Here is a 45904-nt window from a genome sequence, read left to right as displayed (position 1 = left end):
GTAGTTAAGCCTTCCAGCGCCGATGGTACTGCACTCGTGAGGGTGTGGGAGAGTAGGACGCCGCCGAACATTCTTTCCCTCAGGGGCACCCGATACGGTCGGGTGCCCCTGAGGGCTTTTTTGCGTTCCTCCGACGGCGTGCTACCGGTTGTCGACGATGATCTGCCCTATCTCGTCGATCGTGGGGTGGTCCTTCTCGAACGGCGCGCTGTGGGGGTGCGGCGTCTCGCCCCTTGCGTTCACCCAGTCCGGCGGGGACTCGAAGACCCGGGCGCCGAAGTCCGGGTTGGCCGGGTCGCGGCCGTGGAACGGGTCTACCGTCGGTGGTCTGCGTTCGAAGATGTTCGGGTTTTCCACCGGGAACTCCGGGTTGGAGATGCTGATCGGGTCGCCCGGGGCGGTGGTGGCGTGCACGCGCTGCCCCACCTCGGCGGGGTCGACCCCGTCCAGCCTGAGTTCGCTGACGTGCTGAGTGCCCGCGCCGGGACTGGACACCAGGACCACGTCGTCGGCGGCTAGGCCGTGATCGCGGGCGGTCTGCCCGATCGTCGTCGTGCCGTAGCTGTGGCCCACCGCCGTGAGGTGCGCTTGGGGGTTCGTGGCGCGCAGACCGTCCTGGAACCGGTTGAGCGACTCCTCGGCGTTGTCGGCGTAGACCGGGCTGGCCGCCGCGGGAAAGATGTTGTCGGGTGCGTCGTAGCCGATCCAGGTGATGACGGCGGTCGACTCCTCCGCAGCCCTCCCGGCGGCTTCGGCCAGCAGCCTCGCCCGGTCGATGTCGCCACCGGCCTGGTGCAGTTCGGCCAGGGTTCCGGGCACGTACGTCGCGACGTTCTGCGCCGTGTCGGGGTTGCCGTAGGACACGATGATCTTGCCGTCGTCCGCGGTGTCGAGGCCGAGCAGGTAGTAGTTCTTGTCCATCGCGAACACGCCCCGCAGGCGCTCCAGCTCGGTTATCTGCTGGTCCAACTGCGTGAGGCGGCCGTTCTCCTGCTCCCACCGCTCCGGCTGGCGCGTGAACGCGTCGGCGAGCCGGTCCCGCTCCGCTCGCAGCGCGGCGATCTCGCGGTCGAGCACGTTGCGGTTGGCCTGGTCCCGGTCGGTGGCGGGGATGCCGTCGAGGTTGCGGACCAGGTCGGGGGAGTTCTTCACGATGTCCGCGCGTTCGCCCTCGCTCAGCGACCGCCACCAGGTGTTGACCTCCTGCGGGCTCGCCCCCGGCGGCGGGGGAGGTGTCTGCCCCACCGGCGGCCCGCCGGTGACCCGCCCGGCGGCGTCGCCGATCAGCTTGTTCACCTCGCCCGCGAGCTGCTGGGCGAACGCGTTCCGCTGCAGTTCCAGCACCTCGGGGCCGAGCCCGCCGTCGGTGATGCGCGCGTACCGGTCGGCGTTGGCGTCCAGTAGTGCCACGATCGAGTTCTTGGTGGTGGTCACCTCGTTGCCGAACGCCTCGGCACGCCGTGCCAGCTCCGCCATGTCCGCGCCGGTGGTCTCCGCGCGGCGGAGGTGGTGCTGGACGATGCCGGTGAAGACCGTGCCCGCCGCGTCCGGCCAGTCGGCGGCCATGGAGGTCATGCTGTGCTGGGCCGCGTTGGTGTACTCGGTGCCGACGCGGCGCCAGCTGTCGGCCAGCGCGCGCACGGTGTCCTCGTTCGGCTGGGGCCAGGTGGCGCCCATCGATCGCGCCCGCGCCCACAGTTCGGTGTCCGGTTCGAGCATGGCCATGTCAGCCCTCACCCGCCAAGGCGGCCTTGGACCGCTGGTCGGCGGCGACGTAGTCGACCACGGCGTCGTGGCCGGTGCGGCCGTCGGCCAGCAGCATCTCCGGCACCAGGTCCGCGACCTGCCGCACTTTCGCCGAGTCGGCGTCGTAGACGTGGTGGAAGGCCTGCCCCAGGACGTCCGTGCCGATGCCCGCCTCGCCCGCGGACAGCCCGGCCTGCCCGGCACGCCACGCGGCGGCCATGTTCTCGCCGGTGCCGGTGATGCGGTGCAGGGCGGGTTCCACCGCGTCGATCTGCATGTGCGCGAAACCACCGTTTGACATGGGCACACGGTGGCGCACGACGTCCGGACGCGGCGGTGTGGTGGCCGGTACCGGTCACGCGACGGGGCGGGCCGGTGCGACTACGTTCCTTGCCATGCACCACGAGCCCGTCGACCCCCGGACGCAGCGCCGATCCGGTGGCAACGCCTCCGTCCAAGCCGATCTCGCGACGAGCCCGTTCCGGGTCGACCGGGACCGGGTCGCCAGCTCGCCGTTCTTCGCGCGCCTCGGCGGCGTGACGCAGGTCGTCAGCTCGACCGGCTCCGGTCTGCTGGTGCACAACCGCCTCACGCACAGCCTGAAGGTCGCCCAGGCGGCACGGGCCGTCGCCGAACGCCTCAACGCCCGTCCCGACCTCGTCAACCTGCTCGACAAGCTCGGCGGCTGCGACCCGGACGTGGTGGAGGCCGCCTCCCTGGCCCACGACCTGGGGCACCCGCCGTTCGGGCACCTCGGTGAGCAGGTCCTCGACCGGTTGGCACGGCACCGGTTCGGCCTGTCCGACGGGTTCGAGGGCAACGCGCAGTCGTTCCGCATCGTCACCACCACGGACGTGCGCGGCCCGGCGGCGGTCGGGCTCGACCTCACGGTGGCGGTGCGCGCGGCGATGCTCAAGTACCCGTGGACGCGCCTGTCGTACCCCCGGCCGCACCCCAAGGACCTCGCCGCACCGCCGCGTGGCGCCGCCGAACCGGCCGACGCGCCGGGCACGGGTTCCAGCAAGTTCTCCGCCTACGTCACCGAACTCGAGGACGTCGAGCAGTCCCGCGCGTTCTACGTGGGCAGGTTGGAGCCGTGGCAGCAGACGGTCGAGGCGTCGGTCATGGACACCGCCGACGACATCGCCTACGCCATCCACGACCTGGAGGACTTCCACCGCGTGGGCGTGCTCCAGCACGCCGCCGTGTCCACCGAGCTGAACACGTGGCTGGACCACGCGGTCGAGCTGGCCGGTCTGAGCGCCGCCGACCTCGCCGCCCAGGAACGCCGACCCGGCCGTTCGCTGGAGGCGCTGCGCCGCCGGCTGCACGCCAAGGACTCGTGGGCGGTGCACGACGACGCGTTCGCGCACGCCGTGGCGAAGGTGCGGGCCGAGTTGGTCGACGGTCTGCTGGCGGTGCCGTTCGACGGTTCGGTGGAGGCGGAGCAGGCCGTGGCGGGGTTCTCCGCCCGCTGGACGCGCCGGCTGGTCGACTCGGTGGGTGTGGTCGAGGAGCCGACGACCCGTTCCGGGCACGTGGTGCTGGCGGTGCCGCAGTGGCACGAGGTGCAGGTGCTGAAGTTCGTGCACCGCCGGTTCGTGCTGCTGCGCCCGGATCTCGCGCTGCACCAACGCGGCCAGGCCCGGTTGCTGACCGCGTTGGTGGAGGCGTTGGAGCAGTGGGTGACCGACCGGCACGAGGCGAACCGGTTGCCGCGCCGGCTGCACGACCTGGTCGAGTTGGCGGGCGCCGAGTACGCGGCACTCGCCCGGACGGACCCGTCGGTGCTGGTGGGCGCCACGGGTGAGACACCGTCCGGACCGGACGCGGTCCGGGCGCTGGCGCGAGGCCGGGCGGTGGTCGACTTCATCGCCTCGCTCACGGACAACCAGGCCGCGGCGCTGCTCGACGCGTTGTCCGGACGAACCGGTCAGCTGTGGACAGATGCTTTTGTACTGTGAACTGTGATTGGAAAAACCGTCTGAGAAGTAGGCCGAACGGTGGCAGACGGTACTTGGTCGTGCGCAATACGTTGACCCGTGGTCGGGAATATCCGACCGCTGGGCCGCGTGCGTCGGGGGCACGCCCAACTGGGGGAGACGCCTGTGCGCTCACCGAGACGTCGATTCCGAAGAGACATCCTGTTCGCGGCGGGTACCGCCGCACTGCTGACCCTGGGCGTCGTGTCGCCCGCCTCCGCTGATCCGACCAAGGCGTCCAAGGGCGTCGAGGACAAGACCGCCGCGCAGATCGCCGCGCTCCAGGACATCAAGAAGTCGCTTTCCGGCGCAGAGTCCAAAGTAGACAGCGCGCTCATCGTCGAGCAGCGCCGCCGCGCGAACTCCGGCACGTTCAACAAGCTCCCCGCGCTCCAGACGGGTGTGAAGGTCCAAAGTGGAAACACCGTCGTGGTGGACATCCGCGCCTTCAAGGTCACCGACGACCTCGTGAACGCCGTGCACGCCGCGGGTGGCGGCATCCGCTCGGTCTCCACCGAGGGTGCGACGGTCCGGGCCCAGCTGCCCCTCAACGCGCTCACCAAGCTCTCGGCCCGCGGCGACGTCCGCCGCGTCGAGACCGCGGTGGAGTTCAAGACGTTCAACAAGAAGGACCGCAAGGCCGACCAGGCTCCCCTCACCAAGGAGGAGAAGGCCAAGCAGGTCGAGGACCGCACCCGCGAGGCGCTGATCTCGGCGCAGGCGGTCAAGACCAACGAGGGCGACCGCGCGCACGCCGCCGACACCGCCCGCGGCGACTTCCACGTCACCGGCACCGGCGTGAAGCTCTGCGCGCTGTCCGACGGCGTCGACTCCCTGGCCGCGTCGCAGGCCGCCGGCGAACTGCCCGCCGGCGTGGAGGTGTTGCCCAACCAGGAGGGCGACGGCGACGAGGGCACCGCGATGCTGGAGATCCTGCACGACATCGCGCCCAACGCCAGCCTCGGCTTCGCCACCGCGATCAACGGCGACGCGAGCTTCGCCGACAACATCCGCAGCCTGCGGTTCCAGATGGGCTGCGACGTCATCGTCGACGACATCCTCTACTTCAACGAGTCGCCGTTCCAGGACGGTGTGATCGCGCGCGCCGTGGACGCGGTCACCGCCGACGGCGCGATGTTCTTCTCCTCCGCGGGCAACGAGGGCAACGTCGCGGACGGCACCTCGGGCCACTGGGAGGGCCGGTTCGTCGACTCCGGTGTGGGCGTCGGCAAGTTCGCGGGCACCGCGCACGACTTCAACCCCTCGCCCGACGCCAAGCAGGTGTTCAACCCGCTGTCGGAGAGCTCGACCGGCGTGCCCGTGACGCTGTTCTGGTCCGACCCGCTGGCCTCGTCGTTCAACGACTACGACCTGTACCTGGCGAACTCGCAGGGCAACGTGGTGACGTTCAGCCAGGGCACGCAGGACGGCACGCAGGACCCGTACGAGCGGCTGAACACGCCGACCAGCGGCTCCGGTCTGCGGCTGGCCGTGGTGAAGTTCCGCGGTGAGGACAAGTACCTGTCGCTGTCCGCCCTGGGCGGTCGTTTCAAGGACTCCTCCGACGGGCTCAAGAAGTTCGCGACGCCCGGCGTGACCCGCGGCCACTCCGCGGCCAAGGGCGCGATCAGCGTCGCGGCGGCCCCGGCGCGCGACGCGCTGCCGTCCGCCCTGGAGCCGGGCGACCCGGCCAACCCGAAGGGCCCGTTCCCGAACGCCTACGACGGCACGCAGAAGCCCGAGCGGTTCACTTCGGACGGTCCGCGCCGGATCTTCTTCGCGCCCGACGGCACCCCGAGCGAGGAGGTCCGGCAGAAGCCCGACCTGACCGCGGCGGACGGCGTGCAGACCAGCGTGCCCGGTTTCAACCCGTTCTTCGGCACCTCGGCGGCCGCGCCGAACGCCGCGGGCATCGCGGGTCTGGTCCTGTCCGGCAACCCCGGCCTCTCCCCGGCCGAGGTGCGCGAGGCGATGACCGCCACCGCGCTCGACATCGTCGAGGCCGGTGTGGACAACCGCACCGGCGCCGGCGTCGTGCGGGCCGACCTGGTCCTGGCCTACACCGGCGCCTCGCCGCAGCCGCTGGCGAAGGCGCAGAAGCCGTCCGTGGTCAACGACGCCGACGGCAGCCAGTACCTCAAGCCGGGCACCACCGCGACGATCACCGTCCCGGTGCTCAACGCCGGTGACGGCACCGCCGCGTCGACCAGCCTCGTGCTCACCACGCCCACCGCGGGCGTGACGATCGCGCCGCGGTCGAAGTACTACGGCAACGTCGAGGTCGGTCAGACGGTGACCAACACGTTCAAGGTGACCGTGCCCGCCTCGGCGCAGGTCGGCACGGGTATCCGGCTGGACGCGCGGGTGACCTTCGCGGGTTCGACGTCACCGACCACGAGCGTGTTCTCGCTCAACGTCGGCGAGCCGTCGCGTGACACCAAGACGTTCGCGTACGGCGGGCCCGCAGTGGCCGTGCCGGACAACGACGCCACGGGTGCGACGGTGTCGATCCCGGTCAGCGGGATCGGCCGCGGGGCGAAGATCGCGTTCACGATCGACGGCGACACGTGCAACGCGAACACGGGTGCGACGACGGTCGGCATCGACCACACGTTCGTCGGTGACCTGGTCGGCACGCTGACCTCGCCGTCCGGCGCGACGGCCACGGTGTTCCAGCGCAACGGCAGCACCGGCAACAACCTGTGCCAGGTCGTGTTCGACGACTCCGCGGCGCAGCCGTTCTCGTCGGTGACCAGCGCGCAGGCGCCGTTCACCGGCACCTGGCGGCCCACCACCTCGCTGAGCGCGCTGCTCGCCGAACCGGTGGACGGCACGTGGACGTTCAAGGTGGTGGACAACGCCTCGTCCGACCTCGGCTCGATCCGCGCGGTCTCCCTGAAGATCAACGGTTACGTTTAACGACCGGTTCCCTGTGAAAAAGGGCCCCGGGAGCACGCTCCCGGGGCCCTTCCACCGCGCCTGTTACTTCGGCCACTCCCAGCGGATGCCGAACACGCCGGGCCCGAAACCGAGCGCCACGGCGTGCACGCCGCCCGCGGCGTCCAGGGCCAGGTTGCGGCGCCGGGACGGGGTGTCGTCACCGGCGGGCACGCTGAACTGCTGGCAGCGGGCGGGCAGGTTCGACTGGTCGAACCGCACCTCGATCACGTACTCGCGCACCGGCAGCCGGAACTTCCGGGCGAAGGTGTTGTTGCCCGCCGGGTAGTGGCCCTCGGCGAACAGCAGCTCGTACTCCATGATGATCGTCTCGCCCCTGGTCAGGGGCCGGTCGAACATCATCTCGGCGGCCATGATGTTGGCCTCGGTGTCCTCGACCACCCGTCCCAGGTGGCAGTTGCGCAGGTTCACCACCTGCGGCAGCACGTTGGCCTGCTCGGTCTCGAAGACCAGCGCCCACCGGTCCGGGCCGTCCTGCTCGGCGCGCAGGATCTGGCGCACCCACACCGAACGCTGACCGCCGTCCGCGGCGATCTCGATCCGGTCGTGCTGGCTGATCCGACCCAGCTTCACGTCCGAGGACGTGTCCACCTTCGTGAGCAGGTTCGCCACCCGCTCGCGACGCGCCCACAGCGCGTCTATCGGCATCATCGTCGTCGGCCGCGACCGCCTGCCGCGCGGGCGCGGCGGGCCGAGCAGTGCCGACAGGCCGGACTGCGGCACGCCGAGCACGGTCTCCAGGTGGCGCAGCGCCTCCAGCGACTCGGGTCGCTCGGGTCGGCGTCGGCCGGACTGCCAGTAGCTCAGCGTCGCGACGCTGATGGTGACCCCGCGCAGCGCGAGCCGGTGCTGGATGCGGTCGAGACTCAGCCTGCTGGCTTTGATCGCGGCTCTCAGCGCCTCGGGGAACGGTCCCGTGGTGAGAAGCTGCGCAAGACTGCCGTGTCCCGCCGAGTCGAGTTCGTCGACGGACAGGTTGGGTCGACCGGCAGCGTTGGTCATTGTGACTCCCCGCTGTCATGAGATCACGCCCCAGTGACCCTACCCGCCAACGCAGGGCGTTGGTGCCTTCCAGGTGGAGTCAATGATTGGGCCATACGGGTTACGAGTTGATGGGATGGGCATCGTTCTGTCAAGTGGTGAACATCCGGGCTCTTCCCTTTGTAAACCCGTCGGTAACATTGTGCAACGGTGGGTTCGAACGAGTGCCGGCGGGGCCTTCGGACTGCTAGGTCGTGGTGATCGTCCGGGTGGACCGCGGGGGCTGCCCCGGGCCGTTGGCGGTCACTGATCCATTGGCCCTACTGTGTGCCCGGTGACCGCCGCCCAGGACCTCGTGCCCGTGCCGGAGGACCCGCTGACGGAGGTCGCCGCCGCGGTGCTCGGCGCCGGCCACCACGTGGTGATCGACCTGCTCGACGTCGTGCGCCACCACGGCGGTCCGCCGGTGGACGTGGTCCGCGCCGGTGACGACCTGCTGCCCCGGTTGGCCCACGAGAACGCGTTGGACCAGGCGCTGCTGCTGGCCCGGCAGGCGCTGCGGCCCGGTGGGCTGTTCCTCGCCGCCGTGCCCGAGCTGGACAAACTCGGTCGGCTCCGGCCCACCGCGCCGCCGCCGAAGGTGTCCGGGCGCGGGGTGGACCGGCAGGTGACCGTGCAGCTGTGGGACTGGGCGGCCGACGGCGAGTCCTACGCTCTCGAGGTCGTGCAGCTGGTGCGCGGCGCGGAGACGTGGGAGGTGGCGAACACCGTGTCGACCCGGCACCGGGTGCTGTCGCCCGAGCAGATCTCCGCCTCGCTGAGCGACGCGGGGTTCGGCGCGGTGCAGCGGCTGTCGCCCGCCGAGTGCGGGCACCCGCTGCCGGTGTGGGTCGCGGTCGCGCCGGCATGAGCGTCGCGTCGGCATGAGCGAGCTTGCGAGCGAATCGTTCAACACAGCGCACCCTGCTCTTGCCACGCCGAGCGCCGGCGAGGCGTGTGCATGAGCAGGGTGCGCCCGGTCGCCGGTGGCGGGCGGGCGGTCGAGGTCCCGCCGGAACGCCTGGAAGGGTGGTTCTCCCGGTTCGGCTCCCGGCACGGCGGGGTGGTCTCCACTTCGGTGACGCCTGGTCGTTGCGTGGTCACGGCGGTGGACGGGACTACGGCTTCCGCGTCGGCCGCCTTCGGTGAATTCACCCCTACGGGTGAGGTTGATGGTCTGGCGCTCGACGCGTTGATGGCTTATGCGCTTGCCTCGCGTCGGATCGGGCTCCTGCTGGTGCGGCTCGGTGGGCACAGCATCGGGGTGGCGCAGGACGGTGTGGTGCTCGTGTCGACTACCGACAGTCGTCAGGTGCACGGGCGCAACAAGGCCGGCGGGTGGTCGCAGCAGCGGTTCGCGCGGCGTCGGGAGGGGCAGGCGCGGGTCGCCCTCCAGGCCGCGGCGGACGACGCGGCGCGGGTGCTGGTGCCTCGGCTGGGCGAGCTGGACGCCGTCGTGCTCGGTGGTGACCGTCAGGCGTTGGACGCGCTGCGGGGTGACCGCCGGCTGGACGAGGTGTTCGCGTTGGCGTCACCGCGGGTGTTGGACGTGCCGGAGCCCCGGCGGGCGGTGCTGGACGAGGCCGCCGTCCGAGCCCGTGCGGTGGAGATCGTCGTCCGGGAAACCCGCCGGAACTCGTGACAACCCCCGCCGGTCCCAACCGCATTCATAAGGGTGAGGGGGCACCGAACAGCGGTGACCTCACAAGCCCGAGGAGCAGTCTTGCTGCGCAAACGAGTCGCACTGGTGGCGGCGGGGGCCGTCGTGGTCGGCGGTCTGGCCGTGGCGGGGACGGCGCTGGCGTCCGGCGGCGGTGACGAGGAGCCCACGCCGACCACGTCCCGTCCCGTGACGACCACCACCTCGCCGCAGTCGACGGTCACCCAGCCGCCGACCACCAGCCGGCCGCCGATCAGCACCACCATGCCGCCGAGCAACGGGCCCTGGCCGACTACGACGCGTCCGGAGCCGACCACGTCGCGGCCGCAGTCGACGCCGCCGTGGCCGACGACCACCACGCGTCCCGAGCCAACCTCGTCGCAGCCGCCGTCGACGACGACGATCGAGACGTCGCCCGGGCCGTCGTACCCGGTGGAGACCACCACGACGCGGCCGGCGTGGCCGACGACGACGGTGACCACGAGGCGCTGACGGCGTGAGCTGGGACGCGGAATTCACCCACTACTTCGACCGGTGTGCCGACTCGATGCGCTTCACCGCGTTCTTGTTGTGCGGCAATCACCACGAGGCCGAAGACGTGGTGCAGTCCGCGTTCCTCAAGCTCTACCTGGCGGGGCCGAAGCTGGCGCAGCGCGAGGGGCTGGACGCCTACCTCCGGCAGATCGTGGTGCGGACGTTCCTGGCCGAGCGCCGCCGGGTGCGGTGGAAACGGGAGAAGCTCACCGACTCGTTACCGGAGATGCCGGTGGCGGAGTCGTTGAGCGAGGACAAGCTGGTCGTGTGGCACGCGCTGGCCGCCGTGCCCGCCAAGCAGCGGGCGACGCTGGTGCTGCGCTACTGGCACGACCTGGGGGTGGAGGAGACGGCCGCGGCGCTCGGTTGCTCGGTGGGCACGGTGAAGAGCAACACGAGCCGCGGCCTCAAGGCGTTGAAGCAGAGGCTGGGACCGGAGTTCGGCGAGTTGTGGCAGGAGGTGTCGCGCGGTGCTCGAGGATGAACTGAAGAAGACGTTCGAAGAACTGAACATCCAGCCGCCGCCACGCACGTTCAGCGCGGTGGACATCGTCCACCGGGGCACCCGCGTCAAACGCCGCCGTCGCGCCTACGCGGTAGGTGCGACGGGCATCGGCACAGCCGCGATGGTGGCCGTGGTGGTCGCCTTCGCCCTCAACCAGCCCCAGGGCCAGAACGACAACAGCCCAGCCGGCCCGCCCGCGCCGGAAAGCGCCACCAGCACCCCCGTCCAGACCACCACCCCCGGCAGCACCGAACCGGAGGACCCCACCTCGTCGAGCGAAGGCCCGCCGCCGTCCACGACCCGCCCCCCACTCCAGCCGACCGGCACGACGACCCCGAGAACAACAACCACGACGACCGTGACCACGATCCCAAGCGTCGGAACCACACCCCCGTACACCGACACCACACGCACCGAATCAACCACCCAGATCCAACAAACCAGCCGCCCCCCACAAATCACCACCACCCGCTGACCCCGAACCCCGAACCCCGAACCCCGATCTGCGGATCTGCCGTCCTGTCGTCCTGCCTGCCTGCCCTCTTGCCTGCCGACCGTGCTGGTCTACCCAAAGGGCCCGGTCTAGCCCAAGGTGCCGGTGGCCAGCAGGCCGCCGTCCACGCGCACGGTCTCCCCGGTTATCCACTCCGCCGCGTCCGACGCCAGGAACACCACCAACCGCGCGACGTCCTCCGGCACCCCGAGCCGCTTCATCGGGTATCCGTTCGCCGCCTCCTCCTCGCGCCCGCTGTACAGCGCCTCCGCGAAACGCGTCTTCACCACCGCCGGCGCGACGGCGTTCACCCGCACCTTCGGCCCGAGCTGCCACGCCAACTCCTCCGTCAACCGGATCAGCGCCGCCTTGCTCGCCCCGTACGCCCCGATCACCCCGGTCGACCTCAGCCCACTCACCGAGGCGATGTTCACCACGACCCCGCCGTGCTCCTGCATCCACGCCTTCCACGCCAGCTGCACGAACCCCAACGCGGCCACCACGTTCACGTCGAAGATCTTCCGCACCGCATCGAGGTCCGCATCCACCAAAGCCCCGAACACGGGGTTGATGCCGGTGTTGTTCACGAGCACGTCCAGTCGCCCGAACCGCTCCACGGTCGACTCGACGGCCTCCGCCCGGTCGTCGGCGCTGCCCGCGTTCCCCGGCACCGCAAACACCCGATCGGGTGACACGCCCGCTGTTGACGCCAGCGAAGCAGCCGCCTCCTCGACGGCCTCCGCCTTGCGCGCCGTGATCGTGACCGACGCCCCGCGCGACAGCAGCTCCGACGCGATGCCGCGCCCGATACCCCGACTCGCGCCCGTGACCAGGGCGACCTTGCCCGTGAAGTCCGAAGTCATAGCGCGCAATCTATGCCGGTGGACACACCGTGATAATCAAGTGGCGTCCACCCCGTAGACTGGGTTCGTGGTCATCTTGATCGAGTAGGTCCCGCGCCAGCTGCTGCGCCGTTGACCTCGCATGACCACACACCGGAGTAGAACTTGATCACCGCAACCGATCTCGAGTTGCGCGCGGGCTCGCGCATCCTGCTGTCCGACGCCACCCTTCGCGTCCAGCCCGGCGACCGCATCGGCCTCGTCGGCCGCAACGGCGCCGGCAAGACGACCTCCCTGCGCGTCCTCGCGGGCGAGGGCCAGCCGTACGCGGGCGAGGTGCGTCGCACCGGCGAGTTGGGCTACCTGCCGCAGGACCCGCGCGAAGGCGACCTGTCGGTCATCGCCAAGGACCGCGTGCTGTCCGCCCGAGGCCTGGACCAGCTGCTCCGCGACATGGAGAAGATGCAGTCCGCGATGGCCGAGCTGGTGGACGACGCCGAGTTGCAGGAGGCCGTGCGCAAGTACGGCCGGCTCGAAGAGCGGTTCTCGGCCCTCGGCGGGTACGCGGCCGAGAGCGAAGCCGCCCGCATCTGCGCCAACCTGGGCCTGGCCGACCGCGTGCTGGCCCAGCCGCTGCGCACCCTGTCCGGTGGTCAACGCCGGCGCGTCGAGCTGGCCCGCATCCTGTTCGCCGCCTCCGAGGGTGGTGTCGGCACGAAGTCCAGCACGATCCTGCTGATCGACGAGCCGACCAACCACCTCGACGCGGACTCGATCGCGTGGCTGCGCGGGTTCCTCAAGTCCCACGAGGGCGGCCTGGTCGTGATCAGCCACGACGTCGAACTGCTCGACGACGTGGTCAACAAGGTGTGGTTCCTCGACGCGACGCGCGGCGAGGTCGACATCTACAACATGGGCTGGAAGAAGTACCTCGAGGCGCGTGCCGCCGACGAGAAGCGCCGCCGTCGTGAGCGCGCCAACGCGGAGAAGAAGGCCGGCGCGCTCATGGCGCAGGCGGACAAGATGCGCGCGAAGGCGACCAAGGCCGTTGCCGCGCAGAACATGGCCCGCCGCGCCGAGAAGCTGCTGTCCGGCCTGGAGGACACCCGCCAGGCGGACAAGGTCGCCAAGATCCGCTTCCCGCAGCCCGCCCCGTGCGGCAAGACGCCGTTGACCGCCGAGGGGCTGAGCAAGTCGTACGGCTCGCTGGAGGTCTTCACCGGTGTCGACCTGGCCATCGACCGCGGTTCGCGGGTGGTCATCCTCGGGCTGAACGGCGCGGGCAAGACCACGCTGCTGCGGCTGATCGGCTCGATGGAGCGCCCGGACAGCGGCGAGGTGATCGCCGGTCACGGCCTCAAGCTCGGGTACTTCGCCCAGGAGCACGAGACGTTGGACCACGAGGCCACGGTGTGGCAGAACATCCGCCACGCCGCGCCGGACGTGGGGGAGCAGCAGTTGCGTTCGCTGCTCGGCACGTTCCTGTTCAGCGGTGAGCAGCTGGAACAGCCCGCGGGCACGCTGTCGGGTGGCGAGAAGACCCGGTTGGCGCTGGCCGGGCTGGTGTCGAGTGCGGCGAACGTGCTGCTGCTGGACGAGCCGACCAACAACCTCGACCCGGCCAGCCGCGAGCAGGTGCTCGACGCGCTGCGCCGCTACGAGGGCGCGGTCGTCCTCGTCACGCACGACCCGGGCGCGGTCGAGGCGCTTGAGCCCGAGCGGGTGATCCTGCTGCCCGACGGGACCGAGGACCACTGGTCGCAGGAGTACCTGGAACTCGTGCAGTTGGCCTGAGCCAACGGTTTTCGCCGCTCGTCCCCCAACGTGAGCACTGATCGACTCTCAGTGATCTAACGACCGCTCGCAGATCATTTCGCTTGATCACCTGGCGTTCTTGGTCTTCGTGTTCGATCATTGCGTCGACAGGGGCTTTTCACGGCCCGACCTGCTGTCTACGGAAGGCGGGACAAGGTGGCTGACCTGAAGAAGGGTGCCCGGATCACCGGCGCCACGCGGGACAAGCTGGCCGCTGACCTGAAGAAGAAGTACGAAAAGGGCGCGAGCATCCGGGCACTGGCCGAGTCCACCGGACGCTCCTATGGCTTCGTGCACCGGGTGCTCAGCGAGTCCGGTGTGCAGCTGCGCGGTCGCGGTGGCGCCACCCGCACGAAGAAGAAGTAAGCTACCCTCCGGTAACCACACGGCGTCGGGGAGAGACGGCGCCTGACGAAACCCGGAGGTTCGCGCATGTCGGCACCGACCACCATCGACGCCGACCTGCTGAAACGCGGAGGCGTGCGGCTCGTCGTCGACGGACCACGCGCGACGATCACGCTTGACCGTCCCGATGTGCTCAACGCGCAGACGCCGTCGATGTGGGTGGCGTTGCGGACGATCGGCGAACAGCTGGGCCCGGACGTCCGCGTGGTGGTCGTCCGGGGTTCCGGTCGTGCCTTCTCCGCCGGCCTCGACCGGAGGATGTTCACTGGCGCCCCGGTGGAGGGCGAACCGGGTCTGCCGGAGATCACGCGGCGTGGACCCGAAGACGGTGCTGCGCTGATCGCGGAGTTCCAAGAAGGCTTCCGCTGGCTGCGCGACCCGGCTCGGGTGACGATCGCCGCGGTCCGCGGGCACGCGATCGGCGCGGGCTTCCAGCTCGCTCTCGCGTGCGACTTCCGCGTGGCCGCCGACGACGTCAAGTTCTGCATGGCCGAGACCTCCCTCGGTCTGGTGCCCGACCTGGGCGGCACGTTGCCCCTGGTGCGCCTGGTCGGGTACTCGCGCGCGGCCGAGATCTGCCTGACCGGACGTCGGGTGGACGCCGACGAGGCGTTGCGAATCGGCCTCGCGAATTCCGTCGTGCCCGCGGACGGTCTGGACGCGGCGGTGGACGACCTGGTCGCACAGGTGTTGCGCCCGATGCCGGGCGCGGTGCGTGAGACGCTGGCGCTGCTGGCGTCGGCGGCGGGCGGTGCGTCCGAGGAGCAGCAGTTGCGGGCCGAGCGCGAGGCCCAGCTGCGCCGCCTGGCGGAACTCACGGCCCTGATCACAGCCCAGAGCTGACCCTCGTCCGGACACGACCGGGTGAGATCGGCCTGGGAGGTGTACGGACCCGGACCACCCACCTCCCCGAACACCGTGCGTGACATGCGTGCGAAACGGGAACGTCACGCGCCCCGCGGGCGTTGCTGTCTGTCGTGGACGGTTCCTGGGCCTTGATGCGCAGTGCGATGCAGGCGTCGGACGTGCCGACGGGGGTGCGGCGCGGCACGTTTCGGCGGGTGTTGGGGTTCGCTCGGCCGCATCGGGCCAAGTTGGTCGTATTCCTGCTGCTCACGGTGGTGTCCGCGGTTCTCGCGGTGAGCACGCCGGTGCTGGCGGGGCGGGTGGTGGACGCCATTGTCGGCGGGCGTGACGTGTCCGTCGTGGTGTGGCTGGCGGTGGTGATCGCGGGTATCGCGGTGCTGGACGCGGCGCTCGGGCTGGTCGAGAGGTGGCAGTCTTCGCGGATCGGGGAGGGGCTGATCCACGACCTGCGCCGCACCGTCTACGAGCACGTGCAGCGCATGCCCGTCGCCTTCTTCACCCGAACGCGCACCGGCGCGTTGGTGAGCCGGCTGAACAACGACGTGATCGGCGCGCAGCGGGCGTTCACCTCGACGCTGTCGGGCGTCGTCACCAACGTCATCCAGCTCGGCCTCTCCCTCGGCGTGATGTTCACCCTTTCGTGGCAGGTGACGGCTCTGGCCCTGGTGCTGCTGCCGGTGTTCGTGCTGCCCGCCCGCCGGATGGGCAGCCGGATGGCGGACCTCCAGCGCGAGGCGTCCACCCTGAACGCCGGCATGACGACCCAGATGACCGAACGGTTCTCCGCACCGGGCGCGACGCTCGTGAAGCTGTTCGGCCGACCGGAAGCCGAAGCGGCCGAGTTCGCCGAACGGGCCGCGCGCGTCCGCGACATCGGCGTCCGCACGGCGATGGCCACCCGCTGGTTCATGACCGGCCTGACCCTGGTGTCGGCACTCGCCCAAGCCCTCGTCTACGGCCTCGGCGGGTACCTGGCGCTGACCGGCCACCTGGCCGCGGGCACGGTGGTGTCGCTCGCCCTGCTCCTCACCCGCCTGTACTCGCCGCTCACGGCACTGGCCAACGCGCGCGTCGACGTGATGACCGCGCTGGTCTCGTTCGAACGGGTCTTCGAAGTGCTGGACCTCAAGCCCGTGATCGCCGAGTCGGACCGCCCGCGCGCGGTGCCGGACGGGCCGGTGTCGGTCGAGTTCGACGACGTCCGGTTCGCCTACCCGGCCGCGGACAAGGTGTCCCTCGCCTCACTGGAGTCGGTGGCCACCTTGGACGCGCGCGGCGGCGAGGAGGTGCTGCACGGGATCAGTTTCCGGGCCGAACCCGGCCAGTTGGTGGCGCTCGTCGGATCGTCCGGGGCGGGCAAGTCGACCATCGCCTCGCTGGTCCCGCGACTGTACGACGTGGATTCCGGCGCGGTCCGGCTGTCCGACGTCGACGTGCGCGAGCTGTCGTTCGACTCGCTGCGCGGCGCCGTCGGCGTGGTCACGCAGGACGGCCACCTGTTCCACGACACGATCCGCGCGAACCTGAGCTACCCGCGCCCGGAGGCGAGCGAGGACGACCTGTGGGACGCGCTGCGCCGGGCACGCCTGGACCACCTGGTCGAATCGCTGCCCGACGGCCTCGACACGGTGGTGGGGGAGCGCGGCTACCGGCTCTCCGGCGGTGAACGTCAGCGGCTCACCATCGCCCGCCTGCTGCTGGCCCGGCCGCGCGTGGTGATCCTGGACGAGGCGACCGCCCACCTCGACTCCGAGTCGGAGGCCGCGGTGCAGGTCGCGTTGACCGAGGCGCTGCGCGGCCGGACCGCGTTGGTCATCGCGCACCGGCTGTCCACCGTTCGCGCGGCCGACCAGATCCTGGTCGTGGAGGACGGACGCGTGGTGGAACGCGGCACGCACACCGAACTGCTGGCCGCCGAGGGGCGCTACGCCGAGCTGTACCACACGCAGTTCGACGAAGCGCCCGCCGAGAGCCGGGAGGCGAGTCCGGACACGAGCCTGGAGACGGCGGCCGTCTGAAGCCGGGCTAGATCCCGCTGAGGAACGTGCCGGTGGCGGCCACCGCGACCTTGGACGAGCCGCCCTCCACCACCAGCACGGAGAACGCCAGGTCGCCCTGGTAGCCGATGAACCACCCGTGCGACCGCGTGCCGTCACCGAACTGGGCGGTGCCGGTCTTGCCCCGCACCCCGCCGTAGGCCGCCAGCTCGCGCGCCGTGCCGCCGGTGACGACGTCGCTCATCATCGACCGCAGCGCCCCCGTGACGCCGCCCGGCAACGCCGCCGGCCGATCGCCCTCGGTGGGGATCTCCCGGATCAGCTGCGGCACCGGCGTGCGACCGCTCGCCACCGTCGCCGCCACCAGAGCCATGCCGAACGGCGTCGTCTGCACCTTGCCCTGCCCGATGCCCGCCTCCACCCGGGCCGGCACCGACTCGGCGGGCGGGACCTTGCCGGTGACCGTGGTGATGCCCGCGACGGTGAAGTCCGACGCCAGCCCGAAGTAGGCGGCGGCGTCCGGCAGCGCCGAAGCGGGCAGCGTCGCCGCCAACTGGCTGAAGCTGGTGTTGCACGACGCCGCGAACGCCCGGCGCAGCGGCACGGTGCCCAGCTCGAACGAGTCCTCGTTGGTGATCTGCCGGGTGCCGATGGTCGCCTCGCCCGGACATTCCACCGGCGTGTCGGCCGTCGCGAGGCCGCCGGTCAACGCCGCCGTGGCGGTCACCACCTTGAACGTCGAACCAGGCTCGAAGTAGCCGGTGAGCGAGATCGGCCCCTGCCCGTCGGCGAGCGCGTTCTGCGCCACCGCCAGGATCTCGCCGTTGGACGGCTGGATCGCCACCAGCACGGCCGCCTGCCCGACCTGGTCGACCGCGGTCTGCGCGGCGGCCTGCGTCTTCGGGTCGAGGGTGACCGTCATCGACTGCCTGGTCTGCGCCTTCTGCTCCTGCAGCACCGTCACCGGCGTGCCGGCCGCGTCCACGATGGCGACCTGCCAACCGGGAACCCCGGTCAGCGAGCCGACGCTCTGCCGCACCGAGTTCATCACCGTCGGCGCGAAACCCGGCGGCACCGGCTGCCCGGTGCGGTCGACCAGCGCGCCGTCACCGGACGTCGTGGTGTAGGCCAGGCTCTGGCCCTCGGTGAGCTGCGGGTGCAGCACGGTCGGCGACCAGTGCACCCGCCACTTGTCGTCCGCCAGGCGCATCTCGAGCTTGGTCTGGTACTTCAACGGCACGCCGCCGGGCAGCGTCCAGGCGACGTCCGCGTCGATCGTGGTCGTCGTGGTGCCGTCCGGGACCTGCGGCGTGCGGCCGAGCTGTGCGCGGTACGACGTGCCCGGCATGCCCTGCTGCAGCCGGGCGATCGCGGCGCCCGCCGCGTCCGCCGCGTCGGTGACCGCCGCCGCCTGTCCCGCCTGGCCGGACATCAGCGCGGTGGTGAACTCCTGGGCGACGACCCCCGGCCCGGCCACGACCTTGTCGGGCTTGCTCTCGGCCTCCGGCTCGCCGCCCGACCACACCACCATCACGCCCGCGACGATCACCGCGACCGCGGCGGTGCCCCCACCGGCCAACACCCAGCGCTTCGTTCTCTTGTTCACGAAGAACCCCCCTTACGGGTCGGAGGCTAACCCGACCGTGTGGAGAATTCGTGAATACGATTCATCCCAGCTGGGGCACCCGCGTCTGGTACTTGCGCAGCAGGTCCGCGTTGGCCTTGTCGCCGCCCTCGACGTTCGCGCTCCGCCACAACGGCAGCGGCACGCCCGCCTCGGCGGCCTTGTCGAACAGCCGCACCATCAGCAGGTTCCACAGGAACGTGGTGGCGAGCGTGGACACGGCGGCGGTGACGGGGTTGTCGGCCGGGTAGGTGGCGTCACCCGGCGGGACCATGTTGTCCAGCACGACGGTGGCGTTCTCGGCGAGCGTCGTGCCCGCGCGGCGCGGTGCGAGGGCGCTCGCCGCGACCGACGTCACCGCGACCACGGGGCAGCCGGCGTCCGCCGCGAGCACCGCGAGTTCCACCGGGTACGGGTTCACGCCCGAGGTGGAGAAGACGAACAGCACGTCGTGCGCGGCCAGGCGGGTTTCGCGCAGCACCTCGGCGGCCAGGCCGGAGCGGCGTTCGGCGGCGGTGCTGCTGACCGCGCCGTGCATGGGCAGCAGTTCCGGGTGGTAGACGGGGCGGACGCAGGCCAGGCCGCCCGCGCGGTAGAAGGTCTCGGCGACCGCGGCGAGCGAGTGGCCCGCGCCCGCCGTGAGCACCATGCCGTCCGCGCGCACGCTCGCCAGCACCAGTTCGGCCACGTCGTCCAGCGCGGCCGCGTTCTGCTGCTCCACCCTGGTGAGGTGGGTCCGCACGACGTCGCCGTAGTCGGAGCCGGTCACGGTCTCGGTCGTCATGCGGTCCTCCACCTTTGGTCTATACCAACCTGTGCTCGAAAGTCCTACCGGATCGTCCCACCACCCGCCAGGGTGTTGACGTTCGAACATGCGTGATGTTCAAATGAACACCATGGATGTGTCGTGGCGACACGAGAAGATCCTCCAGCGACTCCGGGGCGGCGAGCGGGTGGCCGTCGGCACCCTGGCCGAGCTGGTGGGCGCCTCGGAGATGACGGTGCGGCGCGATCTCGACGCGTTGGAGCGGGAAGGGCTGCTGCGGCGCGTGCGCGGCGCGGCGGTCAGCATGCTGACGGGGGAGGAGACGCCGTACGCGGCGCGGTCCCGGCAGCGGCTGGAGGCCAAGCGGCGCATCGGCGGCGCGGTCGCCGAACTGCTGGACGACGGCGAGACGGTCGTGCTCGACAGCGGCAGCACCACGTTGGAGGTCGCGCGGAAGCTCACCGACCGGCGGATGACCGTGCTGACCCTGTCCCTGCACTCGGCCGATGCGCTGCGGGGTGCGGAGCAGGTGCGGCTCGTGCTGCCGGGCGGCGACATCCGGCCCGGTGAGCTGGCGTTCGTCGGGCCGCTCACCGAGCACGCGTTCACCGTGATGAGGTTCGACACGATGGTGCTCAGCAGCTGCGGGTTGAGCGCGCGCAACGGCGTCTCGGCGCACGACCTCGCCGAGAGCGCGGTGAAGAAGGCGGGCGTCGAGGCGTCCGCGCGGGTCGTCGCGGCGATCGACAGCTCGAAGTTCGGGCGCACCGCGTTCGGCCGCGTGTGCCCGGTGGAGTGGATCGACGTCCTGGTCACCGACTCGGACGCCCCGGAGGACGAGGTGTCCCGGCTGCGGGAGGCCGGTGTGGAGGTTCGGCTTGTCTGAGGCAGCGGTGCACTCACCACCCCGCCGCGCGCGGGTGGCGACGGCGATCGTCTTCGCCGTGCACGCGGCCGTGTTCGCCGCGTGGACGCCCCACGTCCCGGCGGTGAAGGACCGGCTGGAGCTCAACGACGGCACGTTGGGGTTGACGCTGCTCGGCGCGCCGGTGGGCTCGGTGGTCGCGATGCTGCTCGTCGGCGGCTGGGTGGCGCGGTGGGGCAGCAGGCGGGTCGTGCTGGCGATGTTCGTCGCCTACGGGGTGGCGTCGCCGTTATTGGGGTTGGCGTGGGAGCCGTGGGCTTTGTTCGTGGGGCTGGCGCTGTGGGGCGGGTTCCAGGGTGCGCTGGACGTGGCGATGAACTCGCAGGGCATCGCGGTCGAGGCGGGGTACGGCCGGCCGATCCTGTCGAGCTTCCACGCGTGGTGGAGCTTCGGCGGGTTCGTCGGTGTCGGGCTGGGCGCGGTGGCGATCGCGGTGGGGCTGGACCTGACCACGCAGATGTTCGTCGTGACCGGTCTGGTGCTGCTGCTGGCGTTCCCGTTGACCAAGGCGATGCTGGGTGACGATCACGCGGTGGACGAGCACAAGCTCGGCCTGCCGTGGCGCGACAAGCGGGTGCTGCTGCTGGGCGCGATCATGTTCGCGGGCCTGCTGTGCGAGGGCGCGGTGGGCGACTGGGCGGCGCTGTACCTGCGGGAAACCGTCGGGGTGACGGCGGAGCGCGCGGGCTGGGGGTACGCCGTGTTCGCCGCGCTGATGTTCCTGGGGCGCGTGATGGGCGACCGGTGGGTGGTGCGCTTCGGCGCGGCCCGGGTCGTCGGCGGCCTGGCCGCGGTCGGTGCGGTCGGCATGGCGGTGGCGTTGGTGGTGGGCGAGTTCTGGATGGCTCTCGTCGGCTTCGGCGCCTTCGGCCTCGGCTTGGCGTGCATCGTCCCGGTGGCGTTCAGCGCGGCGGCGGCCCAGTCCGACGCCCACGCCGCGCAGGCGATCGCGGGCGTGGCCACGGCGGGCTGGGCCGGCTTCCTGCTCGGGCCGCCGCTGATCGGCCTGCTGGCGCACGCGAGCTCGCAGAGCTGGGCGCTGGCCATCCTCCCGGTCCTGTGCCTGGGCGTGGTCCTGGGCGCCCGGTCGCTCGGCCGGTCTCGCACCCGACCCGGTCAGGGCCTGATGTAGCGCGGCTCCACCGGCGGCAAGGGCTTTTCCGGCAGGCCGGCGTGCGCCTTGGTCATGAAGTCGAACCACGTCCGCGCGGGCAGGGTGCCGCCGAAGATGTTCCCCTCCCCGCACAACCGGGGCGGTCCGGCGCCGATGCAGATGCCGCTGGGCGAGGTGCTGTCGTTGAACACCTGGACGGCGCCCGCGTAATCCGGCGTGGCGCCGAGGAACGCCGCCGACTTGTACGCCTCCGTCGTCCCGGTCTTCCCCAGCCCCGGACGCTTCCACCCGTACTGACTCGCCGCGGCCGCGGCCGTGCCGCGGCCCCCGAAGTCCGCGCTCAAACCGGCCACCAGCGCGTTCGCCAACGGCTCCTCCACCGCCTGCTCGCACGGCGTCTCGCGGAACTCCACCTGCTTGCCGTACCGGTCGATGATCTTGCTGATCGGCGTGGGCGGGCACCACGTGCCACCGGACATCACCGTCGCCGCCACGTTCGCCAGCTCCAACGTGCTCGTCGGCGCGGGACTCAACGTGAACGACGCGTTCTTGTTCACCTTGAAGAAATCCGACTGCGACACCCGCAGCTCCTTCTGCTCCGCCTTCGGGTCCGGCGGCACGCCCGCGATGTTCGTCGCCATCGTCTCCCGCATCCCGAGCCGGTACGCCATGTCGACCGCCGCGTCCAACCCGACCTTCTCCTCCAGGATCACGAACGCGGTGTTGGGCGAGGTCGCCAACGCCTCCTTCAACGTCATCTGAGGCGGGTAGCTACCGTCGAAGTTGCTCAGGCAGTACCAGTACGTGAACGGTTCTCCGGTCGGCGGGCAGTTCGGTGCCCCACCGCGGAACACGCTCGACGTGTGCGAGGTCGGCGACTGGACGATGGTCTCGATCCCGTACCCCTTCTCCAACGCCGCCGCGGCGGTGAACACCTTGTACACCGACCCCGCGCCGAACTTGTTCTCCACTCCGCTGGGCAGGTCGAACTGCGTCTGGAACTCCTCCTTCTTGAGCCCGTAGTCGCGGTTCGCCGCCAGCGCCACCACGTCGTGCCGCTGCTTGCCCGGCTTCACCACCGCCGCCGTGTTCGCGATGCCCGGCGTCGTCTTCGGCACCTGCGCGTCGGCGGCCTGCTTCGCCTGGACCGTGAGCGTCCGGTCCATCGGGGTCTGGATGGTGTAGCCGCCGACCTTCAGCTCGTTCAACGTGTAACCGTTGCGGGTCAGGTAGTTCACCACGTACGAGCAGTAGAACCCGAACTCCGGCCCGGCGCCGACGCACCCGGTCGGCAGCGGGCGCACGGGCGTGCTCAGGCCCAGCGGCGCGCGCTTGTGCACCTCGGCGTCTTCAGGGGACAGCTTGCCGTTGTCCAGCATGAGGTCGATGACCATGTTCCGGCGCTCGATCGCCTTGTCCGGCCGGGCCTCAGGGTCCAGGAACGTCGGGCTGTTGACCAGGCCGGCGAGCATCGCCGCCTGCGGCACGGTCAACTTGTCCGGCGTGGTCTCGAAGTACGCCTGCGACGCCGCCGCGATCCCGAAGATCGTGCCGCCGAACGGCACCACGTCCAGGTACCGCGCCAGGATCTCCTCCTTGGTCAGCTGGGTCTCCACGTGCATCGCGATGCGCGCTTCGCGCAGCTTGCGGGCGATCGTCTGCTCCTGTGCCGCCTTCTGACCGGCGACGTCCTCGCGCGAGGCCACGTGCACCAGGTGGTTCTTGACGTACTGCTGCGTGATCGTCGACGCGCCCTGGGAGACGGTGCCCTCGGACTGGTTCCTCATCGCGGCGCGGGCGGTGGCCAGCCAGTCGACGCCGTTGTGCTCGTAGAACCGGCGGTCCTCGGCGGAGATCAGCGCGTCCTTCATGGTCTGCGCGATCCTGTCCGGCGGGGTCAGCACGCGGTACTGGTCGTAGAGGTAGGCGAACGGGACGCCGTCCTTGTCCGTGATGGTCGTCATCAACGGCGGCGGCGTGTCGATCATGTTGACCGACGTGGAGGCGACGTAGTCGCTCATCCGGTTCGAGACGAGGCCGGCCGCGCCGACGACGGGAAGTGCCATCCCGGCGAGCAGCAAACCGGCCACCAGGCAGAAGCCGAGGAGTTTGGCGAGAGATGCGGTTCGCATGATATTTACCGTACGCTCGGACGGGCGGCGAAAAATGCTCGCAGCACCGGGTTCACTGTAACGTACGGAAATGGTGCCCGGACGTTTAACCCGGCATTGTTCACCCGATCGTGGACTTATTTACGCTGCGTCAGAACGGTTGAAGGCGGCGCTCGCAAGATCGGCCGCCTGCCGCATCGCGGCGGCGTGCAGCGCGGTCAGCGACAGCGCGTCGGCCTGTGCGCCCGGGTCGCCCTCGGTGGGCTCCAGTCGCGACTCGGCCGTCCCGTAGACGACCGACTCGGCGGCCACGCTCAGCCGCCGCGCGAGGAACGCCACCGCCCTCATCAACCGCTCGGCCTCGGCCTCGGTGATCGGCACGACCCGCGGCGCGTCGTCGTCCTCGCCGCCCTCCACGTCGAGATCACGCTTGCTGGCCCGGCACGCCAGGCCGCGGTCCCACAGTCCGGCCGCCTCGTGCAGCGACTCGATGAACGGCTCCCAGTCCACTCCGGGCGCGCGATCCACTCCGGGCGCGCGGTCCACTCGGGTCTGGTGGTCGTCCGCCGCGGTCGGGTGGTCCACTCGGGTCGAGTCCGCCGAGGTCGGGCAGTCCACTTTGGTCGAGGTCATCGTTCTCACCTTCCATGGCGTCGCGCCCATCACGTCGCGCCTAGCTGTGAGTGCCCCCGGAAGTGTCGGTTCATGCCGGCTTTTCCCCCTGGTGGGAATTGATCGTGACCGGCCCACGCTGAGCGGTCACGTCGCGTACCGCGAAAGACACCTTGCGTCATTCGTTCAGGTGGAAAAAACATCTTCAGGTTGCCTGGGTGTCAGTGGTGGTAGCCGGTCGGGCAGAAGTCACGCCGGAAGTACGGCTCCGCCGAAAGACCCGGGCGGGGAAGGGGAGGAATGACCAATGTCGGCGCGATCCCACAGGTGGGTGTCCCGCACGGCCGCTTCCGCGTTCGTGCTGGCGTGTCTCGCGGCCCTGCACACCCCGGCCACCGCGACCCCGCCGCCGCCCGAGGGCTCGGCCGACCACCACGCGGGTTCGCAGATCGCCAAGCACGAGGGCGCGGCGCCGGTCGACCCGGCGCAACTCGTCCTCGACGGGTCCACAATTCCGGGCATGGACGTCAGCAGCCACCAGGGTGACGTGGACTGGCCGCACTGGTGGGGCCAGGGCAAGCGGTTCGCCTACGTCAAGGCCACCGAGGGCACCGGTTACCGGAACCCGAAGTTCGGTCAGCAGTACGACGGCTCGTACCAGGTCGGCATGGTCCGCGGCGCGTACCACTTCGCGCTGCCCGACCGCTCCGACGGCGCCGCGCAGGCGCACTACTTCGTGGACAACGGCGGCGGCTGGTCCCCCGACGGCCGGACGCTGCCCGGCACCCTCGACATCGAGTACAACCCTTACGGCGACGACACGTGCTACGGCCTCGCGCCGGACGCCATGGTGACGTGGATCCGCCAGTTCAGCGAGACCTACCGGGCCCGCACCGGCCGCTGGCCGGTGATCTACACGTCCACCCTGTGGTGGGACAGGTGCACGGGCCGCGTCGGTGACTTCACCGAGACCAACCCGGTCTGGGTGGCGCGGTACGCCGACAGCGTCGGCCCGCTGCCGCACCGCTGGGCGGTGCACGCCATCTGGCAGCACACGTCCACCCCGATCGACCAGAATTTGTTCAACGGCACCATGGACGACCTCGTGGCGCTGGCCCGGGGCTGAGTCGTCCGGAACGGCGGCAGCCATGCACAACGACAAGCCCCAGGGCGACCTCTTCTCCGTGCGGTGGCGGGGCTACGACCGGCGTGAGGTGGAGGACGAACTGGCCCGGCTCCAGGAGGAGCTGGACGGCCTGTGGCACGAGCTGGAGGTGGTCCGGCTGGACCGGGACGCCGCGGCGGCCACCGCCGACGACCTGATCCGGGAGCTGGAGGACGCGCGCAGCGAGATCGCCGAGTACCGGGTGCTGCACGCGGGCTATTCGAAGGACAACGCCGTGTCCGGGTGCATCCGCTACCTGATGCACGTGGCCAGGCAGAAGGCGGACGCGTTCGAGACCGACGCGCGGGAACGCAGCGAGCAGATGCTCAAGCGGGCCGAGGAGGTGGCGCGGCAGCAGGCCGTGCTGCTCGACGAGACCGAGCAGGAGACGCAACGCCGGCTCGCCGAGGCCGAGCAGCGCGCCCAGGAGATCGTGCAGCAGGCGATGGCCGAGGCGCGCGCCCTGCTGGCCGGCCACGTGGACGAGCCGGACCGGTGGACCGCGGAGACCGAGCCGCCGCTGGACGTGCCGGTGCCCCGGATCACCTCCGGCCCGCTGCCGGTCGTGCAGCAGACCGTGCAGCAGGCCGCGCAGCAGACCGCGCAGCCGGACGCGGAGCAGCAGCAGTCCCCGTCGGCCTGACCGTCGGCGCGACCACGCCTCGACCGCGGGCGGGAACGGCTCACCGACGTGCCCGCCCGTCCTCGACCGCCGTCGCCGCTCAGGTGGCGAGGTCCCTCGGGTGGTCCACGTCGGCGCCGTCCGCCACGTCCGCGCACGGCACGTCGAGCGCACCGTGCGCGCGCAGGTAGTCCCGCGCCCCGGCGTCACCGGCAGCCGACGCGGACACGCCCGCCCAGTGCTCGGAGCCGATCAGCACGGGGTGGCCGGGCGCGCCGTCGTACGAGGCGCGCGCCAGCGCCGCGGGTGACGCCAGGGCGCGGAACCGCTCGACCGCCGCCGCCGTGACGCCCGGCGTGTCCACCGGCAGCACGACGACCGCGGCGACGTCCGCGCCCGTCAGCGCGTCCAGTCCCGCGCGCAGCGACGACCCCATGCCGGTGGCCCAGTCGGGGTTGTCCACCACGACGCAGCCCGCCAGCACCGCCCGCGCGCGCACCGACGACGCCGAGGCGCCGAGCACCACGACGACCGGCGAGCACCCGGCGTCGCGCAGCACGGCCGCGGCCCGGTCGACCCACAGCACGCCGCCGCGCGACACCAGCGCCTTGGGCCCGCCGAACCGCCTCCCGGCGCCCGCGGCGAGCAACAACCCCGCGACCCGCATGGGGTCACACTAGGGCTTGGTGGCCCTTCAACTCCGTCCTGCTGCCCACCGCGAGTTTGCGGTAGACCCTGGTGAGGTGCTGTTCCACCGTGCTCACGGTGATGTGCAGCCGCATCGCGATCGCCCGGTTGCTGTGGCCACACGCGGCGAGGGTCGCGACCCTGCGCTCCGAGTAGGTCAACTCCGTCATACGGGAGAACACGTGCCGCACCTCGGCAACGGTTCAATCACGATGAGAGATGCTCCAAAAGGAGTGACGTGAGCAACTCCGGCGCCTCCTCCGGCACCCAGTGCGACACGTCCTCCAGCATCTCGAACCGGTACGGGCCGGCGACCCAGTCGCCGGTGCTCAGCGCCGCCGTCGAGCCGAACGCCACGTCCTCCGTGCTCCACACGTACAGCGTCGGCACGGACACCTTCTCGGCCTTCCCGCCCGGCCGACCGGCGCGGTACCAGTTCAGCGCGGCGGTCAGCGCGCCCGGCTCGGACATCCGCCGCACGTACTCGTCCACCCGGCTCGGCGGCACCCGCCACTCGAACATCTGCCGCAACGCCGCGCCGTCGTCGGCGAGCATCCGCTTCTCGGTGTTGCTGTTGCGCCACTCGGTCATGTACCCGGACCGCATGTGCTGGTCCTCGTCGGTGCGCAGGGCCTCGGCGTACGCGCCGGGGTGCGGCGTGGACACCACCGCGAGCTTCCGCAGCCGTTCCGGGTGGTCGCACGCGGTCCACCACGCCACCGCGCCGCCCCAGTCGTGGCCGACCAGGTCGAACACCGACCAGCCGAACGAGTCCGCCACCGCGAGCACGTCGCCGACCAGCGCGTCCACGCCGTAGTCGGCGGCACGCTCCGGCCGCACGCCGGGGGAGTAGCCGCGCTGGTCGAACGCCACCGCCCGGAAGCCCTCGCGGCCCAGCACCGCCACCTGGTGCTCCCACTCGACGGCCGCCTCCGGGAAGCCGTGCAGCAGCAACACCGGCCGGCCGTCCTCGGGACCCGCCGCGATGGCGTCGAAGTCGCCCTCGTCCGTCCGCACGCTCAGCTGTTCGATCACGGTGATCTTCGATCCCATCCCTCGTCCGGTCCACGTGCTCCGGCGGACATTCTCACGTCGAGCGCCGTGCTCGGGTCCGAAGACACGTTCCGCAGGACGCGTGGTTCTACCTCGGTTACTCCGAACCGGGGTTCAGGTTGGTCTATTCGGGTGTTTCGTAATTCGACAAGGTGAAGTAATCGGGAACGGCCACTCGGCCGTTCGGCTCATCCCGGGGTCCCGGCAGGGTGCTGTTCCCACCATGCGGACCCCGATCGTGGTCAGCTTTCGCTTATCCCGTATCAGGAGTCCCGCAGCACGCTCCTCATCAGTGAACCGGGATGTCCGGGCGGTTGACGAGCGTGAGGAGGTCGCCGGATGGTGCAGCACGCATCCGTGCGAGCCGACGTCGGGATCGAGGTCGGCGCGGTTCGCGACGACGCAGGCGTGCCCGGTCGTCCCGACGTCAGGCTGGTGGTGGGCGGCGGCCCGCACCGGGTGACCGCCCGGTGGCTGGCCGAGGCCGACCTGTCCGAAGTGGTCGACGAGGCGCTGCTGGGCGACCAGCGCGCGGTCGGGCAGTTGCTGGCGCGCATCCAGCCGCTGGTGCTGCGCTACTGCCGGGCGCGGGTCGGCTCGCGGGAGCGCACGCTGGTCTCGGCCGAGGACATCGCCCAGGAGGTCTGCCTGGCCGTGGTGTCGGCGCTCGGCAAGTACCGGTACGAACCCGGCTCGTTCCTGGCGTTCGTGTACGGGATCGCCGCGCACAAGGTCGCCGACGCGCGAAGACGGGCGGTGCGCAGCCGGGCCGAGGTCGTGCCCGAACTGCCCGACACCCCGACCCTGGAGGACGGGCCGGAGCAGCGCGCCATGACCGGTGAGCTGATCGGGCACGTCACCGAACTGCTCCAGCGGCTGCCCGACCGGCAGCGGGAGATCCTGGTGCTGCGGGTCGCGGTGGGCCTGTCGGCCGAGGAGACGGCGGCGGCCGTGGGTTCCACGGCCGGGGCGGTGCGCGTCGCGCAGCACCGTGCGCTGGCCCGTATGCGTGAAATGTTCGCGGCTGTCGACGGCTGACCTGGCCTGGCATCGTTGGGGGATGGCCGCCACGCCTCCGTTCGTGCCTCCGCCCGTGCCGCCGCCGCCGAGTTCGTCCTCCTCGCCGGGCCCGTCATCGCCGTCCGGCCCGGCTTCGCCCGTTTTCGACGTGCTGCTGTCCGGCACGGTGTTCCTGGACATCATCTTCACCGGCCTGCCCCGTCCGCCCGCTCCGGGCACCGAGGTGTGGGCCGAGGGCCTCGGCTCGTGCCCGGGTGGGATCGCCAACCTCGCCGTGGCGCTGAGCAGGCTGCAACTGCGGACCGCGCTGTCCGCCGCGTTCGGCGAGGACGCCTACGGCGACTTCTGCTGGGAGGTCCTGTCCGACCAGGAGGGCGTCGACCTCTCCTACTGCCGCCGGTTCTACGGCTGGCACTCCCCGGTGACCGTGTCCATGGCGATGGACCGCGACCGTTCGATGGTGACGCACGGCCACCGGCCTCCGGTGTCGGCCGACGAGATGCTCGACCCGCCGCCCCGGACGCGTGCGTGCTTCGTGCACGTGGGCAGCGAGGACGAGCTGTGGGTGTCGAAGGTCAAGGAGCAGGGCGCGCTGCTGTTCGCCGACATCGGCTGGGACCGGACCGGGCTGTGGGCGCCCGAGCTGCTCAAGCGGCTGGAGCAGTACGACGTGTTCCTGCCCAACGACGCGGAGGCCCAGCGGTACACGCGGTCGGAGACGCCGGAGCGCGCTGCGTGGGCGTTGGCCGAGCACGTGCCCGTGGTGGTGGTGACGCGCGGCGGTGGTGGTGCGGTGGCGGTCGACTCCGGCACCGGCGAGGTGGTGGACGTGCCGGGGCTGAACGTCGCGGCGTTGGACTCGACCGGGGCCGGTGACGTGTTCGGGGCCGGGTTCGTGCTGGGGACGTTGTCCGGGTGGCCGTTGGCACACCGGGTGCGGTTCGCGAACCTGTGCGCCGCGCTGTCGGTGCAGCACTTCGGCGGGTCGCTGTCGGCGCCGGGGTGGGTGGACATCGCCACGTGGTGGCGGACGGTGTCGCGGCGGCCGGACGAGGAGTTGAAGGAGTACGGGTTCCTGGAGGACGTGCTGCCGCACCACGCGGGGGTGGAGGTGCGGCGGGCCAGCGCGACGATCCGGCTGCGCGCTTCCGACTGATCACCGCTCCTCGGACCGGCCGACACGCCGGACACCCCGGCAAGATCACCTGATCGTGATCTTGCGGCGGGCGAACACGTGTTCGATCATTGACGTGTCGCAGTACCGACCGAACCCTCGCGGCGAGGGGGCGGCCTCTCCGCCGGCCGGGCGTGAGGCTGATCACCCTCCCGTGCCTGGCGGGCTCCTCCGTCCGGCCCAGCAGGGTTTGACCACGGTCTCCGGTGGGCAGGAGTAACTTCGACGGCTGTCGTCGGAGATCACGCCGAAAACTTCTGCTCGCCATCGAGCAACCCGCGGCGGTCGTCGTGCGACTTAAGTCAGTGGGGGATTCCCGCGGTGCTCGGAAGGGGTTGCTGGTTCAGTGTTCGCCGCGCGCGCGACAGGTCTGGTCAAGTTGGTGGGGTTGTGCCTGATGGCGGGGGTGCTCGTCGCGGCGGTGCTGTTCCCGGTGGTCGGCGGCCTCGGGCTGGCCTCCAACCGGGCCGCGGACACCGTGGACCAGACCTCAGGTGAGTTGACCAAGGCGGAGCTGCCCCTGGTGAGCACCGTGCTGGACATGAACGGCCAGCCGATCGCCTACCTCTACGACCAGTACCGCATCCCGGTCGCGTCCGAGGACATCTCGGACACCATGAAGGCCGCGATCATCGCGATCGAGGACAAGCGGTTCTACACGCACAAGGGCGTCGACTGGCAGGGCATCGCCCGTGCCGCCGCCAAGGCCGGTGTGGACGGCGAGACGACGCAGGGCGCGTCGACGCTGACCCAGCAGTACGTGAAGAACTACCTGGCGTTCGTCGTCGGCAAGGGCTCCGACGAGGCGTACGAGAAGGCGACCGAGGCCACGATCGGTCGCAAGATCAGCGAGGCCCGGATCGCCACCCAGCTCGAGCAGAAGATGTCGAAGGACGAGATCCTGACGGCGTACCTCAACGTCGTCCCCTTCGGCAACGGCGCGTACGGCGTCGGCGCGGCGGCCCGCACCTACTTCGACACCACCCCGGACAAGTTGACCGTGCCGCAGGCCGCGATGCTCGCCGGGCTGGTCAACGAGCCGAGCAGGCTCAACCCGGGCTCCGACGTGGACGCCGCGATCAAGCGCCGCAACACCGTGATCGACCGGATGCGCGAGAACGGCGCGTTCGGGCCGGACGCGAAGATCGCCGAGGAGAAGGCGAACGAGTACAAGGCCGCCGACATCGGCGTCGTGCCCGACCTGAAGCTGCTGCCCCACGGGTGCGTGGGCTCGGGAGACGGCCCGGTGTACGGCTTCTTCTGCCGCTACCTGCTCGACTACCTGGAGAAGTCGGGCCTGCCGACCGAGGAGATCCTGCGCGGCGGCTACACGATCACCACCACCATGGACCCGGTCGCCACCCGTGCCGCGAAGGACGCCGCCGAGCAGCAGGTGCCCAAGACCCAGCCGGGTGTCGCCAACGCGATGGCCGTGGTGCAGCCGGGGCCGGACAAGCACCGGGTGCGGGCACTGGCCGCCAACCGCGACTTCGGCAACAACGCCGACGCCGGGCAGAGCGCCTACTCGATCCCGGCCGAGGTGACCAGGTTCGGCGCGGGCTCCATCTACAAGGTGTTCACCGCCGCCTCGGCGCTGGAGCGCGGGGTCACGGGCATCGACAAGCAGATCGACGTGCCGAAGACCTACACGTCGAAGGTCTACAAGGACGGCAGCAAGCCGTACACGGTGAAGAACGCGGGCAACTACCCGGAGAAGATGACGCTGACCGATGCGTTGGCGCAGTCGCCGAACACCGCGTTCATCATCCTCGAGGAGAAGGCCGGCCTGAACAACGTGGTCGACATGGCCTACCGGCTCGGCCTGCGCGAGTCGATGCAGGGCGTGGACAACGAGGGCTTCCCGCTCAAGCCGGACGGCTCCAACGGCCCGTCCCAGGGCGACACCTACAAGCGGGACAACAGCGGCTCGTTCACCCTGGGCGCGGGTCCGACCAGCGTGCTGGAGTTGGCCAACGTCTCCGCCACGATCATGAGCGGCGGCAAGTGGTGCCCGCCGACGCCGGTGGAGAAGGTCGTGGACCGCAACGGGCAGCCCGTGCAGCTGAAGGAAGCGCCGTGCGACCAGGCCGTCGCGCCCGAGGTGGCGAACGCGTTGGCCAACGGCATGAGCGCGGACATCAAGCCGAACGGCACGGCCGCCGGTGCGGCGTCGAGCGCGGGCTGGAACCGGCCGATGATCGGCAAGACCGGCACCACCGAGAACCACTGGTCGGTCGCGTTCATGGGTGCCACTCCCCAGTTCGGTGGCGCGGTGATGACGTTCACCGATGGGGTGGCTCCTCAGGTGATTTGCAGCGGTACCCCGCCGAGGCTGTGCGGCAACAACGACCCCGGCGGTGTTTTCGGTGGTCAGGTGGCCGCGCCGACGTGGTTCAAGGCCATGAAGGTGATCCACGAGGGCAAGGAGACCGCCCCGTTGCCCCCGGTGGACCCGCGCTACCGGTAACCGCCTCGGTTACCCACTTCCGTCACGTCTTACGTCACCTCTGACCAGGGCTTTTATAACGGCAGAATGTGGAACGCACGAGTATCTGAACACGCTGTGTAACGATCAGTGGGCTATCTCACCAAAAGGCGCAGCAACCTCGCTTGGGGTTGCCCTTCCTCGTCACATCGGGTTACGGTCCCGGCCGCATGTCACGGTTCGGTCACCATAGGGACACGGCGTCGCTCCCCGAAAGCGGCGCCAACCTGGATCCCCCGCCAGGCGTCCCCGCGGCCGGGCCGTGCTCCCCGATGCAGGAAGGCAGTACCTTGGCACGGCACTCGAAGGCCAGCGGTCGACGCGCGTTCACCGCGCCCCCCAACAGCAACCCCAACCGCCGTTCGCACCGAGCGGAGTGCGAGCGGAAATCCGTCAGCAGCAGGGTCGCGGCCGTCGTGGTCGCGGCGGGCACCCTCACCACCGGCGTCGGCGCGGCGAACGGGTTCGGCAGCGGCGACACCGAGCTCCTCCCGCTCGCCGCCGGCTCCGACCTGGCGGCGGCGTTCCTCCAGACCTCGCATTCCGGAACGCCCGCCATCCGGACGGTGCACGCCGTCGACCCGGGCCTCGAAGCCGCGAAGCTCACGCGGTCCGAGGGGCTCCTCGCCCGGCAGCACGTCGACCAGGCGTTGAAGTACGCCTCGGACGGCTACAACACGCGGCAGGCCGAGCTGGCGCGGCAGAAGGAAGCCGAGGACGCGGAGAAGGCCCGCATCGCCGCCGAGGAGGCGGAGAAGGCCCGCATCGCGGCCGAGGAAGAGGCCAAGAGGCGTCCGAAGACCGTCAAGCCCGCCGAAGGCACGTTCACGTCCGGTTTCGGCGGCCGGTGGGGCACGACGCACTACGGCGTGGACATCGCGAACTCCATCGGCACCCCGATCCTGTCCGTGATGGACGGCGTCGTGGTCGAGGCGGGTCCGGCGTCCGGTTTCGGCCTGTGGGTGCGCGTGCAGCACACCGACGGGACGATCACGATCTACGGGCACGTGAACGAGATCCTCGTGTCCCAGGGCCAGCAGGTGCAGGCCGGCCAGCAGATCGCCACCATGGGCAACCGCGGCCAGTCCACCGGCCCCCACCTGCACTTCGAGGTGTGGGTCAACGGCTCCCAGAAGATCGACCCGGTCGGCTGGCTGGGCGAGCGGGGCATCTCGCTCTGACGGCACCCGGCGCGGCGCACGAAGCCGAATGAGCATACCGACCGGTCGGTACCTGAGGTACCGTGGCGGTTGAGTGCTCAGGGAGGCGATTGTGGGTCGTTGGGGAATCACCCTGCCGTTGACCGGCGTGCCGGTGCTCGACCACCGCGCACTGGTGGGCGAACTGGCCGATCTCGGCTACACCGACGTGTGGTCGGCCGAAACCGCGGGCACGGACGCGTTCACCCCGCTCGCGCTCGCCGCGCAGTGGTCGGACCGGGTCCGGCTGGGCACCGCGATCGCCCCCGTCTACACGCGCGGCCCGGCGACGCTCGCCATGACGGCGGCTTCGCTGGCCGAGGTCTCCGGCGGGCGGTTCGTGCTGGGCATCGGGTCGTCGTCGCCGGTGATCGTGGAGAAGTGGAACGGGGTCGCCTTCACCGAGCCGTTCAAGCGCACGAGGGACACGTTGCGGTTCCTGAAGGCGGCGCTGGCGGGCGAGAAGGTGTCCGAGGAGTACGAGACGTTCTCGGTGCGCGGCTTCCGGTTGGAGCGCGTGCCCGAGCACCGGGTGCCGATCATGCTCGCCGCGCTGCGCCCCGGCATGTTGCGGCTGGCCGGCCGCGAGGCCGACGGCGCCATCACGAACTGGCTCGGCGCCGACGACGTGCCCAAGGTGCGTGCCGAGATGGGCGCGGGCGAGTTGGCCGCGCGGATCTTCGTGTGCCCGACCGAGGACGCCGACGCCGCCCGCGCGTTGGGGCGGATGCTGATCAGCACGTACCTGACCGTCCCCGCCTACGCGGCGTTCCACGACTGGCTCGGGCGCGGTGAGGCGTTGCGGCCGATGCACGAGGCGTGGGCGGCCGGTGACCGGCGTGGCGCGGGTGCGCTCATCCCGGACGAGGTGGTGGACGCGTTGATCGTGCACGGCAGCGTGGACGAGTGCCGGGCGCGGGTGGCGAAGTACGCGTCCAACGGTGTCGACACGCCCGTCATCGCCGTCCTGCCGACCGGCGCGGACCAGTTCGACCTGGTGCGCGCGCTGGCGCCGGGAGCCTGACGGTGGCGCGGCGGACCGGGGCGACGTCCGAGCGGATCGTGGGCGCGGCCGTGCGGTTGTTCGCCGCCAAGGGGTTCGACGCCACGACGGTGCAGGAAGTCGTCGACGCCGCCTCGGTCACCAAAGGCGCGCTCTACCACTACTTCGGGTCCAAGGACGACCTGCTGTTCGAGATCTACCGGTCGCTGATCGGGCGGCAGATGGCCGACCTCGACCGGATCGTGGCGGCCGGGCACGACGCGGCCACCACGGTGCGGCACATCCTGGTCAGCCTGGTCGAGACGACCGCCGAGAGCGTGGACGAGACCGCCGTGTTCGTGCGCGAGATGCACCGGCTGGACGCCGATCGGATGGCGAGTTTCCGGGCCGAGCGGCGGCGGTACCACGAGACGTTCCGGGCGGTGGTCGAGCAGGCGCAGGAGGCGGGGGAGTTCAGCTCCGCGGTGCCGGCCGATACGGCGGTGTTGATCGCGCTGGGTGTGGTCAACCAGCTGCCCACCTGGTACCGGCCGGACGGACCCAAGTCGCCTTCCCGGCTCGGGGAGGAGATCGCCGACTTCATCCTCGCCGGCCTCAGGCCCGAAAGACCCGACGTTCGAGCCTGAGGTCCGGATCGGTCAGGTCGTGCGGTTGGCGTGTTCGCGGAGCACGGTGAGGGCCTTGTCGGCGTGGGTGTTCATGGCGAACTCGGATTTGATGACCTCGATCACGGTCCGGTCGGTGTCGATCACGAACGTGTGCCGCTTCACCGGCAGCGGCCCGAACCGGCGCTTCACGCCGAACTCCGCCGCCACCGAACCGTCACCGTCCGACAGCAGGGGGTAGTCGAAGGCGTGCTTCGCGGCGAACTCGTTCTGCTTGGCCACCGAGTCCGGGCTGATCCCCACCCGCTGCGCCCCGACCTCGGCGAACTCCGCCGCGAGGTCCCGGAAGTGGCAGCTCTCCGCGGTGCAGCCGGCGGTCATCGCGGCCGGGTAGAAGAACAGCACCACGGGGCCGCCGGTGAGCAGGTCGGACAGGCTCCGGGGCTTGCCGTCCTGGTCGGGCAGGGTGAAGTCGGGTGCCGGGTCGCCGGGCTTCATGGGGGGTCCTTCCGCAGGGTGCCGATCGAATCTCGCACGATCGAATCTTGCACGGTGTGCAGGCCGGGTTCACCGTACGGATCTCGCTAGGCTCGTACCAGGCCGGGAGGTGTGAGTTGACGAGCATGTCCGACGTCGCGCGGGCCGCAGGGGTGTCCGCCGCGACGGTGTCGCGGGCGCTGCGCGGCGAACCCGGCGTGTCCGAGGCGACCCGCCGGTACGTCACCGAGGTCGCCAAGCGGATGCGGTACGCGATCGCGCGGGACGCGTCCAGCCTCGCGGGCGGGCGGCGGTACGCCATCGCGGTCCTCACCGCGGACGTGGGCCGGGGCGACCTGCTCGCGGGCGCGGAGGGCGCGTTGCGGCAGGCCGGGTACGACGTCCTGCTCTACGTGCTGCGGGACGACGACGCGCGCAAGCGGTTCTTCGAGGAGTTGCCGCTGGGCCGGCGGGTGGACGGTGTGCTGGCGCTGGCGGTCAACCTCACCGACGCCGAGGACGCCGCGCTGCGGAGCCTGGACGTGCCGGTGGTGGCGGTGTGGGACGACGACCTGCGCGAGGCCCTGCGGCTGGCCGCCGGGCACCTCATGGAGCTGGGGCACCGGGACGTCGCGCTGGTGCTGGCCGGGGACATCGACGAGTCCTACGACGAGTTGCTGATCGCGGAGGGCCTGTCGGTCCGTCCGGAGTGGACGCTGTGGTCGTCCTCGACGGTCGCGGGCGGCGAGCAGGTGGTGGACGCGCTGCTGGACGGCGAACGCCTGCCGACCGCCATCGTCAGCTCCAGCGGCGAGGTGGCGCTGGGCGTGTTCCTGCGGCTGCGCCGCGACGGGCGGGACGTGCCCGGTGACGTGTCGATCGTCAGCCTGGAGGGGCCGGACCTGGCTCGCGCGGTGGGCATCACCGCGGTCGAGGGCGCCTGGCGGGAACGCGGCGAGCACGCGGTGGACGTGTTGCTGGCCGGTCTGCGCGGCGAGGAGGACGAGACCGAACCGCCGTCGGTGCGGCTCGTCGTCCGCGACTCGACGGGGTCGCGCACGGACCGTTGATCGCCCGACGGTGCTGATCACTCGGCTGGGGCATTAACCACGGGCAACTTCCTGCAACCTTCGGGTGACCAAACGTCACCGGCCTGGCTTCAAACCGGAGAGGGGGGCGAAGCTGTCCGACGTGGACGACGAGCTCGCGGCACTGGCCGAGGCCCACGGCGTGGCCACCCACTACGAGGATGCCGCCCAACGCCGGGCGGACGTCGACCCCGATGTGGTGGTGGCCGTGCTCGCGCAGCTGGACGTGGACGCCTCGACACCGGAGGCGGTGCGCCGCGCCCTCGCCGCGCCCAAAGCACCGCCGAGAACACTCGTCCTGCGCGAGGGCGACGTCCTGGACGAGACCGGCACGGTGGAGCTGGAGGAAGGCGGCCGGGTCGAACTGCCCGCCGCGCTGCCGCTCGGCTACCACCGGCTCGGCGAACGCACGGTGATCGTGGCCCCGCGCAAGCTGGCGCCCGTCCCCCGGTCGTGGGGTTGGATGCTCCAGCTCTACGCGATGCGCTCGGCCGAGTCGTGGGGCATGGGCGACTACGGCGACCTCGCCACCCTGGCCCGGCGCAGCGCCGCCGAACTGGGCGCGGGCGTGCTGCTGGTCAACCCGGTGCAGGCGATCAGCCCGACCTCGCCGGTCGAGCGGTCCCCGTACTCGCCGTCCAGCCGCCGCTTCGCCAACCCCCTCTACCTGCGGATCTCCGACATCCCGGCCTACCGCGACGCCGACGCGCGGACCCGCGCGGAGATCGACGCGCTGCGCCCGCCCAACGACACCGAGCTGATCGACTACGACGCGGTGTGGTCGGCCAAGGCGCGAGCGCTCGAACTGCTCTGGCGGCACCAGGAGCACCACGCGCCCGAAGGCGACCTGCTCGACTTCGCCCGGTTCTGCGCGCTGGCCGAGGCGCACGGCCCGGACTGGCGGCAGTGGCCGCCCGAGCAGCGGGACCCGGCCACGGCCACCGCCGATCCCGAGCGGGTGGCGTTCCACGCGTGGCTCCAGGAGCTGTGCGAGGAGCAGTTGGCCGCCGCACGCCGAGCCGCGCACGACGCCGGCATGCCCGTGGGCGTCGTGCACGACCTGCCGGTGGGCGTGCACCCCGGCGGCGCGGACACGTGGGCCGTGCGCGACGCGTTCGCCGCGGACGTCACGGTCGGCGCGCCGCCGGACGCGTTCAGCAGGCTGGGCCAGGACTGGGGCCTGCCGCCGTGGCGGCCGGACCGGCTGGCCGAGCAGGGCTACGAGCCGTTCCGGGCGGTGGTGCGCAGCGTGCTGCGGCACGCGGACGGCATCCGCGTCGACCACGTCGCGGGCCTGTGGCGGCTGTGGTGGATCCCGCCGGGCGAACCGCCCAAGCGCGGCACGTACGTGCACTACGACCCGGACGCGATGCTGGCCGTGCTGACCCTGGAGGCGCACCGCGCCCGAGCGGTCGTCGTGGGGGAGGACCTGGGCACGATCGAGCCGAAGGTCACCGAGGCGCTGCACGAGCACGGCGTCCTCAGCTCCGCGGTGCTGTGGTTCCAGCGCGAGTACGACCTGCCGGACCACCCGCTGATCCCGCCGGAGAAGTGGACCGCGTCGGCGATGGCCAGCATCTCCACCCACGACCTACCGACAGTGGCCGGGTTCCTCGCCGCCGAACACGTTCGGGTGCGAGCCGAACTGGGGCAGTTCGAGGGGCCGGTGGAGCGGGAACTCCAGTCGGCCGAGCGCGAGCGGGGAGAGTTGCTCGAACTGCTCAAGCAGGAAGGCCTGCGTGCCGATGATTTGGTTACCGCGTTCCACAGCCTGCTCGCGAAGGCCCGTTCCGTGCTCGTGCTGACATCGCCACAGGATGCGCTGGGTGAAATCCGCCAGCCCAACCTGCCCGGCACCATCGACCAGTACCCGAACTGGCGCATCCCGCTACCCGTCGCGCTCGCCGACCTGTTCGGCGACCCGAGGGTGCGGCGCGTCGCCGCCGTGCTGGCCGAGGGGCGTGTGCCGGTAGCCGACGGGAGCGGACCGTGAAGCGAAACACCCACGTCACCGCACGCCGCCCAGCAGCGGAGTATCGTCCAAACAGTCACCCGCGCCATGGTTGGAGGTGGCATTCACCCGTGAACACCGACTTGGTGTCCCGTACCGGGCTGGTGCCCGACCAGATCATTCCCCAGAGCGACCCCGTCGACGCCCTCGAAGCGACCGTCGAACGGGTTCTCGTGGCCGTCGGACCGTCGAACCTGGCCGATCCGCTGTCCGGCGCGCGCCGCGCCGAGGAGTCCCTCCGGGACGCCTTGCGGCGCACCGATGTCGGCTCTGACGACGCCCTGGCCCAGGCGGTGGCCTGCGCCGAAGCCGCGTGCGAACACCTGCGCTACTGCGAGCTGCAGGAGGCACGCCTGCTGCTGGTCGCCGCGCGCGGGCAGCTCGTCAGGTCGCACGCGGGCAGGACATGATCTAGAACGGTAGGGGTCGGATCGTCCAAGCTCGTCCGGAGGAATAATCCTGTGCGGCCCTGGCCCGGAACGCCCTACCCGCTCGGCGCCAGCTATGACGGCGTCGGCACCAACTTCACCCTCTTCTCCGAGGTCGCGGACTACGTCGAGCTGTGCCTGTTCGACGACGACGGGACCGAGACCCGTGTGCGGCTGCCGGAGGTGGACGGTTTCGTCCACCACGGCTACATCCTGGGCGTCGGCCCGGGGCAGAAGTACGGCTACCGCGTGCACGGTCCGCACGACCCCGACCGCGGGTTGCGGTGCAACCCGAACAAGCTGCTGATCGACCCGTACGCGAAGGCGATCACCGGCGACGTCGACTGGCACGAGTCGCTGTTCGGCTACCGGTTCGGCAACCCGGAGACCCGCAACGACCAGGACTCGGCCGCCCACGTGCCGCTGTCGGTCGTGGTGAACCCGTTCTTCGACTGGGCGAACGACCGGCCGCCGAAGACGCCGTACAACGAGTCGGTCGTGTACGAGACCCACGTGCGCGGCCTCACCATGCTGCACCCCGAGGTGCCGCCGCGGCTGCGCGGCACGTACGCGGGTCTGGCGCACCCGGTGGTGATCGACCACCTCAAGGCTCTCGGCGTCACGGCGGTCGAGCTGATGCCGGTGCACCAGTTCATCACCGACGACAGGCTGGACCAGAGGGGCCTGCGCAACTACTGGGGCTACAACACGATCGGGTTCTTCGCGCCGCACGCCGGCTATGCGGCGCTACCCGAGTCGGCGAACCAGGTGCAGGAGTTCAAGGGCATGGTGCGCGCCCTGCACGAGGCGGGCATCGAGGTCATCCTCGACGTGGTCTACAACCACACCGCCGAGGGCAACCACCTGGGCCCGACGTTGTCCATGCGCGGTATCGACAACCAGGCCTACTACCGGCTGGGCGACGAGCCGAAGTTCTACACCGACTACACCGGCACCGGGAACTCGCTGAACGTGCGCAACCCGCACACCCTCCAGCTGATCATGGACTCGCTGCGGTACTGGGTGACCGAGATGAGGGTGGACGGGTTCCGGTTCGACCTGGCCGCCACCCTGGCCCGCGAGTTCTACGACGTGGACCGGCTGTCGACGTTCTTCGACCTGGTGCAGCAGGACCCGACGGTGAGCCAGGTCAAGCTGATCGCCGAGCCGTGGGACGTCGGGCCCGGCGGTTACCAGGTCGGCAACTTCCCGCCGTTGTGGACCGAGTGGAACGGCAAGTACCGGGACACGGTGCGCGACTTCTGGCGCGGCCAGCCGGCCACGCTCGGTGAGTTCGCGTCCCGCATCACCGGCTCGTCGGACCTCTACCAGGACGACGGCCGCCGCCCGCACGCGTCGATCAACTTCGTCACCGCGCACGACGGTTTCACGCTCAACGACCTGGTGTCGTACAACCAGAAGCACAACGACGCCAACGGCGAGAACGGCCGGGACGGCGCGGACGACAACCGGTCGTGGAACTGCGGTGTCGAGGGCCCGACCGACGACCCGGAGATCAACGAACTGCGGGCCAGGCAGCGGCGGAACCTGCTGGCCACGATGCTGCTGTCGCAGGGCGTGCCGATGCTGCTGCACGGCGACGAGCTGGGCCGCACCCAGATGGGCAACAACAACGCCTACTGCCAGGACAACGAGGTGTCCTGGGTGGACTGGACGCTCGCCGAGAAGAACCGCGACCTGCTGGAGTTCACCTCGGCGTTGACCGCGTTCCGCAGGCAGCACCCCGTGCTGCGGCGGCGCCGGTTCTTCCAGGGCAAGCCGATCCGCAAGAACGATGAGCTCCGCGATATCGCCTGGTTCACACCTTCGGGTGAAGAAATGACGGAGCAGAACTGGGGTGACGACTTCGGCCGCTGTGTCGTGGTGTTCCTCAACGGCGAAGGCATCCCCGACCTCGACCAGCGCGGTATGCGGGTGCTGGACGACTCGTTCCTGCTCGCGTTCAACGCCCACCACGAGGACATCCGGATCACCCTCCCCGAGGACGGCTACGGTCTGCAGTGGACGGTGGTGGTCGACACCGCGACCGGCGCGGTGACCGCGCCGGACCAGGGCGAACCGGTGCTGTCGGGCGGCACGCTCACGTTGAGCGCGCGCTCTTTGGTGGTGCTCCAGCGGACGGGTCAGGAATGACGGGCGGGCCGGGGACGACGGGCGGGGCGGGCACGACGGGCGGGGCAGAAACGACGGGCGCCCGCGAATCGGCCCAGGAATTGTCGGACCCCGCCGGTAAGATCAAAGCAGGGGTCCCCTGGAGGGGACGCCCGCGAAGCCGTTCGGCCGGGGAGTCGGCGCCCGCGTCCACCTACCGCATCCAGTTCACGCCCGATTTCACCTTCGCCCACGCGGAGGCGGTGGTGGACTACCTGGACGCGCTGGGTGTCGGCGCGCTGTACGCGTCGCCGGTGCTGGAGGCGGTGCCCGGCTCCACGCACGGCTACGACGTGGTCGACCCGACGCGGGCCCGCGAGGAGCTGGGCGGCGAGGCGGGCCGGGTGGCGCTGCACAAGGCGCTCAAACAGGCGGGCCTCGGGTTCGTGCTCGACATCGTGCCCAACCACATGGCGGTCGGCCACGACGACGTCAACGCGTGGTGGTGGGACGTGCTGCGGCACGGCCGCGAGTCCCGGTACGCGAAGTACTTCGACATCGACTGGGACTCCGGGCCGCTGCTGCTGCCGTTCGCCGCCGACGAGGCGTCGGAGGAGGACCACGAGCACTACCGCCTCGTCCACTGGCGGCGCGGCAACACGGAGCTGAACTACCGGCGGTTCTTCGACATCACCTCGTTGGCGGCGGTGCGGGTCGAGGACCCGGAGGTGTTCGAGGCGACCCACGGCGAGGTGCTGCGGTGGGTGGCGGCGGGCGAGGTCACCGGGCTGCGGGTGGACCACCCGGACGGCCTGGCCGACCCCGGCGGGTACGCGCGGCGGCTCAAGGAACGCGCGGGCGTGTGGCTGGTGGTGGAGAAGATCCTCGGCGCGGACGAGCCGGTGCCCGTGAGCTGGCCCGTCGACGGCACCACCGGCTACGACGCGTTGCGCGAGGTGTGCGGGCTGTTCGTCGACCCGGCGGGCGAGGCGGGCTTCACCGCGCTGGCCGAGGAGTTCGGCGTGCCCACGGACTTCGGCGCGGTCGAGCGGGAGTGCCGCGAGCTGGTGGCCCGCACGATCCTGCGCGCCGAGGTGCGCCGGATCGCGGCACTGGTGCGCCACCCGGACCGGGCGCTGGCCGAACAGGCGGTCGCCGAGGTGATGGTCCACTTCCCGGTCTACCGCTCCTACCTGCCCGAAGGGCTGGACGCGTGGACGGCGGCGGTGAGCGCGGCGACGTGCTCGGCGGCGCGGGTGCTGGACCGGCAGGTGCGCGCCGAACCGCGCGGTGAGCTGGCCACCCGCATCCAGCAGACGTCCGGCATGGTCGTCGCCAAGGGCACCGAGGACACCGCGTTCTACCGGTACACCCGGTTCGTGGCGCTCAACGAGGTCGGCGGCGCGCCGGACCGGTTCGGCATGCCGGTGGCGGAGTTCCACGCGCGGGCGGCGTTGCGCGAGGCCGGGTCGCCCGCCTCGATGACGGCGTTGTCCACGCACGACACCAAACGGTCGGAGGACGTGCGGGCACGGCTCGCGGTGCTGGCCGAGGTGCCCGAGGAGTTCGCCGAGCTGGTGCGCCGGTGGACCGCCGCGCACCCGATCGACGAGCCGTCGCTGAACATGCTGGCGTGGCAGTCGCTGGTCGGGGCGTGGCCGATCACCCCCGAGCGGATGCGCGCCTACCTGGACAAGGCGGCCAAGGAGTCGAAGGTCCGCACCACGTGGGTCGACCACGACGAGGAGTTCGAGGCGGCCGTGGCGGCGTGGCCGGAGCAGGTGCTGGCCGGTCCGGTGGCCGCCGAGGTGGCGTCGTTCGTCGACCGGGTCGTGGCGCCGGGCTGGTCGAACGCCCTGGGGCAGAAGCTGGTGCAGCTGACCGCGCCCGGTGTGCCGGACGTCTACCAGGGCACCGAGCTGTGGGACCTGTCGCTGGTCGACCCGGACAACCGCCGCCCGGTGGACTACGACGTGCGGCGGCGGCTGCTGGCCCGGATCGAGGACGGCTGGCTGCCGGCCGTGGACGACTCGGGCGCGGCGAAGCTTCTCGTCGTGCAGCGCACGCTGCGGCTGCGTCGTGACCGGCCGGAGCTGTTCCGCGGCTACCGGCCGTTGTCGGCGTCGGGTGCGGCGGGATCGCACGTAGTCGCGTTCGAGCGGACCGGTCTGGTTGCGGTGGCGACGCGGCTTCCGGTGGGGTTGGCGAACGCGGGCGGCTGGGGCGACACGGTGCTGCCGCTGCCGCCGGGGGAGTGGACCGACGTGCTCACCTCCCGTCCCGCGACCCCGCTGCTGGCGGATCTGTTGGACCACTACCCGGTGGCACTGCTGGTCAGAGGAGATCTGTGAGTTTCTCGGTGTGGGCGCCGTCGCACGAGCGCGTCCAGGTTCGGGTCGGCGGTCGGGACCACGGGATGGCGGCCGGGGAAGGCGGGTGGTGGCACTCGGACGTCCCGAGCGTCCCGGGCACCGACTACGCGTTCGTGCTCGACGGCTCCGGTGACGCCCTGCCCGACCCCCGGTCGTCGTGGCAGCCGAACGGGGTGCACGCAGCGTCACGGGTGTACGACCACAACACTTTCGAGTGGACTGACCGGTCGTGGACGGGTCGCGGGTTGCCGGGTGCGGTGGTATACGAGCTGCACATCGGCACGTTCACGTCCGCCGGGACGTTCGACGGCGCGGTGGAGCGGCTGGACCACCTGGTGGAGCTGGGTGTCACGCACGTCGAGGTGATGCCGGTCAACTCGTTCGACGGCACGGCGGGCTGGGGTTACGACGGGGTGCTGTGGGGCGCGGTGCACGAGCCGTACGGCGGGCCGGACGGGTTCAAGCGGTTCGTGGACGCGTGCCACGGGCGTGGGCTGGCCGTGCTGCTGGATGTCGTCTACAACCACCTCGGGCCGTCCGGCGCGTACCTGGACCGGTTCGGGCCGTACTTCGCGGGCAGCAACGACTGGGGTCCCGGCCTGAACCTCGACGGCGCGGGCTCCGACGAGGTGCGCCGGTACGTCGTCGACAACGCGTTGGGCTGGCTGCGGGACTTCCACGTGGACGGGCTGCGACTGGACGCCGTGCACGCGCTCGTGGACCGCAGCGCGCTGCACGTGCTGGAGCAGTTGGCGGTGGAGGTGGACGCGTTGTCGGCCGCCGTTGGCCGCCCGTTGACGTTGATCGCCGAATCGGACCTCAACGACGCCCGGCTGGTGACCGCGCGGGAGGGCGGCGGCTACGGCCTGCACGCCCAGTGGTCCGACGACCTGCACCACGCGCTGCACGTGGCGTTGAGCGGTGAGACGTTCGGCTACTACCCCGACTTCGAGGGCCGGCTGGCCGAGACGTTGCGCGAGGTGTTCTTCCACGCGGGCACGTGGTCGTCGTTCCGGGGCAGGCACCACGGCCGCCCGGTGGACCGCGACCGGCTGCCCGGCTACCGGTTCCTCGCCTACCTGCAGAACCACGACCAGGTCGGCAACCGCGCCACCGGCGACCGGCTGTCGGCGACGGTGCCGTGGCAGCGGCAGGCGGTGGGCGCGGCCATCGTATTTTGTATGCCGTATACGCCGATGATCTTCATGGGCGAGGAGTGGGCGGCGAGCACGCCGTGGCAGTTCTTCGCGTCGTTCCCGGACCCGGAGCTGGCCGAGGCGGTGCGCACCGGGCGGCGGCGCGAGTTCGGCCGGCACGGGTGGGGCGAGTCTGAGGTGCCCGACCCGATCGACCCGGAGACCGTGCGCCGGTCCACGTTGCGCTGGGACGAGGTGTCCACGCCCGGCCACCGCGAGCTGTTCGACCTGTACCGGGCGTTGATCGCGCTGCGCCGGTCACGGCCGGAGCTCGTCGATCCGCGGCTGGACCGGTTCGTGGTGCGGGAAGAGGGCTCGGTGCTGGTGCTGCACCGGGGTTCGCTGCGGGTGGTGTGCAACCTCGGGGAGGACGCCGAGGTGCGGCTCGACGTCGAGGCGGGCGAGGTGTTGCTCGCGTCGGCGGAGGTGAAGGTGGACGGGCAGGCGGTGCACCTGCCCGCCGACTCCTTCGCGATCCTCGAGTCCGCGTCGGTCACTCCGCGGATTCCTGGGCGAGCCAGCCGACCTCGGTGAGCTTCTCGGCGAGCAGCTGACCGGCCAGCGTCACCTGGTCGGCCAGCTGTCTTCGCACCTCGGGCCGGTCGTCCCCGGAGTCCTGGGCCGCGTCGTAGGCCGCGACCAGCCGCCGCGCCGCCTGCACCACCTCCACACCGGGCCACTCGGAGGCGGCGACCCGGCCGTCCGGCTCGGTGGACGAGTGCACGGCCCGCACGGCCTGGCGCGGGCCCAGCTCCGCGGCGAGGTCGAGCAGCTTCAGCGCGATCGTGTGCAGCTTCACGTTGTGGTGCTGCGACATCCGCACGAGCAGCTGGAAACCCTCCTGGGGCGTGCAGCCCTGCACCGCGGATATCAGTCCGGTGGCCTGCCCGATCACGGTGCGGGTCTGCACCGCCTTGCGCAGTCCCACGATCTCGGCCTCGAGGCTGGCGATCCGCGCGGTCAGCGAATCGTCATGGCCGTTGTCCCCGACCACGGTCGGGCTCCTCTCTCGCACGTCGGTACCGGTCAGCCAGGCCAGCAGTGCGAGAGCGTCCGGACACGCGGGTGCCAGCACCGGCAAGCCCACAGCTCTCGCTGACCCTGGTGCCCTCTCGGGTGCCGGGTGGCTTGCGGCTGGCTTTTCAACCGCGTAGACGATCACCGTAGTAGAGGACGGGCCGTCCGGTGCAACTGGAGGGGTTTCAGCGCGGCGGGAGCACGCAGAACTCGT

At 70.9% G+C, this 45904-nt stretch carries 41 protein-coding genes (1 of these 41 only partly in view); 27 read left to right on the top strand and 14 right to left on the bottom strand.

What is annotated here, in order from left to right:
• Positions 1-141: 141 nt before the first annotated feature.
• Both FM051_RS29490 and FM051_RS29485 read right to left on the bottom strand, forming a co-directional pair.
• Positions 142-1725 (bottom strand): WXG100-like domain-containing protein, encoded by a 1584-nt coding sequence (locus tag FM051_RS29490; RefSeq protein ID WP_158848983.1) that lies wholly within the window; start codon positions 1723-1725, stop codon positions 142-144.
• A gap of 1 nt (position 1726) precedes the next feature.
• Positions 1727-2047: a hypothetical protein gene (locus tag FM051_RS29485; protein ID WP_158848981.1), complete on the bottom strand. Its 321-nt coding sequence runs from the start codon at positions 2045-2047 to the stop codon at positions 1727-1729.
• A 94-nt stretch (positions 2048-2141) separates the two neighbouring features.
• On the opposite strand from FM051_RS29485, the gene FM051_RS29480 reads away from it, so the two are divergent.
• Together FM051_RS29480 and FM051_RS29475 are read left to right on the top strand one after the other, a co-directional pair.
• Positions 2142-3710 (top strand): deoxyguanosinetriphosphate triphosphohydrolase family protein, encoded by a 1569-nt coding sequence (locus FM051_RS29480; RefSeq protein WP_158848979.1) that lies wholly within the window; start codon positions 2142-2144, stop codon positions 3708-3710.
• 144 nt (positions 3711-3854) lie between these two features.
• Positions 3855-6647 carry a S8 family serine peptidase gene (locus FM051_RS29475; protein ID WP_158848977.1) on the top strand — a complete coding sequence of 931 codons (2793 nt, stop codon included), beginning with the start codon at positions 3855-3857 and terminating at the stop codon, positions 6645-6647.
• 63 nt (positions 6648-6710) lie between these two features.
• Here FM051_RS29475 and FM051_RS29470 read toward each other — a convergent pair whose 3' ends face one another.
• Positions 6711-7688 carry a hypothetical protein gene (locus tag FM051_RS29470; RefSeq protein WP_158848975.1) on the bottom strand — a complete coding sequence of 326 codons (978 nt, stop codon included), beginning with the start codon at positions 7686-7688 and terminating at the stop codon, positions 6711-6713.
• A gap of 313 nt (positions 7689-8001) precedes the next feature.
• Here FM051_RS29470 and FM051_RS29465 point away from each other — a divergent pair, with 313 nt between their 5' ends.
• From FM051_RS29465 to FM051_RS29445, 5 genes are all read left to right on the top strand, one after another.
• The gene (locus FM051_RS29465; RefSeq protein WP_238412730.1) at positions 8002-8577 is read left to right on the top strand and encodes a hypothetical protein; all 576 of its coding nucleotides are present in this window, start codon (positions 8002-8004) and stop codon (positions 8575-8577) included.
• Between the two features lie 90 nt (positions 8578-8667).
• Positions 8668-9348, top strand: a complete 681-nt coding sequence (locus FM051_RS29460) for an acVLRF1 family peptidyl-tRNA hydrolase (RefSeq protein WP_158848973.1) — start codon at positions 8668-8670, stop codon at positions 9346-9348.
• 81 nt (positions 9349-9429) lie between these two features.
• Positions 9430-9858, top strand: a complete 429-nt coding sequence (locus FM051_RS29455) for a hypothetical protein (protein WP_158848971.1) — start codon at positions 9430-9432, stop codon at positions 9856-9858.
• Between the two features lie 4 nt (positions 9859-9862).
• Positions 9863-10384 carry a SigE family RNA polymerase sigma factor gene (locus FM051_RS29450; protein ID WP_158848970.1) on the top strand — a complete coding sequence of 174 codons (522 nt, stop codon included), beginning with the start codon at positions 9863-9865 and terminating at the stop codon, positions 10382-10384.
• Complete coding sequence (locus FM051_RS29445; protein ID WP_158848969.1) at positions 10371-10880, top strand: hypothetical protein; 510 nt, start codon at positions 10371-10373, stop codon at positions 10878-10880. Before FM051_RS29450 ends, FM051_RS29445 begins: the two co-directional genes overlap by 14 nt.
• A gap of 107 nt (positions 10881-10987) precedes the next feature.
• Here FM051_RS29445 and FM051_RS29440 read toward each other — a convergent pair whose 3' ends face one another.
• Positions 10988-11761: an SDR family oxidoreductase gene (locus FM051_RS29440; RefSeq protein ID WP_158848968.1), complete on the bottom strand. Its 774-nt coding sequence runs from the start codon at positions 11759-11761 to the stop codon at positions 10988-10990.
• Between the two features lie 144 nt (positions 11762-11905).
• Between FM051_RS29440 and FM051_RS29435 the strand changes: the two genes are divergently transcribed.
• From FM051_RS29435 to FM051_RS29420, 4 genes are all read left to right on the top strand, one after another.
• Positions 11906-13534, top strand: coding sequence for an ABC-F family ATP-binding cassette domain-containing protein (locus tag FM051_RS29435; protein ID WP_158848967.1), 1629 nt, complete (start codon positions 11906-11908; stop codon positions 13532-13534).
• A gap of 177 nt (positions 13535-13711) precedes the next feature.
• The gene (locus FM051_RS29430; protein WP_015103570.1) at positions 13712-13921 is read left to right on the top strand and encodes a helix-turn-helix domain-containing protein; all 210 of its coding nucleotides are present in this window, start codon (positions 13712-13714) and stop codon (positions 13919-13921) included.
• 66 nt (positions 13922-13987) lie between these two features.
• A complete protein-coding gene (locus FM051_RS29425) occupies positions 13988-14803 on the top strand; it encodes an enoyl-CoA hydratase/isomerase family protein (protein ID WP_158848966.1) in 816 nt (271 codons plus the stop codon).
• Between the two features lie 134 nt (positions 14804-14937).
• Positions 14938-16845 carry an ABC transporter ATP-binding protein gene (locus FM051_RS29420; protein WP_162470749.1) on the top strand — a complete coding sequence of 636 codons (1908 nt, stop codon included), beginning with the start codon at positions 14938-14940 and terminating at the stop codon, positions 16843-16845.
• Positions 16846-16852: 7 nt separating this feature from the next.
• On the opposite strand, the gene FM051_RS29415 is transcribed toward FM051_RS29420, so the two are convergent.
• Complete coding sequence (locus tag FM051_RS29415; protein ID WP_158848963.1) at positions 16853-18430, bottom strand: penicillin-binding transpeptidase domain-containing protein; 1578 nt, start codon at positions 18428-18430, stop codon at positions 16853-16855.
• Between the two features lie 61 nt (positions 18431-18491).
• Positions 18492-19232, bottom strand: coding sequence for an SIS domain-containing protein (locus tag FM051_RS29410; RefSeq protein WP_158848961.1), 741 nt, complete (start codon positions 19230-19232; stop codon positions 18492-18494).
• 103 nt (positions 19233-19335) lie between these two features.
• Here FM051_RS29410 and FM051_RS29405 point away from each other — a divergent pair, with 103 nt between their 5' ends.
• Positions 19336-20100 carry a DeoR/GlpR family DNA-binding transcription regulator gene (locus FM051_RS29405; RefSeq protein WP_158848959.1) on the top strand — a complete coding sequence of 255 codons (765 nt, stop codon included), beginning with the start codon at positions 19336-19338 and terminating at the stop codon, positions 20098-20100.
• Positions 20093-21271: an MFS transporter gene (locus FM051_RS29400; RefSeq protein ID WP_158848957.1), complete on the top strand. Its 1179-nt coding sequence runs from the start codon at positions 20093-20095 to the stop codon at positions 21269-21271. The genes FM051_RS29405 and FM051_RS29400 overlap by 8 nt, the downstream gene beginning before the upstream one ends.
• On the opposite strand, the gene FM051_RS29395 is transcribed toward FM051_RS29400, so the two are convergent.
• Complete coding sequence (locus FM051_RS29395) at positions 21256-23385, bottom strand: transglycosylase domain-containing protein (RefSeq protein ID WP_158848955.1); 2130 nt, start codon at positions 23383-23385, stop codon at positions 21256-21258. The two genes, FM051_RS29400 and FM051_RS29395, sit on opposite strands and share 16 nt — an antisense overlap.
• Positions 23386-23505: 120 nt before the next feature.
• The gene (locus FM051_RS29390) at positions 23506-23997 is read right to left on the bottom strand and encodes a hypothetical protein (RefSeq protein WP_158848953.1); all 492 of its coding nucleotides are present in this window, start codon (positions 23995-23997) and stop codon (positions 23506-23508) included.
• A 286-nt stretch (positions 23998-24283) separates the two neighbouring features.
• Here FM051_RS29390 and FM051_RS29385 point away from each other — a divergent pair, with 286 nt between their 5' ends.
• A complete protein-coding gene (locus tag FM051_RS29385) occupies positions 24284-25102 on the top strand; it encodes a lysozyme (protein WP_158848951.1) in 819 nt (272 codons plus the stop codon).
• 22 nt (positions 25103-25124) lie between these two features.
• A complete protein-coding gene (locus FM051_RS29380) occupies positions 25125-25784 on the top strand; it encodes a hypothetical protein (protein ID WP_158848949.1) in 660 nt (219 codons plus the stop codon).
• A gap of 79 nt (positions 25785-25863) precedes the next feature.
• Here FM051_RS29380 and FM051_RS29375 read toward each other — a convergent pair whose 3' ends face one another.
• From FM051_RS29375 to FM051_RS29365, 3 genes are read right to left on the bottom strand one after another with little or no spacing between them, the layout of a single operon-like run.
• The gene (locus FM051_RS29375) at positions 25864-26430 is read right to left on the bottom strand and encodes a nucleotidyltransferase family protein (protein ID WP_158848948.1); all 567 of its coding nucleotides are present in this window, start codon (positions 26428-26430) and stop codon (positions 25864-25866) included.
• Between the two features lie 4 nt (positions 26431-26434).
• Positions 26435-26632 carry a helix-turn-helix domain-containing protein gene (locus FM051_RS29370; RefSeq protein ID WP_476655321.1) on the bottom strand — a complete coding sequence of 66 codons (198 nt, stop codon included), beginning with the start codon at positions 26630-26632 and terminating at the stop codon, positions 26435-26437.
• Positions 26633-26657: 25 nt separating this feature from the next.
• Complete coding sequence (locus FM051_RS29365; protein WP_420803632.1) at positions 26658-27503, bottom strand: alpha/beta fold hydrolase; 846 nt, start codon at positions 27501-27503, stop codon at positions 26658-26660.
• Positions 27504-27842: 339 nt separating this feature from the next.
• On the opposite strand from FM051_RS29365, the gene shbA reads away from it, so the two are divergent.
• The 6 genes from shbA to FM051_RS29335 all read left to right on the top strand — a co-directional run bounded on the left by shbA (position 27843) and on the right by FM051_RS29335 (position 35010).
• Positions 27843-28541: an RNA polymerase sigma factor ShbA gene (gene shbA / locus FM051_RS29360; protein ID WP_158848947.1), complete on the top strand. Its 699-nt coding sequence runs from the start codon at positions 27843-27845 to the stop codon at positions 28539-28541.
• 22 nt (positions 28542-28563) lie between these two features.
• Positions 28564-29679: a PfkB family carbohydrate kinase gene (locus tag FM051_RS29355; protein WP_158848946.1), complete on the top strand. Its 1116-nt coding sequence runs from the start codon at positions 28564-28566 to the stop codon at positions 29677-29679.
• Positions 29680-30094: 415 nt separating this feature from the next.
• Positions 30095-32164 carry a transglycosylase domain-containing protein gene (locus tag FM051_RS29350; protein ID WP_238412729.1) on the top strand — a complete coding sequence of 690 codons (2070 nt, stop codon included), beginning with the start codon at positions 30095-30097 and terminating at the stop codon, positions 32162-32164.
• Between the two features lie 308 nt (positions 32165-32472).
• Positions 32473-33363, top strand: coding sequence for a M23 family metallopeptidase (locus FM051_RS29345; protein WP_238412728.1), 891 nt, complete (start codon positions 32473-32475; stop codon positions 33361-33363).
• Positions 33364-33454: 91 nt separating this feature from the next.
• Entirely contained in the window at positions 33455-34405 is a 951-nt protein-coding gene (locus FM051_RS29340; protein WP_158848944.1) for an LLM class F420-dependent oxidoreductase, read from the top strand.
• 2 nt (positions 34406-34407) lie between these two features.
• Positions 34408-35010 (top strand): TetR/AcrR family transcriptional regulator, encoded by a 603-nt coding sequence (locus tag FM051_RS29335; protein ID WP_202919070.1) that lies wholly within the window; start codon positions 34408-34410, stop codon positions 35008-35010.
• Between the two features lie 12 nt (positions 35011-35022).
• On the opposite strand, the gene FM051_RS29330 is transcribed toward FM051_RS29335, so the two are convergent.
• Positions 35023-35487: a peroxiredoxin gene (locus FM051_RS29330; RefSeq protein ID WP_158848943.1), complete on the bottom strand. Its 465-nt coding sequence runs from the start codon at positions 35485-35487 to the stop codon at positions 35023-35025.
• 125 nt (positions 35488-35612) lie between these two features.
• Between FM051_RS29330 and FM051_RS29325 the strand changes: the two genes are divergently transcribed.
• The 6 genes from FM051_RS29325 to treZ all read left to right on the top strand — a co-directional run bounded on the left by FM051_RS29325 (position 35613) and on the right by treZ (position 45207).
• The gene (locus tag FM051_RS29325) at positions 35613-36536 is read left to right on the top strand and encodes a LacI family DNA-binding transcriptional regulator (RefSeq protein WP_158848941.1); all 924 of its coding nucleotides are present in this window, start codon (positions 35613-35615) and stop codon (positions 36534-36536) included.
• A gap of 121 nt (positions 36537-36657) precedes the next feature.
• Complete coding sequence (gene malQ, locus FM051_RS29320) at positions 36658-38547, top strand: 4-alpha-glucanotransferase (RefSeq protein ID WP_158848940.1); 1890 nt, start codon at positions 36658-36660, stop codon at positions 38545-38547.
• An 89-nt stretch (positions 38548-38636) separates the two neighbouring features.
• A complete protein-coding gene (locus tag FM051_RS29315; RefSeq protein WP_158848939.1) occupies positions 38637-38975 on the top strand; it encodes a hypothetical protein in 339 nt (112 codons plus the stop codon).
• Positions 38976-39026: 51 nt separating this feature from the next.
• A complete protein-coding gene (gene glgX / locus FM051_RS29310; protein ID WP_158848938.1) occupies positions 39027-41147 on the top strand; it encodes a glycogen debranching protein GlgX in 2121 nt (706 codons plus the stop codon).
• Between the two features lie 101 nt (positions 41148-41248).
• Positions 41249-43456 (top strand): malto-oligosyltrehalose synthase, encoded by a 2208-nt coding sequence (treY, locus tag FM051_RS29305; protein WP_238412736.1) that lies wholly within the window; start codon positions 41249-41251, stop codon positions 43454-43456.
• The gene (gene treZ, locus FM051_RS29300; RefSeq protein ID WP_158848936.1) at positions 43453-45207 is read left to right on the top strand and encodes a malto-oligosyltrehalose trehalohydrolase; all 1755 of its coding nucleotides are present in this window, start codon (positions 43453-43455) and stop codon (positions 45205-45207) included. Before treY ends, treZ begins: the two co-directional genes overlap by 4 nt.
• Here the strand turns inward: treZ and FM051_RS29295 are convergent.
• On the bottom strand, positions 45167-45667 hold the full coding sequence (locus FM051_RS29295) for an ANTAR domain-containing protein (protein WP_158848935.1): 501 nt from the start codon (positions 45665-45667) through the stop codon (positions 45167-45169). The two genes, treZ and FM051_RS29295, sit on opposite strands and share 41 nt — an antisense overlap.
• A gap of 208 nt (positions 45668-45875) precedes the next feature.
• Positions 45876-45904: the 3' portion of a hypothetical protein gene (locus FM051_RS29290; protein ID WP_158848934.1), read on the bottom strand. 289 nt of this gene lie beyond the right edge of the window; only the last 29 of its 318 coding nucleotides appear in the window; its start codon lies beyond the right edge, outside the window — the gene reads right to left on this strand; it ends in the stop codon at positions 45876-45878.

Source organism: Saccharothrix deserti (assembly GCF_009769385.1).
Classification (GTDB): Bacteria; Actinomycetota; Actinomycetes; order Mycobacteriales; family Pseudonocardiaceae; genus Actinosynnema; species Actinosynnema deserti.
Note: the sequence above shows the minus strand (reverse complement) of the source record. Positions and strands in the feature narration are given on the sequence as shown.

Excerpts from the sequence above, each read along its gene's own strand:
- FM051_RS29490 (WP_158848983.1), bottom strand. The coding sequence starts at position 1,725 with ATGGCCATGCTCGAACCGGACACCGAACTGTGGGCGCGGGCGCGATCG.
- FM051_RS29485 (WP_158848981.1), bottom strand. The coding sequence starts at position 2,047 with ATGTCAAACGGTGGTTTCGCGCACATGCAGATCGACGCGGTGGAACCC.
- FM051_RS29480 (WP_158848979.1), top strand. The coding sequence starts at position 2,142 with ATGCACCACGAGCCCGTCGACCCCCGGACGCAGCGCCGATCCGGTGGC.
- FM051_RS29470 (WP_158848975.1), bottom strand. The coding sequence starts at position 7,688 with ATGACCAACGCTGCCGGTCGACCCAACCTGTCCGTCGACGAACTCGAC.
- FM051_RS29460 (WP_158848973.1), top strand. The coding sequence starts at position 8,668 with ATGAGCAGGGTGCGCCCGGTCGCCGGTGGCGGGCGGGCGGTCGAGGTC.
- FM051_RS29440 (WP_158848968.1), bottom strand. The coding sequence starts at position 11,761 with ATGACTTCGGACTTCACGGGCAAGGTCGCCCTGGTCACGGGCGCGAGT.
- FM051_RS29425 (WP_158848966.1), top strand. The coding sequence starts at position 13,988 with ATGTCGGCACCGACCACCATCGACGCCGACCTGCTGAAACGCGGAGGC.
- FM051_RS29410 (WP_158848961.1), bottom strand. The coding sequence starts at position 19,232 with ATGACGACCGAGACCGTGACCGGCTCCGACTACGGCGACGTCGTGCGG.
- FM051_RS29405 (WP_158848959.1), top strand. The coding sequence starts at position 19,336 with ATGAACACCATGGATGTGTCGTGGCGACACGAGAAGATCCTCCAGCGA.
- FM051_RS29395 (WP_158848955.1), bottom strand. The coding sequence starts at position 23,385 with ATGCGAACCGCATCTCTCGCCAAACTCCTCGGCTTCTGCCTGGTGGCC.
- FM051_RS29390 (WP_158848953.1), bottom strand. The coding sequence starts at position 23,997 with ATGACCTCGACCAAAGTGGACTGCCCGACCTCGGCGGACTCGACCCGA.
- FM051_RS29385 (WP_158848951.1), top strand. The coding sequence starts at position 24,284 with ATGTCGGCGCGATCCCACAGGTGGGTGTCCCGCACGGCCGCTTCCGCG.
- FM051_RS29380 (WP_158848949.1), top strand. The coding sequence starts at position 25,125 with ATGCACAACGACAAGCCCCAGGGCGACCTCTTCTCCGTGCGGTGGCGG.
- FM051_RS29375 (WP_158848948.1), bottom strand. The coding sequence starts at position 26,430 with ATGCGGGTCGCGGGGTTGTTGCTCGCCGCGGGCGCCGGGAGGCGGTTC.
- FM051_RS29365 (WP_420803632.1), bottom strand. The coding sequence starts at position 27,503 with ATGGGATCGAAGATCACCGTGATCGAACAGCTGAGCGTGCGGACGGAC.
- shbA (WP_158848947.1), top strand. The coding sequence starts at position 27,843 with ATGGTGCAGCACGCATCCGTGCGAGCCGACGTCGGGATCGAGGTCGGC.
- FM051_RS29355 (WP_158848946.1), top strand. The coding sequence starts at position 28,564 with ATGGCCGCCACGCCTCCGTTCGTGCCTCCGCCCGTGCCGCCGCCGCCG.
- FM051_RS29350 (WP_238412729.1), top strand. The coding sequence starts at position 30,095 with ATGGCGGGGGTGCTCGTCGCGGCGGTGCTGTTCCCGGTGGTCGGCGGC.
- FM051_RS29330 (WP_158848943.1), bottom strand. The coding sequence starts at position 35,487 with ATGAAGCCCGGCGACCCGGCACCCGACTTCACCCTGCCCGACCAGGAC.
- FM051_RS29325 (WP_158848941.1), top strand. The coding sequence starts at position 35,613 with ATGTCCGACGTCGCGCGGGCCGCAGGGGTGTCCGCCGCGACGGTGTCG.